Raw genomic sequence first — 55,702 nt, 5'->3', positions numbered from 1 at the left:
TGGATGGCTTTGACTTGGTGCGCAACGTGCGGGCTGACGAGCGCTTGCGGGCCTTGCCGGTGATCATGATCACGTCGCGAATCGCAGCCAAACATCGGGAGTACGCCGATGCCTTGGGCGTTCAAGGCTACCTGGGCAAACCCTATGACGAGCAGGCCTTGAAAGAGTTGATCCTCAAGCACACCAAAGCTGCGGCCGCAGCGCTCACCTGAGGCACAAGCAAAGGGTCGCCTCGTGCGGCCCGACCCCACCATGAGCAAGGTTGTTGAACAGCTCGCCGAACTGACTGGGTACAAGGACCGGGATGTCATTGACGTCACCCTGGTCGTTGCGCTCAAGGATTTGCTGGGCCCGGAAGGGGTGAGCATTTACCGTGCCGTGGGGCCTGCGGGGGACCAGCGCTGGATGACCCGCGCCCAGTTGGCGGTGGGCCAAGTGGTGCCCCGGGCGGACGCGCTCACGGGCCGGCTGGAAAGCTTGCCTGGTTTGGACACCTTTCCCGTGCGTCTGGCCTGTTTGCAGCGGCGGGAGTTGTTGGAAACCCAAGCCGGTGACTTGTTTGTTTGCTGCTTCCCGCTGGTGTCCGAGCACGACGGCGATGGGGTGCTTGAGGTCACCAGTAGCCAGCACCTGACTAAGCTTGAGAAGCGCACGGTTAGCGCTATCTTGCGGGTCTTCCACAACTTCCAGGGTTTGCTGGACTACTCTGAGCGAGATTCCCTCACGGGGTTGCTCAACCGCAAGACCTTTGACAGCAGTTTCCTCAAACTGCTGGGCGAGTCGCCGGGTCTGCCGGTGGGCGTGTCGGTCGAAGACCGCCGCCACGAAGCCCGTGCCAGCTACTGGCTGGGCGTGATTGACATCGACCATTTCAAGCGGGTCAACGACGGTTTTGGCCACCTGATTGGCGATGAAGTGCTGTTGCTGCTCTCGCGTCTCATGCGCACGTGTTTCCGCTACCACGACCGGCTGTATCGCTTTGGGGGCGAGGAATTCGTGGTGCTGATCCGCTGTGACGAGGGGGAGGAGGCGCAAGCCGTGTTTGAACGGCTGCGCCAGCAGTGCGAAGCCTTTGCCTTTCCCCAAGTCGGGCGCGTCACCTTGTCGATCGGCTTCACCCACGTCCGCAACCCCGATACGCCCACGGCCTCGTTTGACCGAGCGGACAAAGCGGTCTATCACGCCAAGCACAGCGGCCGAAATCAGGTGTGGTGCTACGAGCGCTTGGTGGAAGCCGGCGTGCTGACCGAAGAAGTCAAAAAAGACAGCGACATCGAGCTGTTCTGACCGAAACCCCTTCATTCTGAAGGGACATCATTAGAAATATTCAAGCAAGCGCTTGATTGATTCGGTAGCATCCGGCCATGCCCGAGATTGCTTCCCCGCGTCGCCCCCGAGGCCGGCCTCGCCAAGACCATGAGCCCCAAGCGCGCGAGCGTCTTCTGGATGCGGCAGCACGTCTTTTTGCCGATCAGGGTTTTGCGGAAACGTCGACGCGAGAAATTTGCACCGCCGCGGGCCTGAATGCCGGGGCCATCCACTACCACTTTGGGGACAAGGACGCGCTGTACCGCGCCGTTCTGGCGCGACCTCTGGAGGCGCTGCATGCGGGCCTGCTCGGTGCGGCCGGTCAGGGTGGCGAGTTGCGCGGCGTGCTCCAGGCGTTCTTGGGTTCCTTTTTGCAGGAGCAAGGCACCGAGACCGAGTTGCGCCTGCACTTGCGAGAGTTGCTCAACCCCAGCCCGGTCTATGCCCGCACGGTGGTCGAATTGATTGGCCCTGCACAGCGGGCGTTGTCCCAACTGCTCGCTCAGCACATGGGCCGCCAGCCGTCTGATGAGACCGTATTGCAACTGGGCTATGGACTGGTGGCGATGGCGCAAGACTATTGCCTGTCCCGGGCCTTCATCGCCGTGCTGACCCCGGGCTACCTGGAGGCCCCCGACGTCAAGGAGCGCATCCTGCAGCGCTTGCTGGATTGGGCAGAGGTCCTGGTCGAGCACGAACGACGACGCGCGCTGGCGCACGCCGCCCCTTTCAACCCCTCAGAAACCGCATGACCCTGATCCGACTCCTCCCCTTGCTTGGCGCCGGCCTGCTCGGCGCCTGCGGTGTGCTCCAGCCGCCCGCGCCGCCACCCGCGCCCGCACCGACGCAATGGCAGGCCGCTTGGCCATCGTCCAGCGAGACCGCGGCCGCGCCCTCGATGGCCACTTGGTGGCAGCGATTTGACGATCCCCACCTGGTGGCGTTGCAGGCCCAAGCCCGGGCGCGCAGCCCGGAGCTGGCCCAGGTGGCGGCCCGGCTGGCGCAGGCCCGGGCCCAGGCAGACGCCGCGGGTGCGCTCCGTGGCCCCCAGGTGGCCGCGGTCGCCAGCGGGCAGCGTGGGCAGGCGCTGCCCGGTTTCCAGCTCAGCAGCACGGCCCAAGGTCAACTGCAGGCGGCTTGGGAGTTGGACTTGTTTGGCCGCCAGCGGGCACAAACGGCGGCGGCCTTGGCCCAGCGGGAGGCCGCGGCCGCGGCCCTGGCCGGGGCCCAGGTCAGCCTCAGTGCGGAAGTGGCCCAGGCCTATCTGGCCTACCGCCATGCACAGCAACTGGCACGGCTGGCGGATGCCGACGAAGCGGCCGCGCTGCGTCAGCAGGCGGCGGCGCAAGCGGCGGCCGGCGCGGGACTGCTGTCCCCCGCGCAAGCGAACGAGGTGGCGCTGGGCGTCGCGGGGGTGCGCATCGACGCTGCTGCGCTGCGCCAGCGTGCCGATCTGTTGCTGCAGACCTTGGCCGTGCTGGTGGCTGACGAAGCGGGGCCGCTGCAGCAGCGTCTGGGTGAGGCCCCGCCGCGGCTGGCCCCGGCGTTTGCGGCGCCGCGCGGCCTGCCCACGCAACTGCTCGCCCAGCGGCCCGATCTTGTGGCGGCCCGCGAGCAGTGGGTGGCGTCTGTGATGGCCTGGCGGGGCGCGGAGGCGGCGCGCTGGCCGCAGCTGCAGTGGGGGGCCTTGATCGGCGAAGGCCGGCTGGAGCTGGGCGGGGGCACGAGCTCGGGGCGCGTATGGTCCGTGTTCCCCACGCTGAGCTGGCCGCTGTTCGATGGCGGCTTGCGCCAGGCCCAGGCGAGCAGCGCGCAGGCGCAGGAGGCCGAGGCCCGTGCGGCCCTGGAGGCCCGCTGGCGCGTCGCCGTGGCCGAGGTCGAGCAGAGCCTGCTGGAGGTGACGCGGACGGAGTCGCAGTTCGCCACCATGCAGGCCGCGATGGGCCAGGCTCAGCGGCTGGATGCCAGCGCGGCCCAGCAGGCCGCTGCCGGTCTGATCAGTGGCACCGAGCGCGCGGCCGTGCAACGCCAATTCATTGCCGCTCAGCGGCAGGCGCATGAACTCGCCCTGGCCCGGTCCGCGGCCTGGATTTCGCTATATCGCCGCCTGGGTGGCGGCTGGTCCCCCGAACAAGAGTCCTGATTCATGAAAACGATTTCTCGCACGGCCTTCACGGCGGTCTTCACTGCGGCGCTCTCGTTCCCCCTGCTGGTGGCAGCCCAGGCCCCAGCCCAGGCCGCTTCCGATGCCGGGCCCAAACCGGCGCTCAAAGTGCAACTCGTGCCGGCCCAAACCCAGCAGGGCACCGTGACCGTGGCCGCGAATGGCAATTTGGCGGCCTGGCAAGAGGTCTCCGTGGGCGCTGAAGTGGGTGGGTTGCGCCTCGTCCGGGTCGAAGCCCAGGTGGGTGACCGGGTGAAGAAGGGCCAACTGCTGGCGCAGTTCGCGACCGAAACCCTGGAAGCCGAATTGGCCGCCGCCCGCGCCGCCCTGCAAGAGGCGACGGTCGCCGCGCAAGAGGCGCAGCGCCAGGCGGCCCGACTGCAAGCCGTGGCCGGTACAGACGCGGTCTCGGCCCAGCAGGTGGAGCAGGGGCAGACGGCCGCTGCCGCCGCGCAGGCACGCCAAGCCGTGCTGCAGGCGCAAGTGCGGGGCGGTGAGCTGCGTCTGTCCTACGCCCGGTTGATCGCGCCGGACGACGGTGTCATCGTCTCGCGGGAGGCGGTGCCGGGGTCGCTCACGGCGCCGGGGCAGGAACTTTTCCGTCTGATTCGCCAAGGCCGCTTGGAGTGGCGCGCCGAAGTGCCGGCCACGGAGTTGGCGGCGCTGAAGCCCGGCCAGAGTGTGCGGGTGACACCCGCCGGGGGGCCGTCGCTGGAGGGCCGCGTGCGCATCGTGGCCCCCAAGGTGGACCCGCAAACGCGCAATGCCTTGGTCTACGTGGACCTGCCCCAGCCGGGCACGGCGCGGGCCGGCATGTTCGCGCGCGGCGAGTTCCAGATTGACCAGCGCAGCATGCTGACCCTGCCGCAAACCGCCGTGCTCTTGCGCAACGGCTTTGCCTATGTGTTCAAGGTGGACAAGGAGCAGCGGGCGCGCCAGACCAAGGTCGAGTTGGGGCGGCGCCAGGGCGACGCGGTCGAGATTCGCAGTGGCCTGCAGGCCGGCGACGCGGTGGTGGCCCAGGGTGTGGGCTTCTTGGCCGAGGGCGACCGCGTCCAGGTTGTGCCCGTGGGCAAGACGGCCAAATAAAGGGCGAGGGCGCGCACCATGTTGAATGTTTCGTCCTGGTCGATCCGCAAGCCGGTTCCGTCCATCCTGCTCTTCATCATGCTCACCGTGGCCGGTGCGCTGGCCTTTCGGGCGATGAAGATCCAAAACTTCCCCGACATCGACTTGCCCACGGTCATCGTCACGGCGAGCCTGCCTGGCGCGGCACCCGCGCAGATGGAAACCGAGGTGGCGCGCAAGATTGAGAACAGCATTGCCTCGATTCAGTCGCTCAAGCACACCTACACCAAGGTGTATGACGGTGTGGCGGTGGTGGCGGCTGAATTCCGTCTGGAAAAGGCCACGCAAGATGCGATGGACGATGTGCGCGATGCCGTAGCGCGCGTGCGCTCTGACCTGCCCGCCGAGCTGCGCGACCCGGTCATCAGCAAGATGGACCTGGCGGCCAGTCCGGTGCTGGTCTACACCCTGGCCTCTGACCGGCGAGATGAAGAGGCCATCTCCTGGCTGATTGACAACGAGGTCAGCAAAAAGCTGCTCTCGGTGCGCGGGGTCGGGGGTGTGGCTCGGGTGGGCGGCGTGAAGCGGGAGTTTCAGGTGGAACTCGACCCAGACCGCTTGCTCGCGCTGCGGGTCAGCGCCGCCGAGGTCTCGCGCCGGCTGCGCGAGGTGCAGCAGGAGGCGCCGGCGGGTCGGGCCACCGTGGGCGGCATCGAGCAGTCCATGCGCGTGCTGGGCACGGTGCAAGACGCGCAGCAGCTGGCCGCTTTGGAGATTCCGCTCTATGACGGGCGCCGTATTCGCCTGGATCAGGTGGCAACCGTGAAAGACGGTGTGGCCGAGCGCCGCAGTGCCGCGCAGCTGGACGGCAAACCCGTCGTGGCCTTTGAGGTGACCCGCGCCCGGGGGGCGGGGGAGGTCGATGTGATGCACGGCGTGCGCGCCGCTCTGGCCGACATTCAGGCGGCCAACCCCGATTTGCAGTTGGTGGAGGCCTTCAATTTTGTCGACCCGGTGGTGGAGAACTACGAGGGGTCGATGGCGCTGCTGCTGGAAGGTGCACTGCTGGCGGTGCTGGTCGTGTGGCTGTTCTTGCGTGACGGCCGCGCCACCTTTGTTTCCGCCGTGGCGCTCCCGCTCTCGGCCATTCCCACGTTTCTCTTCATGTACTGGATGGGGTTCACGATCAACATCGTGACCTTGCTCTCGCTCTCGCTGGTCATCGGCATCTTGGTGGACGATGCCATCGTCGAGATCGAAAACATCATGCGCCACCTGACCATGGGCAAGACGCCCTTCCAGGCGGCCATGGAAGCGGCGGATGAAATTGGCATGGCGGTGATTGCCACCACCTTCACCCTGATCGCCGTGTTCTTGCCCACCGCCTTCATGAGCGGGGTGCCAGGCAAGTTCTTTGTTCAGTTCGGCTGGACGGCGGCGCTGGCGGTTTTCTTCTCGCTGGTCGTGGCGCGCATGCTCACCCCCATGATGGCTGCCTACCTCCTGAAGAAGCCCACCAAGCCCCACCCGGAGCCGTTCTGGATGCCGATGTACATGCGCTGGGCCAAGTGGTGCTTGCAGCACCGCGGCAAGACCCTGGCCGGCATCGTGGCCTTTGGTGTGGCCAGCTGCGCGCCCCTGTTCCTCGGGGCCATTCCGGGCGCCTTCATTCCGCCCGATGACTTGTCGCAAACCCAGGTGTACCTGCAGCTGGAGCCCGGCAGCCGCTTGGCGCAAACCCAGGCCGTGGCCGAGGCCGCGCGCAGCCGCGTGGCGGCCCACCCGCATGTGAAGCAGATCTACACCGCCATCGGCGGCGGCGCCGCGGGCTCCGACCCCTTCCAGGGCAGTGGTGCTCCGGAGGTGCGCAAGGCCACGCTGACCCTCAACCTCACCAAGCGTCAGGATCGCCCGGGCGTGAGCAAGCAGCAGATCGAGCGTGAGCTGCGCGAGCGCCTCGCCGACCTGACCGGTGTGCGCGTCAACGTGGGCTTTGGCGGCTCGGCCGAGAAATACATCCTGGTGCTTTCCGGTGACGATGGCGACACGCTGCTGGCGCATGCCACCCAGGTCGAGCAGCAGCTGCGCACCTTGAAGGGCATTGGCCAGGTCACCAGCAGCTCCAGCCTGCAGCGGCCGGAGCTCGTGCTGCGCCCCGACTCCGCGCGTGCCGCCGACCTGGGGGTGAGCACGGCCGCGATGGCCGATACCTTGCGCATCGCCACCAGCGGGGACTATGACCAGGCCCTGCCCAAGATCAACTTGGCCGACCGCCAAGTGCCGGTCGTGGTCAAGCTGCCCGATGCGGCCCGCAGCGATCTGGACCTGATCAAACAGCTCACCGTGCCTGGCACGCATGGCCCCGTGGCCCTCCAACAAGCAGCCGAGGTGGAGCTCGCGGCGGGCCCAGCGCAGATCGATCGCTTTGATCGCGCGCGCAACGTCAACTTTGAGATCGAACTCAATGGCCGCGCCTTGGGCGAGGTGGCCGCTGAGGCCGACCAGCTGCCGGCGCTGAAAAACCTGCCGCCGGGCATTCAAAAGACGGTGACGGGCGACGCCGAAGCCTTTGCGGAGCTGAGCGCGAGCTTCCTGCTGGCCATGGGCACGGGCGTGGCCTGCATCTACATCGTGCTGGTGCTGCTGTTCCACGCCTGGGTGCAGCCGGCGACGATCCTGGTCGCTCTGGTGCTGTCCATCCCAGGGGCCATCCTGGCGCTCTTTGTGACGCAGACCGACCTGTCGATGCCGGCCATGATCGGCATGATCATGCTGATGGGCATCGCCACCAAGAACTCCATCTTGCTGATTGAGTACGCCATCGTCGCCCGTGACGAGCGTGGCCTGTCGCGCCTGGAGGCGTTGCTGGACGCTTGCCACAAGCGTGCTCGGCCCATCGTGATGACGACCCTGGCCATGGGCGCCGGCATGCTGCCCATCGCCCTGGGTTTTGGCACCGACCCGAGCTTCCGCGCGCCCATGGCGATTGTGGTGATCGGGGGCTTGATCACCTCCACCTTCCTCTCGCTGTTGGTGGTGCCCGTGGTCTACACCTGGGTGGACGATGGCGTGGCGTGGTTCCAGCGCCGGGTGCGTCGTCAGCCTGGGGCAGCCGCCCAGCCGGAGGCTTGAGGTGCGGCGCCGCAGTCTTTTGATGGCGGGCGCCGGCGGGTTGCTGGCCTGCACCGGCACCTGGGCGCGTGAGGAGCCCAGCCCGCGCGAGGCGGAGGTCGTCCAGCCCTGGCGGGCAGAGGAGTGGGACTGGGTGGACGAAGCCCGTGGCCGCGACGTGCCGGTGCGGCTGTACCTGCCGTCGGCGGAGGTCAACCACCCGCTGCCCTTGGTGCTGTTCTCGCATGGCATCGGGGGCTCGCGCCGCGGCTACTCCTACCTCGGTCAACACCTGGCGGCCCAAGGATTTGCCAGCCTGCACGTGCAGCACGTGGGCAGCGACCGTCGGCTCTGGACCGGCAATGTCTTTCAGATCTTCAGCCGCCTGCAAGATGCCGCGCGGACCGAAGAGGCGCGCGCCCGGGCGCATGACGTGCGCTTCGCGCTCGACCGCCTGCTGCTGGAGCGCCCGCAGGTGGTGGATGCCCAGCGCATCGCGGTGGCGGGTCACTCCTATGGCGCCAACACCAGCCTCTTGCTGGCGGGCGCGGCCATTCCGGGGGAGCCGCAGCCCCTGGCCGACCCGCGCGTGCGCGCCGCGGTGTTCATCTCAGCGCCGCCGTTGCATGGCGTTCCCGCACCCGAGCGCGCTCTGGCCGCCATCCGAGTGCCCAGCCTGCACATCACGGCGACGGATGACGTCATTCGCGTCCCGGGCTATCACAGCACGGCGGCGGAGCGCATGGCGCTCTTCCAGGCCACGGGCAGCGCGCTCAAGCGCCTGGTTGTGTTTGCGGGTGGTTCGCATTCGGTGTTCACGGACCGTGGCGGCACGGGCGGCGTGATGGCCAACCCCCAGATCAAGCAGGCCACCAAGGAGGTGGTGAGCGAGTTCCTGCGCGGCGTGTTGGATGTCGGCTCGGTGGACCATCTCAATGCCTGGGCCGAGCGCCACCAGGACCTGCTTGCCCACTGGGCCGCAGCCTGACGAACGAAAGACAGGACGAAAGACCGCATGCCCCCCGTGATTCGAAGCGCCACCCCCGCCGACGTGCCCACGCTACTGGCACTGATCCGCGAGCTGGCGGTTTTTGAGAAGCTGGAGCACCTGGTGCAAAGCGATGCGGCGCTGCTCACCGAGCATCTGTTCGGCGCTCAGCCCGTCATCGAGGCCGTGGTGGCGGAGGTGGAAGGGAAGGTGGTTGCCTTCGCGCTGTTCTTCCGCAACTACTCAACCTTTTTGACCAAGCCGGGCCTCTACCTGGAGGATCTCTACGTGCAACCCGCGCACCGCGGCGCTGGGCTGGGCGAAGCCCTGCTGCGCCACCTGGCGCAACTGGCGGTGGCGCGCGGCTACGGCCGTTTCGAGTGGAGCGTGCTGGACTGGAACGAGCACGCGATTCGCTTTTACGAGCGCATGGGGGCTCAACTCATGCACGATTGGCGCATTTGCCGCGTGAGCGGTGATGCCTTGGCGCAGCTCGGCGCGCGCTGAACCCCTCAACCCATGCTGGAGCCCTGATGCCCCAACCCGCTGGCTCCAACGATTTCACCGGGGCCGTGCGCCTCGCCACCCAGGGTTCGCTGGCCTTGATTCGCCTCGTGGAGGCCATGCATGCCCGCATCCAAAGCGTGCCCGGCTTGCCCGCCCCGACGGCGGAGCGCACCGGCGGCGTGACTGGCTTGGTCTACCGCACGGTGAGAGGGGTGACGCACCTGGTGGGCGGCAGCACGGAGGCCTTGTTGGGGCTCTTGCCTGAGGCCGTAGCCCGCGGCCCGCGCAGCCCGCGCCATGACGCCGTGGTGGCGGCGCTCAACGGCGTGCTCGGTGACCACCTGGAGGCTACCCACAACCCCCTCGCGCAGCCCATGCAGCTGTGCAGCGCCGGGCAGCCACTCACGCTCAGCCGTGCGGCCCTGGCAGCGCGCTTCCCCGAGCCCAGTGCCGGCGTGCTGGTGCTGGTGCATGGCCTGTGCATGAACGACCGCCAATGGCACCGCAAGGGCCACGACCATGGCGAGCACTTGGCCGCGGCGTTGGGGCTCACCCCGCTGTACCTGCGCTACAACACCGGCCTGCCCCTGATGGAGAACGGCCAGAGGTTCGCCCGCCTGATGGCGACGTTGCTGAAGCACTGGCCCCACCGCCAGGCGCGCGTGGTGCTGGTGACCCACAGCATGGGTGGCCTCGTGGCGCGCAGCGCGTTCCATGCCGCTGCGGGGGCCGCCTGGACACGCCGGGTCAGTGACCTGGTCTTTTTGGGCACGCCGCACCTGGGGTCTCCGCTGGAAAAGGCCGGCCACGGCGTGGACCAGCTCTTGGACGCTGCGCCCTATGCCGCCCCCCTGGCCCGGCTGGGCCGTCTGCGCAGCGCCGGCATTACCGACCTGCGCCATGGCCTGCCGCCCGAGGTCGGCCTGCCCCCCACCCCGCCCAAGGGCCCTGAGTGCTGGACCATCGCCGGTGCTTTGGGAGCGGCCCCGGCCACCCTGCAGCCCCGGCTGTTGGGCGATGGGCTGGTGCGCTTGCCCAGCGCCTTGGGGCAACACCGGGACCCTGCCCGCCGCTTGCCCTTCGCGGCGGATCACCAGTGGGTCGCCCCAGGCGTGGGCCACCTGGACTTGCTCAGCAGCCGCGCGGTGGCCCGGCAGTTGGTCGACTGGCTGGCTTGAACTAGACCCCTGAAATGGACCGACTGCACCTGATCCAAGTGTTTGTGGCGGTGGTGGACGCGCAGGGCTTTGCCGGCGCGGCGCGCAAGCTCGACATTTCACCGCCTGCCGTGACGCGGGCCGTCAGCGAGTTGGAGTCGCATCTTGGCGTGCGTTTGCTCACCCGCACCACACGGGTGGTGCGGGTGACCGATGCGGGGGCTCGCTATGTGGAGGACTGCCGTCGCATCCTGGCTGATTTGGCCGAGGCCGATGAAGCGGTGGCCGGCCTGCATGGCTCGCCCCGGGGGCGCTTGACGCTGACGGCGCCCGTGTTGTTCGGGGCCCTGCACGTGGCGCCCATCGTGACCGAGTACCTGCAGCGCTATCCCGAGGTGGTGGCCTCGTGTTGGTTTTTGGATCGCGTGGTCAACCTGGTCGACGAAGGGGTGGACATCGCCGTGCGCATTGGCGAACTGCCGGATTCATCCCTGCAAGCCATTCGGGTCGGCCAGGTGCGGCGCGTGATTTGCGCGGCGCCGGAGTATTTGGCGCGGCACGGCATGCCGCAGGACCCCGACGACTTGGCGGCGCACACTCTCATCGCGGCCAGTTCGGTGTCGTCCGCCACGGAGTGGAAGCTCGGCGGCGAGCGCACCGCCGCCATCTCGCCCCGGTTGATTACCACCAGCAACGACTCGGCGGTGGCCGCCGCGGTCGCCGGGTTTGGCATCACGCGCTTGATGTCCTACCAGGTGGACGAAGCCGTTCGGGCGGGGCGGTTGCGCCTGCTGCTGCAAGCGTTTGAACCGGCACCCTTGCCGGTGCATCTGGTGCACCGCGAGGGCCGCCATGCGTCGCAAAAAGCCCGGGCTTTTCTCGACCTGGCGATTGAGCGCTTGCGTGCCAACGCCGCGCTCAACGCGGGCTAACGCCGCCTTCGGCCGGCTCCAAGGCGTCTGCCCACGCCAGCACCAAGTCTTCGATCTGGGCGCGATCCAGGCCCGGCTCCAGCTCCTCGGGTGCAGCTTGCTCGTCCGTGGCTTGGGCCTGCAAACCCTCCTCCGTGAGCACCCAGCGAAAGCGCGCGGCGCAGCCCGGGCAGCCCGAGTGCTCGTCCGCCTGCCGCTGGCGGGTTCGGACCAGCGTGGGCCCGCAGGCTGGGCAGTGCTGCAAGGGCGTGCCCTCGTCGCTGTGACCCACGATGCCGTCCCACGCGCCCTCGCGGCCGAGCCGTACGAAAGCACGCCCCAGTTCGGCATCGAATTGCTGACCCAGCTCGGATTCGATGATGGCCAAGGCTTTGGCGATGGGCATGCCTGCCCGGTAGGGGCGCGTGCTGGTCATGGCATCAAAGGCGTCGCACAGGCCCACGAGGCGGGCATCTAGCGGGATGTCTTCGCCGTGCAAGCCACCGGGGTAACCGCGGCCATTGGGCATCTCGTGGTGGTGGTGGATCGCGCCCATCACCAGTGGGCCCAGCGGGTGGTCCGCCACCATGCGCGCGCCCACACGGGGGTGGGTTTTGATGTGGGCGAACTCCTCGTCCGTCAGGCGGCCGGGCTTTCGCAGCACGGCGTCTGAGATGCCCACCTTGCCCAAATCGTGCAAAAACCCGGCCATGGCCATGCGGCTGGCCTCGCGCGGTGACGCCCCCGTGGCCAGGGCGAGCCCGTGCGTCATGCGGGCCACGCGCCACAAGTGCCCCCCGGTGTAGGGGTCACGGGCCTCGACCATCCAAGCCGCCACCAGCAGGCTGGCCAGCAGTTCCCGCCGGTGCCGCGCCACCTGCGCCTGCAACTGCGTGATGGCTTCCGTGGGGGATTGAGGGGTCGATGCGCTCATGGTGGCGGCTTCCCGGTTGGCGGCGTGGTGCGGCGTCATCACACCTTGCTGACGATCAGCGAGCACACCTGGTCGTGCATGTCCTGCAGGTCTTGCGGCGCCTGGGAGAAGTTCATCTTCTGATCCATGCGCACCTTGGCGGTCTGCAAGGCTTCGCGGCTGGGCCGGTCCCATTGGGTGCCCAGCAAGCCCTTCATGATCACGGTGGCATGCTGTTCGGCTTGTTCGTCGCTCAGCGGCTTGCCCAGCAACTGAGCGCCGCGCTTCAAGGTTTCGCCGTGGATGGTGACAAAGCAGCCGAGCATGGCGTCGCGGGCCTCGACGGCGGTGATGGGGCTGGCCGAAGTGGCCTTGGTGAGCATTTCTTTGACGTGCATGGGGGGTCTCCAGAGGTTGGGTTGGGGTTGGGGGTGAGTGGGCTTGGGGTGAGTTGAAGGCTTAAGCGTTGAGGCCGGCTTGCGCCGCCCGCAACTGGGTGATCTCGGCGCGCAGCGTGTCCATCTCTGCCAACAGGGGCGCGACCGCGTGCTGCACCTCGGCCTCGGTAAACCGGGGCGTGATGTGCTGGGGGCAATTCCAGTCAAAGGCCTCGACGGTGATCAGCACCGCCCGCTCCACGGCCGTGCCTTCAGGCGGCGCGGGCAGCTGCGCCCACACCTCCGGCGCATCGCCGGGTGCCAGCAAACGCACGCGGCCCAGCAGCTTCAGGCGGCGGCGGTTGGGGTAGTCCATCAAAAAAAGCGACACCCGGTCATTGCCCTGGAAGTTGCCGGTGCTGATGTACTGGCGGTTGCCGCGGTAGTCCACATAGCCCAGCGTCTTGGCATCCAGCACCCGCAGGAAGCCGGCGGGGCCGCCGCGGAACTGCACATAGGGCCAGCCGGTTTCGCCGACGCTGGCTTGGTAGAAGCCGTCCCGCGCCTCAATGAAGGCCGCCTCGGCCTCGCCCAGGGCATCCCGCCGGTCGTTGGTGCGGTCTAGCGCTGCGTAGGCATGTCGGCTCCCAGCCTGGGTCTGCAGGGATCGCACAGTCGGTGTGAAAGCCAGATCGGCGTAGGCGCGGCTCATGGGTGTCCTTGGGTGTCTCGCGCCGCTGCGGGTGCTTGCAGCGCATGGACCGAACTGTGCCGATCCAGGACTATTTGAGAAACGGGGCCAGGCGGAGTGCTGTATTCCGTTTGGCGGAAGAATGCATGGCATCCCCGCTGAAGGGGCGGCGTCGGTGTAGGGGGGCGTTGGCACGCGATTGAATGGACGGACGCGTTTTCGATTCCCCACCGGTGTGCGGACCGCTTGACGTCTAAAGGAGCGCCAATGGCCAGTTACAGCGTTGAATTTGAGCGTCTTTGGGCGCAGCGTGCGAAGGACTTGGGGCGTGATCTCACCCCGGACGAAACCAAGAGGCTCGATGGCGAGCTTTTCCAGGCCTGGATTGACGCGGGTCGATTGGATGAATTGATTCGCACCATCCTGGCGAACTTTGGTCGCGATGGGGGGTTAATCGAGATCGTTGAACTGGGCCACCACTTGCGGGAGACCCGGGACCGCGCTCGCATCGATACGCTATTCCGCGGGTTGATCTCTCGGCGTGTCAAGGCCTTTCACGACTGGTGGCCGCGCGCGGAGGAGGGGCACATTGGCTGCATGCAGGCCGCGGCACGTGCATCGGCCGAGGCCATGGATGTCTATCTTGAGTACTTTCACAGCCTGGACACCCTGGGTCTGGAAGCCGAGCGGGATGCTGTGCGGGCAGAAGCTTTGCGGTTTCAGCAGCGGCTGGCGCCAAAGCACGTCCTGCCCAAGATGCCGAAAAAAAGCACGGACTGACGTGGGCTGGCGGTGTCAGGGCGCGACTCGCTTCACCACCCCATACCGCGCCAAGGTGCGCGCCCGGGCCTCGGCGTGGTCCACCACGGGCCGGGGGTAGTCGCGGCCCAGTACCAGGCCGCCGAGCTCCACCGGTCGCGCGGACCAAGGGGCGTGTAGGGCGGGGCTGGGGAGGGACGCCAGTTCGGGCACGTAGCGGCGGATGAAGGCGCCGTCGGGGTCGAACTTTTCGCTTTGGGTGACGGGGTTGAAGATGCGGAACCAGGGCTGGGCGTCGCAGCCGCAACTGGCGGCCCACTGCCAGCCGCCGCTGTTGCTGGCGAGTTCAAAGTCCAGCAGCTTTTCGGCGAAATAGGCCTCGCCGCGCTGCCAGTTCAGGCCCAGGGATTTGCACAGAAAGCTGGCCGTGACCATGCGCAGGCGGTTGTGCATGTAGCCGGTTTGGTTGAGCTGGCGCATGGCAGCGTCCACCAGCGGGTAGCCGGTCTGCCCCGCGCACCAGGCGGCGAAGTGCGCGTCGGCTTCGGCGCCTTCTTCCCAGTGGATGGCGGCGTACTCCGGCTTGAGCGGTCCCTCGACCACGCCCGGGTGGTGGTGCAGCACCTGGTGATAGAAGTCGCGCCAGATCAGCTCCGACAGCCAGACGGCGGCGCCGGGCGCCTCGCGCCGGGCCCAGGCTTCGCGGGCCAGTTCGCGGATGGAGAGCAGGCCAAAGCGCAGCGCCGGGCTCAGGTAGCTGGGGCCTTTTCGGGCCGGGAAGTCGCGCTGGTCCGCATAGCCGGCCAGGCGCTCTCGGCGGAACTCGTCCCACTGCGCCTGTGCTTGGGTGGCCCCGCCACGAAACCGTGCGTGCAAATCCGTGGGTTCAAAGCCCAAGTCTGCGAGGCTGGGCAGGCCGGTGGCGAGCGGGCTCGCCGCCAGGTGCTCCAGGCGTGGCGCGCGCGGTGCCAAATGCGCCGCGGTGACGGCGCGCAGCCACGCGTTCTTGTAGGGGGTGAAGACCGTGTAAGGCTTGCCCTGACCCGTCAGCAGGCCGCGGCGCTCGAAAACGGTTACGTCTTGCACCGACTCCACTCGGATGTCCCGCGGCAGTTCGGCTTGCACCGCCAGATCCCGGGCCAGGGCATAGGGGTCGTCGTCGTGGGCGTAGACCAGGCGCGTGGCGCCGGCTTCGCGCACCAGGGCGGGGATTGCCTCCCGCGGTGGGGCGTGCCGAACGATCAAGCCAAGGTCCGGGTGGCGCAGGCGCAGCTGGCGCTCCAGGTCTTGCAGGGCTTCGAGGATGAAGTCCACCCGCCGGTCCTGCCGCGGCAAAGGCGCCAGCAACGCGGGGTCGAAGACGAAGGCCAGCAGCACGGGCGCGCCATCGCGGCAGGCCAGCTCCAGGGCGGCATGGTCGTGCAGGCGCAGGTCGCGGCGCAGCCAGACCAGGGTGGGGTGGGTGGACATTCGCGGAGTGTCGGCTGGAGGTGGGAGGTGGGCGTCGAGCCGCCGGCGACATGCCCCTATTCGCGCTGGGCCTTTGTTGGCTCTGCGTCACAAGCCTCTGCTATGTTCCCAGGGTGTTCATGGGCCCTCGGCCCTGGAAGTTCACTAACCATGCCGCTGGGCGACCCTTCCGCAACCTGGCTCTTAGCCCTGCGCCGCGCACTGTGGCGGTGGGGCCGCGCCTTGGGGCTGCCGCTCCGGGCGCCCCCCGACCCGTCTGGGCCGCCGCCCACGCAGTTGTTTCGGGACCAGCATCAAGAGCTGCTGGCGCTGGCCACGCAGTTGGAGTCCTGTTTGGCGGCCTTCCGGCGCAGCGGCAGTGCGTCCCAGGTGCGCGAGTGCTTGAGTCGGCTGCTGGGCCGGTTGGAAACCCACCTGATTGCCGAGGACTGCTTCATGTACCCCGCCCTGCTGAACCACATGCACGAGGACCTGGCGAACTTGGCCAAGGACTTTGCCGGTGAAATGGGGGGCATGGCGGGCGTCTTTGTTCAACTGGGCCAGCGCTGGGCCAGTGCCTCGTCCATTGAGGCCCATCCGGAGGCGTTTGAATCCGAGGTCACGGGTTTCTTGACGGCCTTGCGGGACCGGATTGAGCGCGAGGACCGGGAGTTGTACGCCATGGCCGATCAGCGCGGGGATTTGAACTTTTATTGAGGGGCGGGGGCCCAGTCGAATCTGGGGCATTCCCTAAAATGGCGGTATGCCCAAGGCCTCCATGGATCTCACCAATCAATTCCTCATCGCCATGCCCGGCATGGGCGACGACACGTTCTCTGGCGCCGTGGTCTATTTGTGCGAGCACAACGATCAAGGTGCCTTGGGCTTGGTGATCAACAAGCCCATTGATTTGACGCTGGATGGCCTGCTGGAAAAGGTCGATCTGAACTTGACGCGCGACGATTTGCGCGGTCAGCCGGTGTACTTCGGCGGGCCCGTCCAAACCGAGCGGGGTTTCGTCCTGCACGAGAAACTGGACGAGGAGGGCGGGCACTACAACGCCTCGCTGGCCATCCCGGGCGGCCTGGAGATGACCACCAGCCGCGACGTGCTGGAAGCGCTCAGCCACGGTGCGGGGCCCCGCAAGCTGCTGGTCACCTTGGGGTACAGCGGCTGGGGCGCGGGCCAACTCGAAGACGAAATCAGCCGCAACGGCTGGCTGACGGTGGATGCTCAGCCCGCGTTGATCTTTGACACGCCGGTCGAGCAACGCTATGACAAAGCGCTCGCCCTCTTGGGCGTGGACCCGCGCATGCTCAGTCAAGAGGCAGGGCACGCATGAGCGGTCCGGCGCGGGGCGGGCTTCACCCCTCGGAGGCGCAATGCCCCTTGGCCTTCGATTTTGGGCTCAAGCGCGTTGGCGTCGCCACCGGGTCCCGCTTGACCGGCCAGGCCCGGGCCTTGACGACTCTGCGGGAGTCGGGCAAGGCGGTGTTCCCCGCGATCGAACGCTTGCTGGCGGAGTGGCAGCCCGACGCCTTGGTGGTGGGTGTGCCGCGACACCCGGACGGTCAGCCCCATGCCATGACGGCGGCAGCCCAGAAGTTCGCGGCCTCGCTTCGAGGCCGTTTTCACAAGCCGGTGTATGAGGTGGATGAGCGCTACACGAGTGTGGAAGCCGCCGCGCAAGGTGCACGCGACCTCGATGCGGCCGCGGCAGCGCTGATCTTGGAGCAATTTTTTCGAGAAAGTTCGTCATGAGCAATTTGGCTTTGGACGCCGAAACCCTGTACGCCGAGCTGTTGGCGCAGGTGCGGGCGTTCTTGGCCCGCCCGGATTGGGTGGGCGCTCACCTCGTGGGGATTTGGAGCGGTGGGGCCTGGTTGGCTGAACGGCTCCATCAAGACTTGGGGCGTTCCGGCGCCGCGGGGGTGATTTCCAGTCGTCTGCATCGGGATGACTTTGGCTCTCGGGGCCTGGCGCCAACGACCGACGCCACGCGCCTGCCGCAGTCGATTGACGGGGCGCCAGTGCTCCTGGTGGACGATGTGCTGTGGACAGGACGCACCACGCGCGCGGTCTTGAACGAGTTGTTTGACTTTGGACGGCCCGCCCGGGTGGCACTCGCCGTGCTGGTGGATCGAAACGGGCGGGAATTGCCCATCCAAGCCGACATCGCGGCGGCGCGGATATCGCTGCCGGCCCGGCAGCGACTGCATCTGCGCAAAGAGGGCCTGAATCTGACCCTTGACGTTGAAGAGGTGAAGCTTTGATTTCACGCCGACACCCCCAACTCAACAAGCACGGCGAGTTGATTCACTTGCTGTCAATCGAGGGCCTGCCCCAGGCGGTGCTGACGCACATTCTGGATACCGCCTCGACCTTCGTCTCGGTGTCCGACCGCGACGTCAAAAAGGTGCCCCTGCTGCGCGGCAAGTCGGTGTTCAACTTGTTCTTTGAGAACAGCACCCGCACGCGCACCACGTTTGAGATCGCGGCCAAGCGCTTGAGCGCCGATGTGCTGAACCTCGATATCGCCCGCAGTTCGACGGCCAAGGGCGAAACCCTGCTGGACACCGTGGCCAACTTGAGTGCCATGCACGCCGACATGTTTGTCGTGCGACACAGTGAAAGCGGGGCGCCTTACCTGATCGCCCAGCACTGTGCACCGCATGTGCATGTGGTGAACGCGGGGGATGGCCGCCACTCGCACCCCACGCAGGGCCTCTTGGACATGTACACGATCCGCCACTACAAGCGTGATTTCACGCAACTGTCGGTGGCGATCGTGGGCGACATCGTGCACTCGCGCGTGGCGCGCTCGGACATTCATGCGCTCAGCACCCTGGGCGTTCCGGACATCCGAGCCGTCGGACCCAAGACCCTGGTGCCGGGGGACCTGCGCGAAATGGGCGTGCGCGTCTGCCACGACCTGGAAGAAGGCATCCGGGGTTGCGATGTGGTCATCATGCTGCGCTTGCAAAACGAGCGCATGAGTGGCGCCCTGCTGCCCAGCTCGGGCGAGTATTTCCAACACTACGGCCTGACCCCGGAGCGCTTGCAGTGGGCCAAGCCCGATGCCATCGTCATGCATCCGGGCCCCATCAACCGCGGGGTGGAAATTGCCTCTGAAGTGGCCGATGGGCCGCATTCGGTCATCCTGCCGCAAGTCAGTTTTGGGATTGCGGTTCGCATGGCAGTGATGGCCATCCTGGCAGGGAACGAAGCATGAGCAATTTGGTGTTTCAGGGTGCGCGAATCCTTGATCCCGCTTCGGGATTGGATCGCGTGGGGGATGTGGCAATTCAAGAAGGGCGCATCGTGGCGCTGGGTGAATTGCCCGCGGGATTCGAAGCGGAGGCGTGCCTTGACGCGCAGGGCACGTGGCTCCTGCCCGGTTTGGTGGACTTGCACGCGCGCCTGCGGGCCAGTGGGTCGGCGCTCGAGGGCGGGGTGGATTCGGAGCTCGCGGCGGCGGCGGCGGGTGGCGTGACCACGTTGGTCTGTCCACCCGACACGGACCCCGTGCTGGACGAGCCCGGTCTGGTTGAAATGCTGATGCAGCGCACGGCCCGGGCGGGCAAAGCCCGGGTGCTGCCCTTGGGGGCGCTGACCCGCGGATTGGCCGGGGAAGCCTTGGCCGAGATGGGGGCCTTGACCCAGGCCGGCTGTGTGGGCTTGTCTCAGAGTGAGAAGCCCGTGCGCAACACAGCCGTACTTTGGCGCGCCCTGCAATACGCCGCCAGCTTCGGGCATCGGGTGTGGTTGCGCCCGGTGGACAGCTTTTTGGGGGGAGGGGTTGCCGCCAGCGGCCCGCTGGCGACCCGATTGGGCCTGTCGGGCTTGCCGGCGATGGCGGAGAGCATTGCCCTGCACACGCTGTTTGAATTGATGCGCGCCACCGGCGCCGCCGTGCATGTTCAGCGCCTCTCCACGCACCAGGGGGTGGCTCTGCTGCGAGCAGCCAAGGCCGAGGGCTTGCCCGTCACGGCCGATGTGTCGGTGCACTCGCTGCACCTGTTGGATACCGACATTGGCTTTTTTGACACCACGGCACGGGTGGAACCGCCGCTGCGGCAGCAGCGGGACCGCGATGCGCTGCGTGCGGCGCTGGCCGACGGCACCCTGGATGCCCTGGTCTCGGACCACGTGCCGGTGGATGCCGATGGCAAGACGCTGCCCTTTGCGGAGAGCCAGCCGGGCGCCACGGCGCTGGAGTTGCTTCTTGGGTTGGCCCTGCACTGGGGTGAACAGCAAGCCCTGAGCCCCTTGCAGGCGCTCGCGCCCATTACCGCGCGGGCGGGGGCCGTATTGGATGCCACCACCGGCCGTTTGACCGTGGGCGGCCCGGCCGATTTGTGTTGGCTCGATCCGCAGGCTCGTTGGACGGTGCGGGACGAGACTCTGGTGAGCCGATCCAAACACACGCCCTTTGCCTTCGACCGTTGCGGCCTCGAACTCAAGGGTCGGGTGCGCGGCACGTGGCTGGCAGGTCGCCGGGTTTACGCGGCTTGATGCGCGGGCTGCGGGGGCTCTGGCGTCTGCTGCGGGTGGCGGCGCATGTGCTGCGCGGTCTGCTGACGGTTGCCGTTGTCTTTCCCCGCCGCGATGCGGTGGGGCGGCAGTGGCACATCCAGCGCTGGAGCGAGGGCTTGCTGCGAGCGCTGGGGGTCCGGCTCTCGGTGATTCAAGAGGGGACGGTCGCTCCGGCCAGCTTGGTGGTGTTGAACCACGTCAGCTGGCTGGACATCGCCTGTGTGCATGCGGCCCTGCCGCAGGCGCGGTTTGTGTCCAAGGCGGACGTTCGCCACTGGCCCCTCATTGGCTGGATGGTGGCTGCCGCCGGTACGCTCTTCATTGAGCGGGAGAAAAAGCGGGACGCGTTGCGGGTCGTCCACCACTGTGCTGAGGCGCTGCAGCGTGGGGAAACCGTCGCCGTCTTTCCTGAGGGGACCACAGGGCCCGGCGCTGAACTGTTGCCCTTCCATGCCAACCTGTTGCAGTCCGCCTTGGCGGTCCAGGCGCCGCTCCAGCCGCTGGCGCTGCGGTTTTTTACGGCGGATGAACGATTCGCCCAGGCGGCGCAATTCGTGGGCGAGACCACGCTGCTGCAGTCGTTGTGGCGCTTGGCGACGGCCCGGGGTTTGCAGGCCGAATTGCGCCTGTTGCCAGCGCTTCCGACCGAAGGGATGGAACGCCGCGCCCTGGCCGAGGCCACGCGCGGCGTGATTCAGGCCGCCCTGCTGCGGCCCTGACGTGTTACTTCTTGCCCTGGTTGGCCACGGCCGCGGCTGCTGCTGCAATGGCCTCGGCATCACCCAGGTAGTAGCTTTTGATCGGTTTCAGATCTGCGTCCAGTTCATAAACCAGCGGCACGCCATTGGGGATGTTCAGACCCACGATGTCGCCGTCTGAAATGCCATCCAGATGCTTGATCAGGGCGCGCAGGCTGTTGCCGTGGGCGGCAATCAGCACCCGCTGGCCGCTGCGGATGGCTGGCGCGATGCTGTCGTTCCAGTAGGGGATGACGCGCGCCACGGTGTCTTTCAGGCACTCGGTCAGAGGCACATCCACGCCGTCGTAGCGACGGTCGCCGCGCTCACTGCGGGGGTCACCCGCCTCCAAGGCCGGCGGCGGCACGTCGTAGCTGCGGCGCCAGACCAACACCTGATCGTCCCCGTATTTCTGCGCCGTTTCGGTCTTGTTCAGGCCTTGCAGGCCCCCGTAGTGCCGCTCGTTCAGGCGCCAGTCGTGACGAATAGGCAGCCAAGTGCGCTCCAAACCATCCAGGCAATGCCACAAGGTCCAAATGGCCCGGCTGAGCACCGAGGTGTACGCCACATCAAAGTCATAGCCCTCGGCTTTGAGCAGTCGGCCAGCCGCTTGCGCTTGGGCCACGCCCGTGGCCGTCAGGGGGACGTCCGTCCAGCCGGTGAAACGGTTTTCCAGATTCCAGGTCGATTCGCCGTGGCGCAGCAGGACGAGCTTGTGCATGTCGGTTCAGGGTGGGGAGGGAAAGCCCCAATTCTAGGGAAGGGGCACCCGCCGGGCTGCGTGAGCGGTCCGTGATGCGGCGAGTCGACTTTCTCCGCAAAGCGACACACCGGGGGGAAATCCCAGGGTGCAAGGGGTGACCCCACGGGCGCCGCGCCGTACAGTCAGCCGTAGGGAAGACCGACAGACTCAATACTTTCTTGGAGCGTCCGTCATGAAGGTCAAGACACGCATTTGGACCCTGCCCATTGGGGCGGCCGTGATTTTTGCGCTGGGGATCATCCTGCTGGTGACGCTTTCGGCGCGCACTTCCAGTCTGATTCAGGAAGTCGGCGATGCCGACTACCCATACATGGACCAGACCACGCAGTTCAATGCCCATTTGGAGGCGTTGGTGGGCTTGGTGCAAAGTGCGGTGGCTGAGGGCGAAAAGAAGCGTCTGGAGGAGGCGGGTCAGCGGGCGAGCGAGTTGCGCAAGCTCCTGAGTTCTCTCAAGGCTCTGCCCCGGCACGCTGACGCGACGAACAAGCTCACCAAAGACTTTGAGGCGTATTACGGTGCAGCCGTGGGGGCAGCTGAAATCCTCATGGACATCAAGCAGGGTGACAGCAATGCAGCAGTCAAACGCATGCAGGACACGCTCAAGGACTTGCAAACTAGTCTGGCCTCAGCCCGCAAGTTGGCGCGAGAGGGTTTTGACAGTGGGTTGTCCGATGCGCGCGGCGGTGTGAGTCGTGGTGTGTGGGTCACCGTGGCTTTGGGGGCGGTTATCGTTCTCGGCCTGTTCGCGTCCAGTGCATGGGTTATCGGCAATGTGTGGCGTCAACTGGGAGGCGAGCCGGAGTACGCTCGTGAAGTGATGCAGCGCATGGCGCAGGGGGACTTGTCCCAAGACATCCAGGTGGCGCCAGGCGCAGATGCGAGCTTGCTGGCCGCGGTGCAGGAAATGGCACAAGGGCTTGCGAGCATCGTGCGAAACGTACGCTCGGGCACTGACTCTATGGGGACCGCTTCGCAAGAGATTGCCATTGGTAACCAGGACTTGTCGGTGCGAACGGAAAAGCAAGCGGGCTCCTTGGAGTCCACGTCCTCCACCATGCGCACACTGACCGAGGCCGTGCGCCACAGCGCGGATGCCGCGCGGCAAGCCAATCAGTTGGCGGGTTCGGCCGCCGAAGTGGCCCAGCGCGGCGGGCAAGTGGTCGATCAGGTGGTGCACACCATGAACGACATCAACACCTCGTCCAAAAAGATTGCCGACATCATCGGCGTGATCGATGGCATCGCCTTCCAAACCAACATCCTGGCCTTGAATGCGGCTGTGGAAGCGGCGCGGGCGGGTGAGCAGGGCCGTGGGTTTGCGGTGGTGGCCGGTGAGGTCCGCAGTCTGGCCGGGCGCAGTGCCGAGGCGGCCAAGGAAATCAAAGCTTTGATTGGCGCCAGCGTGGACCGGGTTGAGTCGGGCAGTCGACTGGTCCAGGATGCCGGCAAGACGATGACCGAAATCGTGGCCAGCGTGCAGCGTGTCACCGACATCATTGCCGAAATCACGGCCGCCTCCACGGAGCAAAGCGAAGGCATCGGGCAGGTCAACGAGTCCATCATGCAGATTGACCAAATGACGCAACAAAACGCGGCCTTGGTGGAGGAGGCTGCGGCAGCGGCGAGCAGTCTGGAGCAACAAGCGCAAGGCCTGCAACAAGCCGTGTCCATCTTCCGCTTGCACTGAGCGCAAGCCCCGGGGCAGCTCACCGGTCCCGCGCCCCAAGGCCCGCTGGTCGGTCGGGTTTTGGGCTGACGCCTAAAATCTCGCCTCTTGTATGGGGGCACGACCGTGATCGATTTTTTGAGCCAGAACTGGCATCTGGTGGCGTTGGCTGTGGGGGCGGGTTTGGCCTTGATGTGGCCCAGCCTGTCCGGTAAGACGGCCGGGGTTTCGGCCTCGGAGGCCGTGCGTCTGATGAACCGCGAAAAAGCGGTGCTGGTGGACGTGTGTGAGCCGGCCGAATATGCGGCTGGCCATGCAGCGGGCGCGCGCAGCCTGCCGCTGGGTCAAATTGAGGCGGGTGCCAAGGCACTGCCCAGCAACAAGTCCCTGCCCATCGTGCTGCTATGCGCCAGCGGCATGCGCGCGGGCCGCGCGGCCCGACAGCTGCAAAAGCTCGGCCACGAGAAGGTGGTGGTGCTGGCGGGCGGGATGAATGCTTGGCGCGAAGCCAATTTGCCCGTTGAAAAGGGGGGCGCATGATGCAGACCGTGCGCATGTACACCACCCAGGTGTGCCCGTACTGCATCCGTGCCAAACAACTGCTTGCCCAGCGGGGCGTTCAGCAGATCGAAGAGATTCGAATCGACTTGGACCCCCAGGCGCGCGACCACATGATGAGCCTGACCGGCCGGCGGACCGTGCCGCAGATCTTCATCGGCGCGACCCACGTCGGGGGGTGTGACGACCTCACCGCACTGGATCGGGCGGGCGGCTTGATTCCCTTGCTGCAGGGATAATGGCGGGCTTTGGCCCGTCCGGGGCCTTTATTTCCATTTGAAAGCCATTCATGTCTGACGAGAACCTGCAACCCGTGTTCAACATCCAGCGCATGTACCTCAAGGACTTGTCGCTGGAGCAGCCCAATGCCCCGGCCATCCTGTTGGAGCAGGGCCAGCCGCAGGTGGACATCAACCTGACCTTGGCTGCCGAACCCATCAACGAGGGTTTCTTTGAGGTCAGTGTGACGGCCACGGTGACCACGAAAGTGGGCGACAAGACGCTGTTTTTGATCGAGGCCAAGCAAGCGGGCATCTTTGAGATTCGCAACCTGCCCGACGACCAGCTGCAAGGCGTGTTGGGGGTGGTGTGTCCGCAGATGCTTTACCCGTACTTGCGCGCCATCGTCTCGGACATGTGCACCCGCGCGGGCTTCCCGCCGGTGCTGCTCAGCGAAGTGAACTTCCAGGCCATGTTTGAGGCGCAACAACAAGCACAAGCCGAGCAAGCGGCTGGCGTGACCGCCAACTGATGGGCCCATCGGCACAATCGCTGGCGCGCCTTTGAGGCGCGCTTTTTGTTTGAGGCCAGCGTATGAAACTCACCGTGTTGGGGGCCGGCGCCTGGGGCACGGCCCTGGCGATCCAAGCCGCAGGGCGCCATGAAGTGCGCCTGTGGGCCCGTGATGCCGCGCAAGCCCACGCCTTGCAAACCGAGCGCGTCAACGCGCGCTACCTGCCAGGTCAGGTGTTCCCTTCGGGCTTGCAGGTGGCGACCGACCGGGAGACCGCGGTGTCTGGCGCCGACTTGGTCATCATCGGCACGCCCATGTCGGGCCTTCGGGAGTGTCTGAAGGCCTGTCCGGGCGATACGCCCCTGCTGTGGCTGTGCAAAGGGTTTGAGGCAGGCACGGGGCTGTTGGGACACGAGATCGCCCGCGAAGTGGGTCGACGGGCTGTGGGTGTGCTGTCGGGCCCGAGTTTTGCGCAAGAGGTCGCTCGGGGGCAGCCCACGGCCCTGGTTGCCGCCGCTGAAGAGCCCGTGGTCTCCGATTTGGCAGTGGCCGCCTTTCATGGGGACCGCTTGCGGGTCTACACCTCGGCTGACCCGGTCGGGGTCGAGGTGGGGGGCGCGGTGAAGAACGTCATGGCCATCGCAGGCGGGGTGGCAGACGGCTTGCGCGAGCGCGCCGAGGCCCGGCAAGCGTGGGCCGAGGCACCAGGACTCAATGCCCGGGCCGCGCTATTGACGCGCGGTCTGGCCGAGATGACCCGGCTTGGGCTGGCCCTGGGCGCGCGCGCCGAAACCTTTTTGGGTCTGTCGGGGCTTGGGGACTTGGTGCTGACCGCAACCGGCGAACTCAGCCGTAATCGCCGAGTGGGGGTGCTGCTGGCGCAAGGTCTGAGCTTGCAGCAGGCTTTGGCCCAACTGGGGCATGTTGCCGAAGGGGTATACAGCGCCCGCACGGTTTTGGAGCGTGGTCAGCGTTTGGGCCAGGATTTGCCCATCACAGCCATTGTGGTCGATCTGCTGGAAGGCCGTCTCGGACCCGAGCAAGCTTTGGGGCGTTTGATGGCGCGCGATCCGCGGGCTGAGATTTGAGCTGGACGGGGATTTGCTTGCGGTCAGCCGGGCTTAACGGGCGCGCCTGCGCACCCGCCATAGGCACGTCGGCTGGGTTTGATTGGACGCCACGCATGCACGTGCTAATGCTGGGTGTGGCGGTGCTCTTCCTGGCGTGGTGCATGCACCTGCCATTGACGTTGCTGCCAGACGCGGCGCTGGACGATGCACTTTTTTGGCAGCTGGGCGCCAAGCTGGTTGGTGGCAGTTGGTTGGGCCGATATGACGAGCTCACGCTGGCCAAAGGTCCCACGTTCAGCCTGTTCCTGGCCATGAATCACGGACTGGGCTTGCCGTTGAGCTTGAGCCTGGGCTTGGTTCACCTTGGCACCGTCTGGCTGCTGGGTCGGGAGCTTCGGCATTGGGGCTTGTCGGCCCGCTGGACCTTGCTTGCCATGGGGTTGCTGCTCATCCAGCCTGCCGCGCTACCGATTCGCGTGGTGCGTGATGCGCTGTACCACGACCTGACGTTGCTGGTACTTGTCGGGCTCATGCACCTGCTGAGGCCGGGGGCGCGGCGCGCCACCGCCTGGGCCTATGGCGCGGTGTTTGCCGCCTTCTGGGCCACTCGCGAAGAGGGGGTCTGGATGCTCCCCGGTGTGGCGGCGGTGCTGTCATTGGCGGTGTGGCGACGGCGGGTCGATTGGCTGTCGGCGTTACGGCCCTGGCTGCAGGCGGGCGGGGCCTGCGCCCTGGTGCTGGCCTTGGTCTGCAGTGCCAACTGGTTGCGATATGGCATTTGGGCGGTGGTGGATTTCAAGCGGGCGCCATTTGTCGAGACTTTGGGTCTGCTGGGGGGGATTGAGGCCGGCCCGGTCGTGGACTACGTGCCCGTGACCCGGCTGCAGCGGGAGGCGGCCTATGCGGTCAGCCCCGCCTTCGCAGAGTTGCGCGGAGTGCTCGAAGACGGGGGTGCGGACTGGAAGGCCTGGGGCTGTGGTCTGTACCCCGATACCTGCGGGGACTACGCCGGAGGGTGGTTCATGTGGGCTCTGCGCTCTGCAGCCGCGGCCCGGGGGCACTTCCAATCGGGTGTTCAGGCGGACGCTTTCTTTGCTCGAGTGGCGACGGAGTTACGGGATGCCTGTGAGTCCGGTCAGTTGAAGTGCCGCCAGCTGGCCGTGCCGTTCCTGCCTCAGATGAGCTACCGGGCTTGGGCGGCTTTTCCGGGTGCGATCCAACGCGCCTGGGGAATGGCCCTGTACCAGGAGCGAGTGCCGCTAACGGATGGCCCAAGCCGGGGTTCGCCGGAGGCAGTGGCGGCGTTCGCGCGTTTCACGGGCCTGGCCCGCTACATGCCGTTGTCTCAGGACGACGTGTGGCGCATCCAGGGCTGGTTGGTCTCGCCGCGCGGAGACTGGCCCGAATTGCTGTGTGGAGAAGGGAGCAGAACCCAGGTGATTCCTATCGAGCGGCTGCCTAGCCCGGACCTAGTCACGGCACTTCAGAACCCGAAGGCGAGCGACAACCGGTTTCGTGTGCAGGTGGCAGACGGGGCACAGTGTCAGATCCGCCTGATCGGGCAGCCGGACGTGGCCATGCCCTTGACCGCCCTGCGCAAGGGCTTTCAGGCGCCGTTGCCGGATGGCGGGCGGGTGGCGATTGACCGGGTTTCACACGGTGTTGGTGACGGGGCGGCGCTGCGCCTGAAATACGCCCTGGGTGAGCTGTATCGCCATGCAGCGCTGCCATTCATGGCCTTCGCGGGGCTGTGGATCTTGCTGGCGACGGGGCTGCGCCGGGCCTGGCGCCAGCCGGCGCCCCCGCTGTTGGCTTGGGGCTTGCTGTGCTGGGCCTTGGCGGGCGTGCGCACGGTGCTGCTGGCCCTGGTCGATGTGTCCGCTTTCCCTGGTGTGAACATTCTGTACTTGCTGCCCTGTACCCACTTGTGGGTACTCGGCGGTGTCTTGTTGATGGCTGCGGCCCAATTAATTTATGACTCGACTCACCATCCTGATGCCCTGCCTCAATGAGGCCGAAACCCTGGGGGCCTGCATTCAAAAAGCGCAACGCTGGATCGCTCACCGGGGCATCGAGGCCGAAGTGCTGGTTGCGGACAACGGCAGCACCGATGGATCCCAGGCGATCGCGGAATCGCTGGGCGCTCGCGTCTTGCCCGTGCCGCGACGCGGCTATGGCGCGGCCTTGAATGCTGGGGCCATGGGCGCGCGCGGGGAGTTCATCATCATGGGCGACTCCGACGACTCCTACGATTTCAGCCAGTTGGATGCCTTTGTCGATCGGCTGGAGGCCGGGGACGACTTGGTCATGGGCAATCGCTTCAAGGGGGGGATTGCGCCGGGGGCCATGCCCTGGAAAAACCGATACATCGGAAACCCCGTGTTGTCGTGGATCGGCCGCTTGTTGTTCAAGTGCCCGGTGCGCGATTTCCACTGCGGGCTGCGTGGGTTTCGGCGGGACGCGTTCCTGCGCATGGGCTTGCGCACCACGGGCATGGAATTCGCCTCGGAAATGGTGATCAAGGCCACGCTGCTCAAGATGCGCATCAGCGAAGTGCCCACCACGCTCTCGCCCGACGGCCGCTCGCGCCCGCCGCACTTGCGGCCCTGGCGGGACGGGTGGCGCCACCTGCGCTTCATGCTGCTGTTCAGCCCGCGCTGGCTATTCTGGCTGCCGGGTCTGGCTCTGCTGGTGGGGTCTTCGGCCCTATATGTGCCGTTGCTGATGGGCCCGTTGCAGTTGGGGCATGTGGCCCTCGATGTTCACACCCTCATGTATGCGCAGGCGGGCCTCCTGCTGGGGACCAGCGCCATGAGTTTTGGCCTATTGGTTCGCATGGTCGGCGCGCGTGAAGGGCTGCTGGAGGACCGGCAACTGCTGCGCTGGCTGCGCGAATCCCCCGCCCTGGAGGTGGGGGGGCTGCTGGGCCTTGGCTTGATTGGGGCGGGTCTCTACTGGGGGCTGAGTTCTGTCTGGGCCTGGGGCAGCAGTGGCTACGGGCAACTGCCGCCCGCCAGCTTGATGCGCGAGGTCAGTGCAGCCGTGACGCTGGGTAGCCTGGGCGGTTTGGGCCTGCTGACCTCCTTGGTTGTGGGATTCCTGTCCCTGCCCACCGCCGAGTCGAGCCTGTGAGCGTTCAGCCGCCGGCCAGGTTGGGGGCCCTGGCTCGCTTTTGCGGGGTGGGTGCTCTGGGTTTTGCGGTGGACAGCAGCCTCTTGCTCGGTTTGATGCCAGTTCTCGGCTCCACGTGGGGCCGGGTGGTGTCGCTGCTGGGCTCCATGACCCTTACGTGGGTCTTGAACCGTTCTTTTACTTTTGACCATCGACCCCGGGTGCAGTCACGCCTTGGGGAGTGGGGGGCGTATTGCCTTCTGATGGGGGTGGGGGCGCTGGTGAACTTCGCCGTGTACTGGGCCTACATGCGCTGGACTCCCCAACCGTCTTTTGCGGCTTTGGTGGGGGTGGCGCTGGGCAGTGGGGCCGGGTTGTGCGTGAATTTCGTGTCCGCGCGGTTCTTGCTTCAGCGGGTCGCGGGCGAGGCGCCGGTCGAGCCCGCATAACCGTTCTGTCGCCAGGCCTCAAACACGGCCACCGCCACGGCATTGCTCAGGTTCAAGCTGCGCTGCTGCGGCCGCAGGGGCAAGCGCAGCCAGTTCTCCATCGGAATGCGGCATCGAACGTTGGGGTGCAGGCCGGCGGATTCGCTGCCAAACACCAGCCAGTCCCCGGCGGTCCAGGCGGGGGCCGTGAAGCTGCGCTGGCCTCGGGTTGTGAAGGCAAAGAGTCGTGCGGGGTCGGGGGCTTCGTTGGCCAGGAATTGATCCCAATTCGCATGAGTCCGCAGTTCTGCGTACTCGTGGTAGTCCAAGCCCGCGCGCTGCAGGAGCTTGTCCTCCAACGAAAAGCCCAAGGGCTCGATCAGGTGCAGCCGGCAACCCGTATTCGCCGCCAAGCGAATCACATTGCCGGTGTTGGGGGGAATTTCGGGGTGGACCAGGACGATGTTGAACACGGGCAGGCAGGCGATCAATGGGTGGGGTCGGGCGTTCGCGCAGCGACATAGGCGCTGACCTGGGCCGCGCCCTGTCGGCGCAGCAATTGGGCCAGTGCCGACAGCGTGGCGCCGGTGGTCAGCACATCGTCGACCAGGGCGATGTGAAGACCGCGCGGTTGGGCCCGGGGTGAGAGCGCAAAGGCGCCCCGCAGATTGTCGTGGCGTTCGGCCCGGGTCAGGCGGGTCTGGGGTGGCGTGGGCACCGGCCGGAGCAACCAACCGGTTTGGACCGCCCAGCCGGTGCGGCGGGCCAATGCTTGGGCCAAAACTTCGGGCGGATTGAAGCCCCGCTCCACCAGGCGATCGGGGTGCTGGGGCACGGGCAACAGCACATCGGGGGGGACGCCCAGTGGCCACAACGGGACCAGCACCTCGGCGACGACCAAGTGCCCGCGAAATTTCATGTGCTTAAGCAAATCGGCCCACGGCTCTTGGTAGTCCACGGCGGCATGGCAGTGATCCAACCCCAGGGGCTCGCGCAAACAGGCACCGCACAGCGACAGCCCGTCGCCCGGCGGGGGGGCGGGCAGCGGCAGTGCGCAGCCACTACACCGCAGACGCTGAGGCAGGAAGAGCGCCCGGCAATCGGTACACACGCGATCGGAGCCCCAAGCCAGGCAGACCCAGCAGCCCCCGGCCAGGGGCCAGTTCCGCGGATGCAAGCGAGAGAGGAGGCGCATGCTTTCGGCACCGATACTGTGAGGACCATGACTCTATTGCCTCCCGATCCGAACGCGGTGCAGCGCCAGCGCCGTCGCCTTGAAGGGCGGGGCGAGGTGCCGTGGCTGATGCAGGCGCTCAGTGCGCGCATGGCCGAGCGCCTGCCCTTGATCAAACTGGAAGCCCGGTCCATTGTGTTGTGGCACAGCCGGGTTGGAGGCGGGTCGGAAGCGGTGAGGGCTCGGTATCCTGAGGCTCAACTGGTTTGGGTCGAAGAGGGGGCCGCGGCGTTGGCGGCGCGGCAGCAGGTGGCGCGACCCTGGTGGCAGCCCTGGCGGACGGTGAATGATTGCGTTTGCGAGCCCTCCGAGCTGAAGGCTGGCTTGTCGGACATGGTTTGGGCCAATCTGGGCGTGCTGGGGGTCAACGACCCTCAAGCGGTTTTTGCTCGCTGGTCTTATGCGCTGGCGCCGCAAGGCTATGTCCTCTTCTCCAGCCTGGGGCCGGACAGTTTTTTGGAGTTGCGCTCGCTGTATGCCGCACATGGCTGGGGCGCGGCGACACCGGCGTGGATGGATTTGCATGACTTGGGGGATGCGCTGCTCCAGGCGGGGTTTGCCGACCCCGTCATGGATCAAGAGCGACTCACGCTCACCTGGGGGTGTGCGGAGGATTTGTGGCGCGATCTGCAGGCCCTGGGGGGAAATGTGGCGCCGGATCGCTTTGTGGGCTGTCGGACCCCCGGCTGGCGAGCGCGCTGGCTGGCGGCGGCGGAATCGCACTTGCGCGGGCCGGACGGACGCTTGCGGTTGACCCTGGAATTCGTCTGCGGCCACGCCATCCGCGCGGAGCCGCGCAGCACTGGGGAAAGCACGGTGCCGTTGAGCGATTTGCAGGCCCAATTGCGCCGTCGCCGAGCGCCATACTGAGCACCAACGCGCCTTCTGTGGAGAGACCAAGATGAACTCGACTGTGCACCCCATACCCGCGGCGGCGGAGCGCTTTTTTGCCAATCACAGCGCGCTGCCCACCATGCCCGAAGTGGCGAGCCGTCTGCTCAAGAGCTTTGACGATCCCAACATCAACATGGCGAAGTTGGCCGAACTGATTGGCAAGGACGCCACCTTGTCGGCCAAAGTGCTGCGCTTGGCCAACAGCGCCCGCTACTCCCCGTCGCACAACATTGGCACGCTGCACGATGCGGCTAATGCCCTGGGCATGGACTTGCTGCGCAACCTGTCGATGGCCGCTGCCATTTCGGGGGCCTTCCCGGCCGTCATGGGGCTCGATCGCAAGGTGTTTTGGCGCCATGCCGTGTCGACGGCGGCCTATGCCCGCCTGTTGGCGAAGCTGCTGCGCCTGGACGCCGACGAGGTGTACCTGGCGGGCCTGATGCTGCGGACTGGTGAGCTGCTGATGGCCATGACCGAGGGGCAGCAAGTGGCGGATGTGGAAACCCATGCCCAGGAGCCCGGCAGCCGTTACTCGCTGGAGCAAACCCGGTTTGGCTGTACGCATGCCGATGTGACCGCCTCGCTGGCGGCCCATTGGCGTTTCCCGAAGGAGATGGTGCAGGCCTTCACCGATGCCAATGATCCGATGTCGGTGCGACCGTTCTCCCTGATGGCGGCGGTTTTGCATCTGGCCGAGGTGCTGGCGGATGCCGACGCGGTCAAGACCGACCGGGTTGGGGCCCTTAAGGCGGCCGTGCCCGAGTTGATCGAGCACCTGCACCTGGACCTGGACGACCTGAGCAAGCGCCTCGCGGATGCTGGAGATGTGGGTCAAGACGTGGACCTGTTGTTGAGCTGACGCCCACCATGACCGTCAGCTGGTTGGCTCGTTGCAACGGGTGGCCCCAGAGGGCCTGGCCCCGGGTCTTGGTGCTGACTGGGCTGCTGATGGCGGCGGCCCCGGTTCGTGCGGAACCCGCGAGCCTGCGCATGGGTTATGGCGGAACCTGGACGATGCCCTGGGGCCAGATCGTGGGTGGTGAGGTGGTGGCCGGGATCAATCGGGATATCGGGTTGGCCGTCGCGGAACGCCTGGGACGAAAGCTGGAGTTCGTGTTTTTGACCGAACGGCGTGCGCATGAAGCCAACCTGGAACGTCCCTATGACCTCGGATGCGGCATGGACCCCAGTTGGTTCCCGGATGCTCACCGGTTTCAGTGGAGCCCGCCGCTCTTTGAGGTGTCCGACCGGCTGGTGGGCCACCGCTCGCAGCGGCCCATCACGCAGCTGGCGGACGTGCCCAAAGGGGCGGTGGTGGGTACGGTGAGGGCGTATCGCTACCCGACGCTGCAAGTACGCTTCGCCAACGGCAGTCTGCGTCGGGAGGACGCCCGCGACCAAGCCGGCGCGTTGCAAAAACTGAGCCGACGTCGAACGGATTGGGCGGTGGTCAGCCAGCAAGCCTTGGACTGGTACCGGCAACAGCACCCAGAGCATGAGTTGGCCGCATGGAGCGTGATAGTGCAGCGGGCGGGCTACCACTGTGCCGTGCCAGAGGGGGCAAACGTCGAACCGTCCCGTGTGCTGGAGGCGCTGGCGAGCCTCGAACGTGAAGGGGCCATCCACGCCATCTTGGCCCGCTATGCGCCGGCCCCTGCTCCGCAGGGCAACGCCCCTTGACCTGGCTTACTTGCTGAGGTGCCGCATCGCACCTTCGAGGCCGGCCAGCGTCAAGGGGAACATGTGCTGATGCATCAGGCCTTGAATGAGATGGATGCTTTGCCGGTATTCCCAAACGCCTTGGGGCTCCGGATTGATCCACGCGTGACGCGGAAAGGCTTGGGTTAAGCGGTCCAGCCAGGTGGATCCCGGCTCCTCGTTCATGTACTCCACGCTTCCGCCCGGTTGCAAGATTTCGTACGGGCTCATGGTGGCGTCGCCGACCAAAATCAGTTTGTAGTCACGATTGAACTTGTGGATCAAATCCCAGGTCGGGGTCTTTTCTGCGAACCGCCGGCGGTTGTTTTTCCACACGTAGTCGTAGATGCAGTTGTGGAAGTAGAAGAACTCCAGGTGTTTGAACTCGGACTTCACGGCTGAGAACAACTCTTCGACTCGGTGCACATGTTCGTCCATGGTCCCGCCGACATCCATGAGCAACAGCACCTTGACCTTGTTGTGCCGCTCCGGCCGCATCTTGATGTCCAAGAGCCCCGCATTGGCCGCGGTGGCGCGAATGGTGTCGTCCAGTGCCAGTTCGTCGGCAGCGCCCTCGCGGGCGAAGCGGCGCAAGCGCCGCAGGGCCACTTTGATGGTGCGCGTGCCCAACTCGACCGAATCGTCGTAATCGCGGTAACCCCGCTGTTCCCACACCTTGACCGCGGACTTTTGCCCGCCCCCGCCGCCGATGCGAACCCCGGCGGGGTTCACCCCACCATTGCCAAAAGGGCTGGTGCCCCCCGTTCCAATCCAGCGGTTACCGCCTTGGTGTCGTTCTTTTTGTTCTTCGAGGCGTTTTTTGAGCGTATCCAGCAGCTCGTCCCAACCGAGCGTCTCCAGCGCTGCACGCTGCTCGGGGCTCAATTCCAACTGGAGCTGTGCTTTCAGCCAATCTTCGGGCAGCGATCGCGCCAGCTCCACCTTGAGTTCGGCGCCCTTGAAAAACGCTGCGAAGGCGCGATCAAACCGGTCGTAGAGCGATTCGTCTTTGACCAAGACCGTCCGGGCCAGGCTGTAGAACTGGTCGATCGACGGGTCGATGACACCCACCCGCAGGGCGTCCAGCAGTGTCAGAAACTCCTTGGGCGACACCGGAACACCCGCAGCGCGCAAGGTTTGGAAAAACGGCAGCAGCATGCACCCGATTGTGGCGCCCACGGGCAAACCCGTGGGCGAGGCTGTGCGTCGCACGGCTAGGCTGATTCCGATGAAAGGGCTGAATGTCGCTGAACTGTTGCTGTTGGTCATCCTGGTCCAGCAAGCCTTGGCCGCTGGGGTGTGGTGGACGACTGCGCGGGTGAAAGTAGTTCCCTCAGTGCCAGCTTTTCATTGGGCTGCTGCAGCGTTTTGGGCAGCTGGCACAGTTGCGCTGACCCTTTTTGGTCAAGGGTCGGGACTTTGGTTATCCCATCAATTGGCCAACATGCTAATCCCGGGCATCTTTATCCTGTTGCGGTTGGGAATCCAGATCTTTTTGCGCTCGCCCCGTTATGACGAAGAGGCGCTGCTGGTCATCTTGTTGGCACTGGTCTGTGGATTGGGGGGATATATGGGGGGCGCGCCACTGTTCTGGAGCGTGACCTACTCATCGACGTTGGGGGCTTACCTGCTGTTTCGAACGGCGCACACCATTCGAGTCCCCGCGCGCAACGAGCTGGGGGTCCACGAGAGCCGATTGCTGACTTGGCCCCTGCGCATCATTGGCGCGGTTTTTGTGGGGCGATTGATCTTTACCCTCACAGGGGGTGTTGGGGACGCTGCGCCCCTTTTCGTGGACACCCCGTTGAATGTCAGTCTGCTTGTGGTGCTGATGACGGCCGGATTGCTGACGCATCTATCCCTGGGCTTGGCGGTGGCCATGCGTTTGGTGCAAAGGCTTCACAGGCTGTCGCGACAGGATGCACTGACGGCTCTGCCCAACCGACGGGCGGGGGATGAACACTTGGCCCGCCTACAAAAGCGCCTGAATCAGGGCGTTGGGGGTTATGCCGCGCTGCTCGTGGATGTGGACCATTTCAAGCGGATCAATGACGAGCTCGGGCATCCGATCGGCGACCGGGCGCTTGTGCATTTGGGGTCGTGCCTGCAGCATGAGCTCCGTTCGGTGGACCTGCTCGCCCGCTATGGTGGCGAAGAATTCTTGGTTCTCTTGCCCGATATCGATGCCAGTGATGCTGAACAGTTGGCGGAGCGCGTACGTCAGCGGGTCGAGTCGTCGCCCCTCCGACTGGGCGGCCGGCAGTATCCCCTCACGGTCAGCATTGGGTGGGATGTGGCGCGCGCCGGTGAATCGACACCTGCGCTCTTGGCGCGCGCCGATGCTGCGCTGTACAAGGCCAAAGCCGACGGTCGAAACCGGGTTTGCCGGTCGGTTTGACAGACCCGGCCCCGCGATTAGCCGTGATGGAGACGATGGTGCAACCGATTGCGGACTGCTGGCCACTCCGAGGCCAGCAGGCTGTATCGCACCGTGTCGCGAACCGTGCCATCACGGCGCAGTTGATCGTGCCGGATGACGCCCTCGCGCCGGGCCCCCAAACGCTCGATGGCGGCTTGGCTGCGGGTGTTTAGAAGGTCGGTGCGCCAGCCCACCACCGCCGCGCCCAGTGCGTCAAAGGCATGGGTTAAGAGCGCCAGCTTGCATGCGGTGTTGACTGCCGTGCGCCAACTACTCTGGGCGTACCAGGTCCAGCCAATTTCCAAGCGATCCACGGCGGGAACGATGTCGTGATAGCTGGTGCTGCCCAGCACCCGCCCGGTCTTGGCATCCAACACCGCAAAAGCCAGTCGGTTGGGGGTGGCAAGCGCTTGCTCAATGTAGGCGCGGGTCTGGCTGGGTTCGGGGACCGAGGTAAAGGCCAGCTCCCACAGCTTGCCGTCAGCGGCCGCGGCTAGCAAGCCGGGTTCATGCTCCAGCCCCAGGGGAACGAGGTGTACGGGACCCAGCGCTAGGTCGGTGGGTTGAACCTGGATCACCGGTGATGGCGCTGCATGACCAGCAGCTTTTCAAACAGGGTCAAGTCCTGCTCGTTTTTGAGGAGGGCCCCAACCAGCGGGGGCACGCGCGTCGGGCCGGTCTCACCGGCGCCCAATTGCTCGGGCCCCAGGTTTTCTGCCAGCAGCAAACGCAGCCAGTCCAGCAGTTCGCTGGTGGAGGGCTTTTTCTTGAGCCCGGGCAGGTTGCGCACTTGATAAAAGCTCTTGAGTGCAGCCGCCAGAAGATCGCTCTTCAGGTTGGGAAAGTGCGCATCAACGATGCGCTGCATGGTGTCGGCATCGGGGAACTGGATGTAGTGAAAGAAACAGCGGCGCAAAAAAGCGTCCGGGAGTTCCTTTTCGTTGTTGCTGGTGATGAACACCACCGGCCGGTGTCGCGCACGAACGGTTTCTCGCGTTTCATAGCAGTGGAACTCCATGCGGTCGAGTTCGCGCAGCAAGTCATTGGGGAACTCGATGTCGGCCTTGTCGATCTCGTCGATCAAGAGCGCGACGGGCTGGTCGGCCTCGAACGCCTGCCACAAAACCCCCTTCAGGATGTAGTTGCGAATGTCTCGAGCCTTGGCGGCGCTGTCGGCATCACTCAGCTGGCTGTCGCGGAGGCGGCTGACCGCGTCGTACTCGTAAAGACCTTGTTGCGCCTTGGTGGTCGACTTGACATGCCACTGCAGCAGCGGCAGTCCCAGCGCACTGGAGACTTCTTCGGCCAGCAAGGTCTTGCCGGTCCCCGGCTCCCCCTTGAGCAGCAAGGGGCGCTGCAGGGCAATGGCTGCGTTGACAGCCAGCTTCAGATCGTCCGTGGCGACGTAATGGGCGGTGCCGTTGAATTTCATGGAAGCAAGTGTAGGAGGCTCAGGAAAACCCTAGTCCGTTGATCTGCATCAAGGCAGACCGCGCACCCCTCTAGAATGCGCGCCCATTCCTGATTGCCCAGAACAAGTCCTCATCATGCGCACTTTGCTGACCTCGCTGGCCCTGGCCGCTGCCGCCCTTGCCCCCGTGCATGCCCAAGACGCTGCTGCTGGCGCCAAGAAAGTGGCGATGTGCATCGGCTGCCATGGCATTCCTGGTTATCAAGCCAGCTTCCCTGAAGTGCACCGTGTGCCCATGATTTCGGGGCAGAACGCGGGCTACATCGTGGCGGCCCTGCAAGGCTATGCCAAGGGTGACCGCAAGCACCCGACGATGCGGGGCATATCCGGTTCGCTGTCTGAGCAAGACATGAAGGATGTGGCGGCGTTCTATGAACAGCAAGGCAAGGGTGAGCCGGCGCCGGCTGACGTTGCGGCCGCCCCGGAGGCACTGAAGGACAAGCTGGCCGCCTGTGCCGCCTGTCATGGCGCCAATTTCAGCAAGACGCTGGATGGCAACCATCCCAAGCTGGCCGGTCAGCATGCCGATTACCTGTTGGTCGCGCTGAAGAGCTACCAGATCAAGGGCCAGAGCACGGTGGGCCGTGGCAACGCCATCATGCAGGGTCAGGTGGCGGCTTTGAGCCCAGCGGAGCTCAAGCAAATCGCCAAGTACCTCGCGGGCCTGCCGGGTGAATTGAAGACGGTACCGCAGTCGGCCACGCGCTAAGACGCTGCCCTGGCCCGCCTGAGCCGCCCTGCACGGGCGGCTTTTGTTTTTTGGGGATGGCCCGGGGTGTTGGCCTGGGGAAACGGTTGATACTTGACGCATGCTCAAGAAGATCCCGACCTCTCAGGCTGAGCTGGGTATGTACCTCCAGTCGATGGAGGGCTCTTGGCTTTCGCACCCGTTTTGGAAGACCAAGTTTCTGCTGCGGGACCCGGCAGATTTGGACGCGCTGGTCCGGTCGGGGGTGCCTTTCATTTGGATCGATGTCGTGAAGGGCAAAGACGTGCCGGCGTCAGCAGCGGAAATCCTCCCGCGGGTTGAGGCGCCGCCCGCGCCTCCCCCGGCACCCAGTCCTCCCGCTGCGGCGCCGGCACCGACGCCGGTGGCGGCAGCTCCGGTGAAGCCCCAGAGTTTCGAAGAGGAGCTGGAGCGGGCGGCGGAGCTGATGCAAAACTCCAAGCGCCAGGTGGCCTCGATGTTCGAGGAGGCCCGACTGGGCCGCACGATCAAAGAGGAAGATTGCCTGCCGGTGGTGGAGGACATTGCCGGATCGGTCTGGCGCAACCCGTCGGCGCTCATCAGCCTGGCTCGCCTCAAGCAGCGCGACGACTACACCTACATGCACTCCGTGGCGGTGTGCGCCATGATGGTGTCACTGGGCAAACAGTTGGGTTTGAGTGAAGCCGAACAGCGCCAGGCGGGCTTGGCGGGCTTGCTCCACGACGTGGGCAAGATGCTGGTGCCGCTCGAAATCCTCAACAAACCGGGCTCGTTGACCGATCCGGAATTCGCCGTGATGCGCTCGCACCCGGCGCGGGGTTACGAAGCCCTGCGAGCCAGCGGGGTGTTCGCCGAACCGGTGTTGGATGTGTGCCTGCACCATCACGAAAAAATTGATGGCACAGGCTATCCGCACCGACTCAAGGCGGACCAGATCAGCCTCTTTTCCCGCATGGGCTCGGTGTGCGATGTTTACGACGCGGTGACGTCCAATCGCCCCTACAAGAACGCCTGGGATCCGGCCGGATCGATCGCCCGCATGGCCCAGTGGCAGGGCCATTTCGACCCCAAAATCTTCCAGGCGTTTGTCGTTTCGATTGGCATTTATCCGGTGGGAACCTTGGTCCGGTTGGAATCCGGCCGCATGGCCGTGGTGATCGACCAGAACCCCGGCCGGCTGACCACGCCCAAGGTGCGCGTGTTCTTTTCGACCAAGTCCAACATGCCCATTGACGTGCATGACGTGGATTTGGCTCAGACCGGCGACAAAGTGGTGGGGCGGGAAGACCCGGCGACCTGGGGGTTCACGCATATCAATGAGTTGTGGAGCCAACCGCGCTGAGCGGGCAGGAGGGTTGATGCGTACGCTGTGGACGATGGTGGCGGGGGCGTTGCTGGCCTTGGGCGCGCAGGCTCAGACCTTGCGCTGGGCCAGCCAGGGCGATTTGCAGACGGCCGACCCCCATGCTCAGAACGAGAGCATGACCAACATGGTCAATGGGCAGGTCTACGAGAAGCTGGTTAATCGTGATCGCCAGTTGGGGATCGTGCCGGGCTTGGCGACCGAGTGGAGCAACCCCGATCCGCTGACCTGGCGCTTCAAACTGCGATCCGGAGTGAAGTTTCACGATGGGACGCCCTTGACCGCGGACGACGTGGTGTTCTCGGTGCAGCGGGCCAAGGAGCCCACCTCTCAATTGGTGCAATACGCCACCGCGGTGGGGACGCCCCGGCGCGTGGATGACGCCACGGTGGAATTCAAGCTCGACAAACCCAACCCCATCTTTCTGCAACACATAGACTTGCTCTTCATCATGAGCAAGGGCTGGGCGGAGAAGAACCGCGTCACGCGGCCGCAGGATTTCAAGAATCGCGAGGAGTCCTTCGCCAGTACCCATGCCAATGGCACGGGACCCTATGTGCTGGTGTCGCGTCAGCCCGGGGTGAAAAATGTCTTCAAGCGCAACACCCAGTGGTGGGGGCGGTTTGAGGGCAATGTGCAGGACATTGTGTTCACCCCGATCGCCAACGATGCGACGCGATTGGCCGCCTTGATCTCTGGCGAGCTGGACTTGGTGCTGGACCCCGCGCCGCGCGACATTGCCCGGCTGCGGCAGCAACCGGGCTTGCAGGTCATTGATGGCCCAGAAAACCGTTTGGTGTTCATCGGCATGGATCAAGGGCGAGACCAGTTGCTGTATGGCAAATCGCCCGACGGCCGAAACCCCTTCAAAGACTTGCGGGTGCGTCAGGCGCTGTATCACGCCATTGACATCGAGGGCATCAAGCTCAAGCTGATGAACGGCCTTGCCGTACCCACGGGGGGGCTCACCCCCTCGGCGCTGGCCAGTTTCAGTGACCCGCAGTTGCAGAGCCGGTTGCCGTATGACTTGAATTTGGCTCGCCGACTCCTGACGGAGGCCGGCTATGCCGATGGCTTTGAAGTGACGCTGGATTGCCCCAACAACCGCTACATCAACGACGAAGAAATCTGCCTGACGTTGGCGTCCATGTGGGCGCAACTCAAGATCAAAGTCCGGGTCAACGCCATGCCGCGGGTGCTGTTTTTCCCGAAATTGGAAAAGCTAGACACCAGCCTGTACCTGTATGGCTGGGGCGGTGCGATCACCGATGCCGAGTCCATCTTTGCGCCGGTCTATCGCAACCGGGGTGAAAAGGGCGTTGGGGCCTACAACTATGGCAACTGGCGCAATGACAAGTTTGACCAACTGGCGGCACGCAGCAGTGTGGAGATCGACCCCAAGAAGCGCGAAACGCTGGTTCGGGAGGCGCTGGCCGAGTTCCGGGCTCAAATCCACACGATCCCGCTGCACCGTCAGGTCATTCCCTGGGCGGCCCGTGCGGGCCTGAAGGCGGTTCACCGGCCTGACAACTGGTTGGAAGTGGCGTGGGTGACCGTACCCGCCCGTTGATTTGAACGCCAGCGCTTTGAGCGCTGGTTTTCGCGCGAAGGGGTTAGAGGGGGTCGGTCAGTTCGAGTAGCTGATCGGCCCATTCGTCCATTTCAGCGTCTCCGACCTGCAACCATTCCAAGGCCTGGGCGCCGTGGGCGGCCCAGTCGGCGTCGGGTTTCAGGCTCTCACTGCGCCGCATCAACTGCTCAGCCAACAGACCGGCGGCGACCAGCGTGGCGACGCCCGGCTCCAGTTCGGTGTCGTTCAAGACCGTGAAGTCATGGTGGAGGCGGACAGCTGCCATCAGGGGCTGGGGCAGGTTCCAGGCGCGGGCCACCAGGGCCCCCACGACGGCGTGGTTGGTGCGGTGATTGGCATCTTCGGTCTGAACGTAGGGCCGGTCGATGCGCGCGGCGGCCTCGACCAAAGTTGCGCCGTACCCTCGCACCGCTTGCAGGAGTACGGGCATGCCGACATGGCAAAACAGACCAAAGATGCCGGCCAAGTCGGCATCCAGGCCAGGAATCTGAGCAGCCAGCAAGCGCATCGCCGTGGCTCGCTTGGCACTGCGCTCCCAGAATCGCTGCAGGTGCGGACTCTTGACCGGAATGGCGTTGCGAATCAAGAAACCGGTCATCAACTCCGCGGTGGCATCCAACCCCAGGCGCGTGAGGGCTTGCCCCACGCTCACGCAGGGCGTGCCGTCCCCCATGTGAACGGGGCTGTTGGCGACCCGAATCAGGGTGGCGGACATGGCCACATCGGCGCTGGCGATGGCCTGAATCTCGGTGAGGTCGGGCTGCGCCGTGGCCATTGCCGCACGCAGTCGGGTCAGCAGTTCGGGGCAGGGCGGGATCTTGATCTCCCGCAGCGGGCCCTTGTCTCGGGCGGTTTGGATTTCCTGCTGAATGGTGGCGATCTGCATGGTCGGTGTCGTTTCTTGCTGACTCGCAGCATACCCAGCAGGGTTTGCCAGTCGTCAAGCGAGCGGTCGAAAGCTCTACAGTGGCGTGCAATCTGCCATGCGTCGCCTGCCCATTTTCTTGCTGTGCATCCTGCTGACCCTGTCGGGGTTGGCCTGGGAGCGTGCGCGGTTTCTGGCGGCGGCGGCCAAGCTGTCACAGAGTACGCAGCGGCTGGCCCAGGCCCTTGTCGAATCCATCGAACGCTCCGGTTCGCTTGATCCCGCTCAGAAGGTGCGCTCTGTCAACGACTTTGTCAATGGGCGCTTGGAGTGGACGGACGATCAGACGGTGTGGGGGATGGTCGACTATTGGGCCAGCCCGCTGGAAACCCTGGACAAGGGGCGAGGCGACTGTGAGGACTTGGCCATGGCCAAGTACTTCATGTTGCTGGCGGAGGGCGTGCCGGAAAGCAGTTTGCGGATGGTGTATGTGCGGGCCCAGTTGGACGGGCGACCGCAGGCCCACATGGTGTTGGCGTGGTACCCCACGCCCCAGTCTGAGCCCTGGATTTTGGACAACCTCGATCCCGTGCTCAAGAAGGCCAGTGATCGGCCCGACTTGGCGCCGGTTTTTAGTTTTAACGCCGAGGGGCTGTGGCAGGGCGTGGGGGCGACGACGGCGGGCAATCCGCTGGCCCGCCTGTCAGTGTGGCGGGATGCGCTCGCGCGAGCGAGAGAACAAGGTTTTTAGGAGACGGCGATGTCCTTAATTCGCCAGATCAGTCTGCTGATCGCGGTGTCATTGTTGGTGGGTTTGACCGGGGCTTTGGGGGTGTCGGCGGGGTCCTTGCGAACCGTCTTGCAGGACCAGGCTCGCATCAAAAATGCGGACAACGCCCAGGCCTTGGCCTTGGCGGTGTCCCAGCAGGGCGGTGACGTGGCCTTGATCGAGTTGCTGATGAGTGCGCAGTTCGATACGGGCCACTACCAAGCGCTGCGCTGGATCCAGTCAGACGGCAAGGTCGGGTTCACCCGCGAAGCGCAGGCCAAGCCGAGTCAGGCCCCTCAGTGGCTGCAGCAGGCCCTGCCTTTGTCGGTGGAACCTGGTGTGGCCCAGCTTTCGAATGGCTGGCAAGCCATCGGTCAGGTGGAAATCAAAACCCATCTCAGCTACGCCTATGACACGCTGTGGGCTGCACTGGTTCAGGCAGCCCTGTGGTCCTCAGCCCTCACGGTGGTGGCGCTGCTGCTTGCCCAGTGGGTTTTGGGGCGGATTCGTCGGCCGCTCGATGCCTTGGTGGCCCAGGCCGACGCCATGGCTGAAGGGCAGTTTTTGACCGTGCCGCCGGCCAAAGTTCCGGAACTGCGATCGCTGACCGAGGCGCTCAACGCCACGGTCGGTCGCATTCAGCGCATGTTTGAAGCGCAGACCGAGCAACTGGGTTTGCTGAGGCAGCAGGCCCACTGCGATGCGCTCACCGGCCTGTCGCTGCGTAAGCATTTCCTGGCGGAGTTGGCCTCGGCCATGGCCCGAGATGACCTGCCCCCGCGAGGGGCCTTCATGCTGCTGCGTCTGGAGGATCTGGCGGGTGTGAACCGCCTGCTGGGCCGGGAAGCCACAGACCAGGTTCTGGCCTTGGTGGGGCAGGCCTTGAGCCAGTACTGCCAGCGGGTGCCGGGGAGCTTGGCGGGCCGATTGAACGGTGCGGATTTGGCGCTGTGGCTGCCTGCACCCGATGTGCTGCAGGACAGCGCCGAGGCACTGGCCGAAGCCTTGCGTCTCGCCCTCCAACAAGCGGCCGGGCAAGGGGGGCAGGGCGCCATTCGCTTGGCCTTGGGTGGCGTGGAGTTGGCGCGGGAGCAGCCCCTGTCCTATTGGTTCTCGCAGGCCGACGAGGTGTTGGCCCAAGCGGAAGGGCGGGCGGTTGGCCAGACCCTGGGCATGGCCCTGCGGGTCGCGGACAGTGCCGCCGACGACCGCGCGCTACCGAGCGGCGAGCGGGCATGGCGGGCTCAAATTGAGGCGGCCCTGGCCCAGGGGCATACGCGGTTGTTGCAATACCCGGTGTTGGACCGCGAAGGGCATTTGTTGCACTGGGAGTGCCCGTTGCACTTGGGACTGGCCGTGGGTGGGGGCGACGCGCCGCCCGACTTTGTGAATGCGCAAACCTGGCTGCCTTTGGCTCTGCGCACGCAGTTGACGGCGGATATCGACCTGGCCGCTGTGGGCCTGGCCCTGCAGTTGACCCAAGGGGATGGTCAGATGCGCGCGCTCAATATCGCACCGGCTTCGCTGCTGGCGCATGACTTCCTCCCGCGCCTGCGGGCCCTGCTTCGCAGCCAACCCGGCGCCGCACGGCAAATCGCCTTGGAGTTTGATGTCCATGCCGCGCACGCCAAGACGGCGGACTTGCTGCGCGAGTTGTCTCGCGCGGTTCATCCCTTGGGGGTGTCGGTGGGCTTGGAGCACGCGGGGGCCCAGGTTCAGCAAATGGAGCGTCTCTACGAACTGGGCTTGGACTACATCAAGCTGGATCGCTCGGTGCTGCTGGGCGTTCATGAGGATGCCAGCCGCGCCGGCTTTGTGCGCAGTCTGGTGCTGTTCCTGCAAGGTCAGGCGCTGCAGGTGATGGGCGAGGGCGTGGATGACGCGCGGGATGCCAAGACCCTCATCGACTGCGGCTTGAATGGATTGACCGGACCGTGGGCGACGGGAGCGCGGGCATGAGGGGCGCCGACGCGCTCTTGCAGCCCCTGACTGCGGGGGCGATGCAGCTGGCAAATCGCATCTGGATGGCGCCGCTTACGCGCTTGCGGTCGATTGAGCCGGGTGACGTGCCGGGCCCCCTGGCCTCCACCTATTACCGTCAGCGCGCCAGCGCGGGCTTGATCGTGAGCGAAGCCGCCCACATCAGCCCGCAGGCGAAAGGGTATGCCGGCGCGCCCGGCATTTTTTCCCCTGAGCAAGTCAAGGCGTGGCAGGGCGTGACCGAGGCGGTTCACGCGGCCGGGGGGCGCATCGTGTTGCAGTTGTGGCACGTCGGGCGCGTGTCGCACTGTGAGGTTCAGCCGGGCGGGCTGGCCCCTGTGGCCCCCTCGGCGCTCCCCAGTCAAGGGCGTACGTCGCTCCGCGATGCCGAGGGCCGACCGGTGCGTGCTGCTTGCAGCGTGCCGCGGGCTTTGGAGCGGGTGGAGTTGCCGGGCATTGTGGATGCCTATGCCATGGCGACTCGCCGGGCGCGGCAAGCGGGCTTTGATGGGGTGGAGATCCACGCGGCGCATGGCTATTTGCTGCAGCAGTTCCTGTGTAGCGGCAGCAATCAACGCACCGATGACTACGGTGGGGTGATCGAAAACCGAGCCCGCTTGTGCCTGGAGGCCGTTGATGCTTGCTGCGCCGAGTGGTCGTCAGGCCATGTGGGCATTCGGATCTTTCCCTTTCCCCCGATGCCGGACCTCACCGATGACGATCCGCAGGGCAATGCGTTTTATCTGGTAGAGCAGCTGGCCCAACGCCACTTGGCTTACTTGCACGTGTCTGAGCCCGATTGGGTGGGCGGGGCGGAGCTGCCCGAGGCCTTTCGGGAGGGTTTGCGTGCGCGCTACCCCGGCGTCATCGTGGGCTCCGGGGCCTACACCGTTGAGGATGCGGTCGTGCGTCTGGAGCGCGGATGGATCGACGCCGTCGCCTTCGGACGCGCCTTCATTGCCAACCCCGACTTGCCAGCCCGCATCCGGCACGACAGGCTATGGGCCACCCCGGACAGCGGCACGTTCTACGGCGGGGGGGCAGCGGGCTACACGGACTACCCCGTGATGGGCGATTGAGGTATTACCGCGCAACGCAAACCCCGAGGGGCCCGCGGGTCAACCCGGAGGCGCGAGGGTGTTGCAGTGCCATGGGGGCCCCTAAGATCAGGCCCCCATGATGCGCGTTCCCTTGCACCTTTCGACGCTCCTGCGCCAAGCGGCGCGCGAGCACGGCCGCACACCGGTCACCACCTTGGACGGTGGAGGACGCGTGTACCGCAGTTCTTGGATGCAAATGGAGCGCCGCGCCCGCCAGTGGGGGCAGGCGCTCGAACGGCTGGATGTACCGCGTGGGGCGCCGGTGGCCTTGTTGGGCTGGAATGCTCAGGGCCTGCTGGAGGCCGTGCTGGGAACGGCGTGTGCGGGGCGTCAAGCGCTAACGCTCAACCCCCGCCAATTTCCTGAGCAGCTGATTTGGGCCGTAAATCAAGCGCAGGCGCAAGCCTTGGTGTTCGATTCAGCGCTGGCGCCGCTCGTGGAAGCGATGCAGCTCCAGATGGGCACCGTGAAGCACTACATTCAGCTTGGGGGGCCGGATGAGTTGCCGGAGCCAGGGCTCTTGATGATCGAGCCGACGGATGCCGATTCCCTGCTCGGCATTGACGACCCCGATTGGCAGTGGCCTCAACCCGATGAGACCGATACGGCCTTGATTGCGTTCACAGCGGCGAGCAGCGGTTGGCCGCGCGGGGTGCCCACCAGCCATCGTGCCGCCGTGTTGCAGGCGTTGGCAGCCGCCTTGCCTGACGCCTACGGCATGTCGTGCAACGACGCGGTAATGCCCTTGCTGCCCGTGGCCCACAGCGGCGGGTGGGCCCTGTGCTTGTGTGCGGCCACGGTGGGGGCGCGATTGGTCCTGGTTCCGCCCGGGCTGGGGGCCGCGGCATTGGCCGAAGGCATGGCGAGCCAGGGCGTCACCTTGGCGGCCGGCCCGCCGACGGTGTGGCAAGAGGTCTTGGATCACATGCAGGCCACCGGGCTGGCCATGCCCCAGCTGCGGCGCGCGGTGGTGGGAAGCGCGGCCTTTCCTCCGGAGTTGTTGACCCGTATGCAGCAGTGGCCCGGCCTAGACATCATGCACACCTGGGGCATGAGCGAGATCGCGCCACCGGCCTTGGTCGCGCGAGGGGCGGGGTTGGTGGCCGGGGAGGATGGCCGCTTGCCGCAAGGGCGACCGGGGTTCGGGGTGGAGCTAGCGCTGATCGACGATGGAGGGCGTTCGCTGCCACGCGACGGGCGCTCCGAAGGCCTGCTAGTCGCCCGCGGTCCGTGGACCTTGGATGCCTACCTCGGAGAAAAGGATTCGCCTCTGGTGTCAGTCGATGGCGATCCTGGCTGGTTCCCCACGGGCGATATCGCCCGCATCAATCCCGAGGGCTGGGTCACCATCACGGACCGGCGCAAGGACCTGATTCGGTGCGGCGGCGAATGGATCAGCGCGGCGCAGTTGGAGCGCATTGCGCTGTCGCACCCCGATGTGGCGGAGGCGGCTGCCATCGCCCGGCCCGATCCTTTGCAGGGCGAACGGCCCCTGGTGGTGGTGGTGCTCCACCCCGGCAACAGCTTGGAAACGGATGCTCTTCTGGCGCTGTACGAAGGGCGTGTGGCCGATTGGCAGCGTCCGATGGGGGCGTTGGTCTTTCCGGAGTTGCCACGGTTGGGCAATGGTGATGTGGACAAGCGCGAACTGCGTGCGCTGGTGGACACCCTTTTGGATTGAACTGCATGAGCTTGTTGCAAACCTCGCGCCAGGGCAGCGTGCTGCTGCTGCATGTGTCCAACCCGCCGGTCAATGGGCTGTCGTTCGCGCTTCGCACGGCGTTAATGCATGCGCTGGACGGGGCGGAGGCCGCCCCGGACGTCTTGGCCGTGGTGATCCATGGCGGGGCCAAGGCCTTTTCGGGCGGTGCGGACATTCGCGAATTCGGGCAACCCCAAGCCCTGGCGCAGCCGAATTTGCCCAGCCTGTGTGCCCGCCTGGACGAGATGAGCAAACCCGTGGTCGCGGCGATTGAAGGACTGGCGCTGGGCGGCGGTCTGGAGCTGGCCTTGGCCTGCCATTACCGGGTGGTTCAGGCCAAAGCCCAGATTGGGCTGCCGGAGGTTAATTTGGGGTTGTTGCCGGGGGCTGGCGGTACGCAGCGTTTCCCCCGGGCAGTGGGGCTGGCTACGGCGCTGAAGCTGATTCCGCAGGGGCGTTTGGTGCGGGCGCAGGAGTTGGCGGCCCTGCCGGCGCAGCGACTGTTCGATGACGTGGTGGCGGAAGCGGGCGATGGCGCGGTGCTTGCAGCCGCCGTGGCCTTGGCTCAGCGCATCCAGGCCCTCCGACCCCTGCCGCGTTTGCGCGACCAAACGGTGGCACCGGACGCCGAAGCGGAGGCGCAGGCGCTGGCCGCATCGGAGGGCTTGCCTTACCCCGCCCCCTTGGCCTGTGTGCAAGCGGTACGGGGTGCGGCGTCGTTGCCGTTTGAGGACGGTATTCGGGCGGAGCGCGCGGGGTTTGAGGGCCTTCTGCATTCCCCGGAAAGCGCCGCGCTGCGCCATGTGTTTTTCGCCGAGCGGGCGGCGGGCAAGGTGCCGGGCGTGGAGGCGGACACGCCCCGCGCGCGCATTCAATCGGTCGGCGTGGTGGGGGCCGGCACCATGGGCCAGGGCATTGCCTTGGCGTGCGCGCAGGCGGGTTTGCCGGTGCAACTTGTGGAACCCGATGCTGCTGCCCGAGCGCGGGCGCTGTCCCAGTTGGATCGCCACTGGGTGGCCCAGGTCGAAAAGGGGCGCCTGTCGGCGGACAAGGCCCAAACGGCACGCCAATTGATGACCGTGACCGAGCGACTTGGGGACTTGGCCCAGGCGGATTTGCTGATCGAGGCGGTCTACGAAGACATGGCGCTGAAACAAGCCGTGTTCCGTGAGATGGATGCCATCGCCAAGCCCGAGGCCCTGCTGGCCAGCAACACCTCTACCCTGGATATGGATGCGTTGGCCCAAGTCACGCAGCGTCCGGACCAAGTGCTGGGCCTGCATTTCTTCAGCCCAGCGGCGGTCATGAAGCTCTTGGAGGTGGTGCGGGGCGCGGCCACCTCCCCCACGGCCCTGGCCAGTGCGTTGGCCTTTGGCAAGCAAATCGGCAAGACCTGCGTGGTGGCCGGCAACGCCGACGGGTTCATCGGCAACCGCATGGTGGATCGCTATCTCGAGCAAGCCCTCTTCTTGCTGGATGAGGGCTGCACGCCCCAGCAGGTGGACCAAGCCATTGAAGCGTGGGGGCTGGCGATGGGCCCGTTCCGCATGATCGACATGGCTGGCAACGACGTGAGTTGGCGCGTGCGACAGCAGCGCGCCAAAGACGGCAAGCTGCGCCGGGCGCAGCCGCTGGCGGACCGGCTGTGTGAGTTGGGGCGGTTTGGTCAAAAAGCAGGGGGTGGCTGGTACGACTACGACGGGCGCGAGGCCCGTCCTAGTAAGGCGGTGGCGGCGCTGATTGCGGCGCACCGCGAGCAGATGGGGCGGCCTGCCCGAACCGTGGGGGCCGAGGAAATCGTCGACCGCTTGCTGTTGGCGCTGGGAATTGAGGGCGAGCGCCTCTTGGCCGAGGGCGTGGCGCTGCGGGCCTCGGACATTGATCTTGTTTATGTGCTGGGCTATGGCTTTCCTCGCTGGAAGGGCGGCCCCATGTTTGAGCTGGCGCGCCGGGGTGAGGGCGCTGTGGCGGCGCTGCGAGGGGCTTTTGCTGCGGTCGCCCATGACGATGCGGCGTTTTGGGCCCCTGTTCATTGATGAGCCCGCTCACGCTTCACTGGACCTGCCAGCCCTTCGCGCAGCTGACTGTGCACGCCTTGTACGCGGCGCTGCGCTTGCGCGCTGAGGTCTTCATCTTGGAGCAGCACTGCCTCTACGCCGATGTGGACGGGCACGACCCCCAGGCCCAGCACTTGCTCGGCTGGCAGGGCGAGACGCTGGTGGCTTACGCCCGACTGTTCGCACCGGGGGACAAGGTGAGCGGTGCGGCCTGCATTGGCCGCGTGGTGACGGCCGCGCCCGCTCGGGGGCAAGGGCTGGGGCATGAATTGATGCGGCATGCCGTGGCGGCGTGTTCCCGTTTGTGGCCCGGTCAGCCCATGGTGCTGTTTGCCCAGGCGCACTTGAAGGGCTATTACGCCGCCCATGGGTTTGCTGAGGTGGGGCCGGAGTTCGTTGAAGACGGCATCCCCCATGTGGAGATGCACCGCGCCTGAGAGAATCGCGCTGTTTGCGTTTTCTATGGGCGCCTGTTTTGGGCGCCCTTGTTGTTTGTGGATCGAATCGTTGCTCAAATTGCCGCAGAACTGAAGGTTCGTGCGGCGCAGGTGCAGGCCGCCGTGGACCTGCTCGATGGTGGGGCTACCGTGCCCTTTATCGCTCGCTACCGTAAAGAAGCGACGGACGGTCTGGACGACATTCAGTTGCGTGAACTGGAGGCGCGCCTCAGTTACCTGCGCGAGCTGGAAGACCGCCGGGCGGCCGTCCTCAAGAGCGTGGAGGAGCAGGGCAAGCTCACGAGCGAGCTGCGTGCTCAGCTAGAGGCCGCCGACACCAAGCAGCTGCTGGAAGACCTCTACGCGCCCTACAAACCCAAGCGTCGCACCAAGGGCCAGATCGCCCGCGAGGCCGGCCTGGCCCCCTTGGCCGACAAGCTGTTTGCCGACCCGAGCCTGGACCCAATGGCCGAAGCGGCCGGCTTCATCAACGCCGAGGCCGGTTTTGCCGACGCACCGGCCGTTCTGGATGGTGTTCGCGATCTGCTGAGCGAAACCTGGGCCGAGGACGCCGCCCTAGTGGGCAAGCTGCGCGACTGGCTCTGGACCGAGGGCCTGTTCCAAAGCCAGCGTGTCGAATCGGCTAACGAGAACGACGCTGAGGTTGCCAAGTTCCGCGACTATTTTGCGTACGACGAGCCCATCGCCCGCGTACCCAGTCACCGTGCGCTGGCGGTGTTCCGCGGCCGCACGGCGGGTTACCTGGATGCCAAGCTGGTGCTGAACGAGGAGGTGCTGCCCGGCAAGCCCACGATGGCGGAGATGAGGATTGCCGCTCACCTGGGCTGGAGCCCTCAGAACCGGCCGGGCGATGCGCTGATCCGCAAGACCGTGGCCTGGACCTGGAAGGTCAAGCTCAGCATGAGCCTGGAGCGCGACCTCTTCACCCGCCTGCGTGAGGCCGCGGAAGCCACCGCCATCAAGGTGTTTGCCGAGAACCTGCGCGACCTGCTGCTGGCCGCCCCGGCCGGCCGCAAGGTGGTGATGGGTCTGGACCCAGGCATCCGCACCGGCGTAAAGGTGGCGGTGGTGGGTGAGACCGGCAAGGTGCTAGACACGAGCACGGTCTACCCGCATGAACCGCGCCGCGACTGGGAGGGCAGCCTGCACACCCTGGCCAAGCTGTGCTCGCTGCACGGCGTGAACCTGATCGCCATCGGCAACGGCACCGCCAGCCGAGAGACCGACAAGCTGGCCGCTGACCTGATCAAGCGCCTGCAGAGCCTGGCGCCGGGTGTGGCAATCCAGAAGGTGGTGGTCAGCGAGGCCGGTGCCTCGGTCTACTCGGCCTCGGAAGTCGCGAGCAAGGAGCTTCCCGAATTGGATGTGAGCCTGCGCGGCGCGGTGTCCATCGCCCGTCGCTTGCAGGATCCGCTGGCGGAGCTCGTGAAGATCGACCCCAAGAGCATCGGCGTGGGCCAGTACCAGCACGATGTGAACCAGAGCGAACTGGCCCGCAGCCTGGGCGCGGTGGTGGAAGACTGCGTGAATGGCGTGGGCGTGGACCTGAACTTGGCCTCCGCGCCGCTGCTGGCGCGGGTGTCGGGCTTGACGCAGAGCCTAGCCGGCGCCATCGTGCGCCACCGTGATGCCCAAGGTCCGTTTAAGAACCGCAAGCAACTGCTGGATGTGACCGGCCTGGGCCCCAAGACCTTCGAGTTGGCGGCGGGCTTTCTGCGCATCCGTGAGGGCGACAACCCGCTCGACCAGAGCGGGGTGCACCCCGAGACCTACCCGGTGGTGCAGCGCCTGCTCGATCAGCTGAAGCTCCCCATCCACGACGTGATGGGCCGTAGCGACGTGCTGCGCAAGGTGCGCCCGGAGGCTCTGGCCGACGAGAAATTTGGCGCCATCACCGTCAAGGACGTGCTGGCCGAACTGGAAAAGCCCGGCCGCGACCCGCGCCCCGACTTCAAGGTGGCGCGATTCAACGACGGCGTCGAGGACCTCAAGGACCTCCAGCCCGGCATGGTGCTGGAGGGCACGGTTAGCAACGTCGCGCAGTTCGGCGCTTTCGTGGACCTGGGCGTGCACCAAGACGGGCTGATCCACGTCAGCCAACTCAGCCACAAGTTCGTCAACGATGCGCGGGAGGTCGTCAAGACCGGTGACATCGTGCGTGTCAAAGTGCTGGAGGTGGACCTGGAGCGCCAGCGAATTTCCCTGACCATGAAGCTGGAGATGGCGGCCCCCCGAGCTGGTGCACGCGACGACAACGCTTATCGGCCAGCGGGCCGCCACGAAAGAGCCGCACGGCCGGCCGCGCCTGCACCGGCCAGTGGGGCCATGGCCGCAGCGTTTGCCAAGTTGCAAGGCAAGCGCTGACCCCAGGCTGGGTCACGCCTCAAGGGTCTTTGGGGCATGACGAATGCCAGCCGGACGCGCTTGCGGCATGCTGCGCCGCGCAATTAACCGTTTCCCATGAAATTGAAACCCACCGCCCTGGCCGCCAGCGTTATGGCCGCCCACTTGAGTCTGATCCCGGCGCATGCGCAGCAAGAAGTGCAGTCGGATGACAACCGAGCCAATCCCCAGCAGTTGGATCGGGTGGAGGTGCGAGCCCGCCAGGCCAGCGACACCGACATGCGCCGGCGCCAACCCGTGGCCAAGCAAATCTATGGGCGCGAGGAGTTGGACAAGTACGGGGACACCCAGCTCGCCGATGTGCTCAAGCGCCTGCCCGGCATCAACATGCAGGGCAACCAGCTGCGCATGCGCGGCCTGGGCGGGGCGTTCACGCAGATCCTGGTCAACGGGGATCCGGCGCCTCCGGGCTTCGCGCTGGACCAAGTCAATCCCGCCAGCGTCGAACGGATTGAGGTGAGCAAAGCGCCCACGGCCGATCAGAGTGCGCAGGCCATTGCGGGAACGGTGAACATCATCCTGAAGGATGCGCCGCGCGTGGTTCAAAAGGACCTGCGCTTGGGGTTGGCTTACAACCATGACAAGCCCGTCGTGAACGGCAGCTTCACGTATGGCGACCGCAAAGGCGGCCTGGGTGTGGTCATGCCCGTGTCGTTTTTCAGTTGGCGCCTGCTGAACGAAAACGACGGCATACGTCAGGGCCGCGACGCCCAGGGCAAGCCGCAAACGCTCGCGACGGCGGGGACGGACATTCCTTATGGGCATGGGGTGAACCTGGCGCCGCGCATCAACTGGAAGCTGGGCGAAGACGAGACGCTGACGCTGCAAGGTTTTGCGGTGCGCAACAACTTCCGCAACGTGGGCGAGACCGACACCACCGTGTTGCAGGGCAGCGCCCCGAGCTCGGTGGACGACCAATTCACCAACCGAGGCTACTTCCAGCACGCGCGCCTCAACCTGCAATACAACAACCGGTTCCAGGAAGACCAGCGTCTGGAGCTGCGCGTGGGCGCGGGCGGTGCCAGTTCGGAGTTTGATACCCGCTTCCTCGGGCGCAACGCCGCCGGACTGCCCACGGTCGACCGCCGCACCACGGGCGAGGGCCAGAACCGCGGCCTCAATCTGAGCGGCAAGTACAGCCAGTTCGTGGGCGAGGCGCACACCGTGACGGCAGGGGGCGAGTTGGAGCGCCGCAGCCGGGAGGAGTCGCGCCGCACGCTGGAGAACGGCGTTGACCTGCTGCCGGGCATCGAAGGCCAGCCCTTTGACGCCACGGTCACCCGCAGCGCGCTTTTTGTGCAGGACGAGTGGGAAATCTCACCCCAATGGTCCGCTTACCTGGGCTTGCGCAATGAGCGCATCCGCACCGACAGCGAGGGCAGTGGCTCCACCTTCCGCAGCACCAGCTCGGTGCTGACCCCGTTGCTGCACCTGAACTACAAGTTCGATCCCAAGGCGCGCGATTTGCTTCGCATGAGCCTGACACGCAGCTACAAGGCGCCGGACGTGCAGCAGCTGATTGCCCGCCCCACCATCAACACCAATTACCCCACGACCGGACCTAACACCGAGACCGCGCCGGACCGCGTGGGCAACCCGGCGCTCGAGCCGGAACTGGCAACGGGCCTGGACTTGGCCTGGGAGAAATACCTGAGCGGGGGGTCGATGCTGTCGGTGGGCGTGTTCCACCGTCGCATCACAGGCCTGATCCGCAACAGCCTGAGCCTGCAAAACGTCGGCTGGGCGAGCCAGCCTCGGTGGGTGGCCATGCCGGTGAACCTCAGCCGCGTCCACACTTCCGGTCTCGAGTTGGAAATCAAGGGTCGGGCGGGCGAGCTGTTCCCCAGCCTGTTCGAGCCGGCAACCGCGCTCAGTCTGCGGGCTTCGCTGTCGATTTACCGCTCCAAGGTGGAGGACCTGCCGGGGCCCGACAACCGCCTGGAGCAGCAGCAGCCTTGGTCGTTCACCTTTGGTGCCGACTACCGCTTGAAGGACGTGCCGGTGTCCATGGGCTTGAACCTGAACTTCACGCCCTCCTATGACGTGCAGCAAACGCTGCTCAGTCGCCTCAGCACGGGCCGCGCCCGTGGCATGGACGCCTACGTGCTGTGGACGATGAGCCGAAGCGATTCGCTGCGCTTTGGCGTGCAGAACCTGGCCCCCGTGGCCAATACCAGCGCCACGGTGTACACCAGCGGCGACTTTGCCCTGAGCGAGCGCCGCCAGCGGGCTTGGTACGCCGTGAACTGGGAACACAAGTTCTGATGTCTGGGCCGGCCCTGCAGGTTTTCGCCGGGCCGGCCGCTCGCGCGCGGCTAGCCGAACGGGGCTTGCAGGCGGCGGATGTTGGCCTGATCCCGGCCGCGGCCGGTGGCCCTAAAGGCCTGGTCCTGAATGCGCTGGACCGGCACTTGTTCGGTCGCTTCCTGGCCGAGAGTCACCAGCCTGTGCACCTGGTGGGGGCCTCAATTGGCGCGTGGCGCATGGCTGCGGCGGCATCCGCACACGGGGCCGAGGAGGTGGCCGCGGCCTTCGAACGCCTGGCCGAGGCCTATGTGGCGCAGCGTTACGACCCAGAGCCCGGCCAGCGGCGGCTACCGGCTGCGGCGGTGACGGCCCGCTTCCAGCACACGCTGCAGCAGCAGTTTGGAGGGGCGGAGGCGCGGCTGGTGGCGCACCCCCGCTGGCGCTTGCACCTGGTCACCTCGCGCGGCCTGGGGGTGTTGGCGCGGGAGTCCCGCTGGCGCACGCCCTTGGGCTATCTGGCGGCCTTCGCAGCCAACGCAGCGCATCGGCCCTGGATGGGGCGCTGGCTGGAGCGCGTCGTGTTCTCCGACCCGCGCAGCCCCTTGCCCTTGCCGTTGAGCGATTACCGCAGCCGTGTGCTGCCGCTAACCGAACGCAACCTGCTGCCGGCCCTGCTGGCCAGTTGCTCGATCCCGTTTTACCTGCGGGCGCAGTCCGAGATCCCGGGCGCACCGCCGGGGGCGTATTGGGATGGCGGCATCACCGACTACCACCTGCACTGGGACTATCGCAGCCTGGCAGGGCAGAGCAGCCCGCTGGTGCTGTACCCGCACTTCCAGCGCGCCGTGGTGCCAGGCTGGCTGGACAAAACGCTCCGCCACCGCCACCGGGCCAGCGCCTTTCTGAGTCAGACGGTGGTGGTGGCGCCGCACCCCGCGTGGGTGGCCCGCCTGCCCGGCGGCAAGCTGCCCGACCGAGCGGATTTCGCCACGCTCAGCGTGAGCGAGCGCCAAGGCCGCTGGCGGCAGGTCGTGGCGGAAAGTGAGCGACTGGCGGCGGAATTCGAGCGCCTCACCCAAAAGAACTCGATTCAGGCCGAAGCGCTTTAGAATCGCCCCTCTTACCAGTCTCACAAGAGCGAGAAAGGCAGCACGGTTATGACACCGCGGACTACATCCCCTTCTGAACGGCGTGCCTCCGCCGCGTGGGGCCGCGCCTGCTGACTTTTCTTGCTGGATTCGACGCGGCCTGTGGGCCGCGTTTTCATTTCTGCTGAGGTACTTTCATGATTTCCATTCAACTCCCCGATGGTTCGAAGCGCCCGTTTGACGGCCCCGTGACGGTGGGTCAGGTCGCGGCGAGCATCGGCGCAGGCTTGGCCAAGGCGGCGCTGGGCGGCAAGGTCGATGGCAAGCTCGTTGACCTGTCGCACCTGATCGAGCGGGATGCGCAGCTCGCCATCGTGACCGAGAAGGATGCTGACGGCCTGGAGCTGATTCGCCACAGCACGGCGCACCTGCTGGCCTATGCGGTGAAGGAGCTGTTTCCCGAAGCCCAGGTCACGATCGGCCCGGTGATTGAGAACGGCTTCTATTACGACTTTGCCTACAAGCGCCCCTTCACGCCAGACGACTTGGCTGCCATCGAGGCCAAGATGCTGGAGCTGGCCAAGAAGGACGAGCCCGTGGTGCGCCGTGTGCTGCCCCGGGACGAGGCCATCGCCCATTTCACGGCGAT

The 55,702-nt window shown here is 65.9% G+C and carries 54 protein-coding genes (2 of these 54 cut by a window edge); 43 read left to right on the top strand and 11 right to left on the bottom strand.

The annotated features are described in order from the left end of the window. From I7X43_RS10140 to I7X43_RS10095, 10 genes are all read left to right on the top strand, one after another. Positions 1-212: the end of a FimL-related protein gene (locus I7X43_RS10140; RefSeq protein WP_198100823.1), read on the top strand. Its footprint begins 6,106 nt before the window's first position; 212 of the gene's 6,318 nt are visible here — the last part of the coding sequence; its start codon lies beyond the left edge, outside the window; it ends in the stop codon at positions 210-212. Between the two features lie 40 nt (positions 213-252). Then, positions 253-1,287 carry a GGDEF domain-containing protein gene (locus I7X43_RS10135; protein WP_198100822.1) on the top strand — a complete coding sequence of 345 codons (1,035 nt, stop codon included), beginning with the start codon at positions 253-255 and terminating at the stop codon, positions 1,285-1,287. A 77-nt stretch (positions 1,288-1,364) separates the two neighbouring features. Next, positions 1,365-2,060 carry a TetR/AcrR family transcriptional regulator gene (locus I7X43_RS10130; protein WP_198100821.1) on the top strand — a complete coding sequence of 232 codons (696 nt, stop codon included), beginning with the start codon at positions 1,365-1,367 and terminating at the stop codon, positions 2,058-2,060. Next, complete coding sequence (locus I7X43_RS10125; protein ID WP_198100820.1) at positions 2,057-3,451, top strand: TolC family protein; 1,395 nt, start codon at positions 2,057-2,059, stop codon at positions 3,449-3,451. Before I7X43_RS10130 ends, I7X43_RS10125 begins: the two co-directional genes overlap by 4 nt. Positions 3,452-3,454: 3 nt before the next feature. Further along, positions 3,455-4,561 (top strand): efflux RND transporter periplasmic adaptor subunit, encoded by a 1,107-nt coding sequence (locus I7X43_RS10120; RefSeq protein WP_198100819.1) that lies wholly within the window; start codon positions 3,455-3,457, stop codon positions 4,559-4,561. An 18-nt stretch (positions 4,562-4,579) separates the two neighbouring features. Next, positions 4,580-7,672, top strand: coding sequence for an efflux RND transporter permease subunit (locus tag I7X43_RS10115; RefSeq protein ID WP_198100818.1), 3,093 nt, complete (start codon positions 4,580-4,582; stop codon positions 7,670-7,672). Between the two features lies 1 nt (position 7,673). Beyond that, a complete protein-coding gene (locus I7X43_RS10110) occupies positions 7,674-8,639 on the top strand; it encodes an alpha/beta hydrolase family protein (RefSeq protein ID WP_198100817.1) in 966 nt (321 codons plus the stop codon). Between the two features lie 27 nt (positions 8,640-8,666). Then, complete coding sequence (locus I7X43_RS10105) at positions 8,667-9,146, top strand: GNAT family N-acetyltransferase (RefSeq protein ID WP_198100816.1); 480 nt, start codon at positions 8,667-8,669, stop codon at positions 9,144-9,146. Positions 9,147-9,172: 26 nt separating this feature from the next. Beyond that, the gene (locus tag I7X43_RS10100; protein ID WP_198100815.1) at positions 9,173-10,324 is read left to right on the top strand and encodes an esterase/lipase family protein; all 1,152 of its coding nucleotides are present in this window, start codon (positions 9,173-9,175) and stop codon (positions 10,322-10,324) included. Between the two features lie 14 nt (positions 10,325-10,338). Beyond that, positions 10,339-11,235, top strand: coding sequence for a LysR family transcriptional regulator (locus I7X43_RS10095; protein ID WP_198100814.1), 897 nt, complete (start codon positions 10,339-10,341; stop codon positions 11,233-11,235). Here I7X43_RS10095 and I7X43_RS10090 read toward each other — a convergent pair. The 3 genes from I7X43_RS10090 to I7X43_RS10080 all read right to left on the bottom strand — a co-directional run bounded on the left by I7X43_RS10090 (position 11,222) and on the right by I7X43_RS10080 (position 13,216). Continuing rightward, positions 11,222-12,187, bottom strand: coding sequence for an HD-GYP domain-containing protein (locus I7X43_RS10090; protein WP_246480324.1), 966 nt, complete (start codon positions 12,185-12,187; stop codon positions 11,222-11,224). The two genes, I7X43_RS10095 and I7X43_RS10090, sit on opposite strands and share 14 nt — an antisense overlap. Next, positions 12,187-12,525, bottom strand: coding sequence for a hypothetical protein (locus tag I7X43_RS10085; protein ID WP_198100813.1), 339 nt, complete (start codon positions 12,523-12,525; stop codon positions 12,187-12,189). The genes I7X43_RS10090 and I7X43_RS10085 overlap by 1 nt, the downstream gene beginning before the upstream one ends. A gap of 61 nt (positions 12,526-12,586) precedes the next feature. Further along, positions 12,587-13,216 carry a pyridoxamine 5'-phosphate oxidase family protein gene (locus tag I7X43_RS10080; RefSeq protein ID WP_198100812.1) on the bottom strand — a complete coding sequence of 210 codons (630 nt, stop codon included), beginning with the start codon at positions 13,214-13,216 and terminating at the stop codon, positions 12,587-12,589. Between the two features lie 246 nt (positions 13,217-13,462). Here I7X43_RS10080 and I7X43_RS10075 point away from each other — a divergent pair, with 246 nt between their 5' ends. Beyond that, a complete protein-coding gene (locus tag I7X43_RS10075) occupies positions 13,463-13,975 on the top strand; it encodes a hypothetical protein (RefSeq protein WP_198100811.1) in 513 nt (170 codons plus the stop codon). Between the two features lie 15 nt (positions 13,976-13,990). Here the strand turns inward: I7X43_RS10075 and I7X43_RS10070 are convergent, their stop codons facing one another. Further along, positions 13,991-15,424, bottom strand: a complete 1,434-nt coding sequence (locus tag I7X43_RS10070) for a cryptochrome/photolyase family protein (protein ID WP_198100810.1) — start codon at positions 15,422-15,424, stop codon at positions 13,991-13,993. A 150-nt stretch (positions 15,425-15,574) separates the two neighbouring features. Between I7X43_RS10070 and I7X43_RS10065 the strand changes: the two genes are divergently transcribed. From I7X43_RS10065 to I7X43_RS10035, 7 genes are read left to right on the top strand one after another with little or no spacing between them, the layout of a single operon-like run. Beyond that, positions 15,575-16,120 carry a hemerythrin domain-containing protein gene (locus tag I7X43_RS10065; protein WP_198100809.1) on the top strand — a complete coding sequence of 182 codons (546 nt, stop codon included), beginning with the start codon at positions 15,575-15,577 and terminating at the stop codon, positions 16,118-16,120. Between the two features lie 46 nt (positions 16,121-16,166). Next, positions 16,167-16,745, top strand: coding sequence for a YqgE/AlgH family protein (locus tag I7X43_RS10060; RefSeq protein ID WP_198100808.1), 579 nt, complete (start codon positions 16,167-16,169; stop codon positions 16,743-16,745). Next, positions 16,742-17,164, top strand: a complete 423-nt coding sequence (gene ruvX, locus I7X43_RS10055; RefSeq protein ID WP_198100807.1) for a Holliday junction resolvase RuvX — start codon at positions 16,742-16,744, stop codon at positions 17,162-17,164. Before I7X43_RS10060 ends, ruvX begins: the two co-directional genes overlap by 4 nt. Beyond that, complete coding sequence (gene pyrR, locus I7X43_RS10050) at positions 17,161-17,676, top strand: bifunctional pyr operon transcriptional regulator/uracil phosphoribosyltransferase PyrR (protein ID WP_198100806.1); 516 nt, start codon at positions 17,161-17,163, stop codon at positions 17,674-17,676. Before ruvX ends, pyrR begins: the two co-directional genes overlap by 4 nt. Further along, a complete protein-coding gene (locus tag I7X43_RS10045; RefSeq protein WP_198100805.1) occupies positions 17,673-18,635 on the top strand; it encodes an aspartate carbamoyltransferase catalytic subunit in 963 nt (320 codons plus the stop codon). Before pyrR ends, I7X43_RS10045 begins: the two co-directional genes overlap by 4 nt. Further along, a complete protein-coding gene (locus tag I7X43_RS10040) occupies positions 18,632-19,918 on the top strand; it encodes a dihydroorotase (protein WP_198100804.1) in 1,287 nt (428 codons plus the stop codon). Before I7X43_RS10045 ends, I7X43_RS10040 begins: the two co-directional genes overlap by 4 nt. Then, positions 19,885-20,658, top strand: coding sequence for a lysophospholipid acyltransferase family protein (locus tag I7X43_RS10035; protein WP_310737553.1), 774 nt, complete (start codon positions 19,885-19,887; stop codon positions 20,656-20,658). The genes I7X43_RS10040 and I7X43_RS10035 overlap by 34 nt, the downstream gene beginning before the upstream one ends. Before the next feature lie 4 nt (positions 20,659-20,662). Here the strand turns inward: I7X43_RS10035 and gpmA are convergent, their stop codons facing one another. Then, entirely contained in the window at positions 20,663-21,397 is a 735-nt protein-coding gene (gene gpmA / locus I7X43_RS10030; protein WP_198100803.1) for a 2,3-diphosphoglycerate-dependent phosphoglycerate mutase, read from the bottom strand. Between the two features lie 214 nt (positions 21,398-21,611). Between gpmA and I7X43_RS16575 the strand changes: the two genes are divergently transcribed. From I7X43_RS16575 to I7X43_RS09990, 8 genes are all read left to right on the top strand, one after another. Next, positions 21,612-23,126: a methyl-accepting chemotaxis protein gene (locus I7X43_RS16575; protein ID WP_198100802.1), complete on the top strand. Its 1,515-nt coding sequence runs from the start codon at positions 21,612-21,614 to the stop codon at positions 23,124-23,126. 108 nt (positions 23,127-23,234) lie between these two features. Beyond that, positions 23,235-23,645, top strand: a complete 411-nt coding sequence (locus tag I7X43_RS10020) for a rhodanese-like domain-containing protein (protein WP_198100934.1) — start codon at positions 23,235-23,237, stop codon at positions 23,643-23,645. Further along, on the top strand, positions 23,645-23,902 hold the full coding sequence (gene grxC, locus I7X43_RS10015; protein ID WP_198100933.1) for a glutaredoxin 3: 258 nt from the start codon (positions 23,645-23,647) through the stop codon (positions 23,900-23,902). Before I7X43_RS10020 ends, grxC begins: the two co-directional genes overlap by 1 nt. Before the next feature lie 50 nt (positions 23,903-23,952). Then, the gene (gene secB / locus I7X43_RS10010; RefSeq protein ID WP_198100801.1) at positions 23,953-24,414 is read left to right on the top strand and encodes a protein-export chaperone SecB; all 462 of its coding nucleotides are present in this window, start codon (positions 23,953-23,955) and stop codon (positions 24,412-24,414) included. 62 nt (positions 24,415-24,476) lie between these two features. Continuing rightward, positions 24,477-25,484 (top strand): NAD(P)H-dependent glycerol-3-phosphate dehydrogenase, encoded by a 1,008-nt coding sequence (locus tag I7X43_RS10005; protein WP_198100800.1) that lies wholly within the window; start codon positions 24,477-24,479, stop codon positions 25,482-25,484. 95 nt (positions 25,485-25,579) lie between these two features. Continuing rightward, positions 25,580-27,478 (top strand): hypothetical protein, encoded by a 1,899-nt coding sequence (locus I7X43_RS10000; RefSeq protein ID WP_198100799.1) that lies wholly within the window; start codon positions 25,580-25,582, stop codon positions 27,476-27,478. After that, positions 27,441-28,598: a glycosyltransferase family 2 protein gene (locus tag I7X43_RS09995; protein ID WP_198100798.1), complete on the top strand. Its 1,158-nt coding sequence runs from the start codon at positions 27,441-27,443 to the stop codon at positions 28,596-28,598. Before I7X43_RS10000 ends, I7X43_RS09995 begins: the two co-directional genes overlap by 38 nt. Continuing rightward, positions 28,595-29,026, top strand: a complete 432-nt coding sequence (locus I7X43_RS09990) for a GtrA family protein (protein ID WP_198100797.1) — start codon at positions 28,595-28,597, stop codon at positions 29,024-29,026. The genes I7X43_RS09995 and I7X43_RS09990 overlap by 4 nt, the downstream gene beginning before the upstream one ends. On the opposite strand, the gene I7X43_RS09985 is transcribed toward I7X43_RS09990, so the two are convergent. Both I7X43_RS09985 and I7X43_RS09980 read right to left on the bottom strand, forming a co-directional pair. Continuing rightward, a complete protein-coding gene (locus tag I7X43_RS09985; RefSeq protein ID WP_198100796.1) occupies positions 28,987-29,478 on the bottom strand; it encodes a tRNA (cytidine(34)-2'-O)-methyltransferase in 492 nt (163 codons plus the stop codon). The two genes, I7X43_RS09990 and I7X43_RS09985, sit on opposite strands and share 40 nt — an antisense overlap. Positions 29,479-29,492: 14 nt before the next feature. Beyond that, positions 29,493-30,200 (bottom strand): ComF family protein, encoded by a 708-nt coding sequence (locus I7X43_RS09980; protein ID WP_198100795.1) that lies wholly within the window; start codon positions 30,198-30,200, stop codon positions 29,493-29,495. 27 nt (positions 30,201-30,227) lie between these two features. On the opposite strand from I7X43_RS09980, the gene I7X43_RS09975 reads away from it, so the two are divergent. Genes I7X43_RS09975 through I7X43_RS09965 form a run of 3 tightly spaced genes read left to right on the top strand, consistent with a single transcriptional unit; the run spans position 30,228 to position 32,813 of the window. After that, positions 30,228-31,109 carry a class I SAM-dependent methyltransferase gene (locus tag I7X43_RS09975; RefSeq protein ID WP_198100794.1) on the top strand — a complete coding sequence of 294 codons (882 nt, stop codon included), beginning with the start codon at positions 30,228-30,230 and terminating at the stop codon, positions 31,107-31,109. Positions 31,110-31,140: 31 nt separating this feature from the next. Continuing rightward, complete coding sequence (locus tag I7X43_RS09970; protein WP_198100793.1) at positions 31,141-31,992, top strand: HDOD domain-containing protein; 852 nt, start codon at positions 31,141-31,143, stop codon at positions 31,990-31,992. Between the two features lie 8 nt (positions 31,993-32,000). After that, positions 32,001-32,813, top strand: a complete 813-nt coding sequence (locus tag I7X43_RS09965) for a substrate-binding periplasmic protein (RefSeq protein ID WP_198100792.1) — start codon at positions 32,001-32,003, stop codon at positions 32,811-32,813. A gap of 6 nt (positions 32,814-32,819) precedes the next feature. Here I7X43_RS09965 and I7X43_RS09960 read toward each other — a convergent pair whose 3' ends face one another. Next, positions 32,820-33,989, bottom strand: a complete 1,170-nt coding sequence (locus tag I7X43_RS09960; protein WP_198100791.1) for a vWA domain-containing protein — start codon at positions 33,987-33,989, stop codon at positions 32,820-32,822. 286 nt (positions 33,990-34,275) lie between these two features. Between I7X43_RS09960 and I7X43_RS09955 the strand changes: the two genes are divergently transcribed. After that, complete coding sequence (locus I7X43_RS09955; RefSeq protein WP_198100790.1) at positions 34,276-35,229, top strand: GGDEF domain-containing protein; 954 nt, start codon at positions 34,276-34,278, stop codon at positions 35,227-35,229. A 17-nt stretch (positions 35,230-35,246) separates the two neighbouring features. Here the strand turns inward: I7X43_RS09955 and I7X43_RS09950 are convergent, their stop codons facing one another. Together I7X43_RS09950 and I7X43_RS09945 are read right to left on the bottom strand one after the other, a co-directional pair. Beyond that, positions 35,247-35,828, bottom strand: a complete 582-nt coding sequence (locus tag I7X43_RS09950; protein WP_198100789.1) for a GNAT family N-acetyltransferase — start codon at positions 35,826-35,828, stop codon at positions 35,247-35,249. Further along, positions 35,825-36,682: an AAA family ATPase gene (locus tag I7X43_RS09945; protein WP_198100788.1), complete on the bottom strand. Its 858-nt coding sequence runs from the start codon at positions 36,680-36,682 to the stop codon at positions 35,825-35,827. Before I7X43_RS09945 ends, I7X43_RS09950 begins: the two co-directional genes overlap by 4 nt. A 112-nt stretch (positions 36,683-36,794) precedes the next feature. Here I7X43_RS09945 and I7X43_RS09940 point away from each other — a divergent pair, with 112 nt between their 5' ends. From I7X43_RS09940 to I7X43_RS09930, 3 genes are all read left to right on the top strand, one after another. After that, complete coding sequence (locus I7X43_RS09940; RefSeq protein WP_445666940.1) at positions 36,795-37,430, top strand: c-type cytochrome; 636 nt, start codon at positions 36,795-36,797, stop codon at positions 37,428-37,430. A gap of 100 nt (positions 37,431-37,530) precedes the next feature. After that, positions 37,531-38,772, top strand: a complete 1,242-nt coding sequence (locus I7X43_RS09935) for a cyclic di-GMP phosphodiesterase (RefSeq protein ID WP_198100786.1) — start codon at positions 37,531-37,533, stop codon at positions 38,770-38,772. Positions 38,773-38,788: 16 nt separating this feature from the next. Beyond that, positions 38,789-40,363, top strand: coding sequence for an ABC transporter substrate-binding protein (locus I7X43_RS09930; protein WP_198100785.1), 1,575 nt, complete (start codon positions 38,789-38,791; stop codon positions 40,361-40,363). Between the two features lie 43 nt (positions 40,364-40,406). Here I7X43_RS09930 and I7X43_RS09925 read toward each other — a convergent pair whose 3' ends face one another. Next, entirely contained in the window at positions 40,407-41,270 is an 864-nt protein-coding gene (locus tag I7X43_RS09925; RefSeq protein ID WP_198100784.1) for an HDOD domain-containing protein, read from the bottom strand. A gap of 97 nt (positions 41,271-41,367) precedes the next feature. Here I7X43_RS09925 and I7X43_RS09920 point away from each other — a divergent pair, with 97 nt between their 5' ends. From I7X43_RS09920 to thrS, 10 genes are all read left to right on the top strand, one after another. Continuing rightward, positions 41,368-42,000, top strand: coding sequence for a transglutaminase-like cysteine peptidase (locus I7X43_RS09920; protein WP_198100783.1), 633 nt, complete (start codon positions 41,368-41,370; stop codon positions 41,998-42,000). Positions 42,001-42,009: 9 nt separating this feature from the next. Beyond that, complete coding sequence (locus I7X43_RS09915) at positions 42,010-43,977, top strand: bifunctional diguanylate cyclase/phosphodiesterase (RefSeq protein WP_198100782.1); 1,968 nt, start codon at positions 42,010-42,012, stop codon at positions 43,975-43,977. Further along, entirely contained in the window at positions 43,974-45,077 is a 1,104-nt protein-coding gene (nemA, locus tag I7X43_RS09910; protein ID WP_198100781.1) for an N-ethylmaleimide reductase, read from the top strand. The genes I7X43_RS09915 and nemA overlap by 4 nt, the downstream gene beginning before the upstream one ends. A gap of 97 nt (positions 45,078-45,174) precedes the next feature. Next, positions 45,175-46,779: an AMP-binding protein gene (locus I7X43_RS09905; protein ID WP_198100780.1), complete on the top strand. Its 1,605-nt coding sequence runs from the start codon at positions 45,175-45,177 to the stop codon at positions 46,777-46,779. A 5-nt stretch (positions 46,780-46,784) separates the two neighbouring features. Beyond that, complete coding sequence (locus I7X43_RS09900; protein ID WP_198100779.1) at positions 46,785-48,836, top strand: 3-hydroxyacyl-CoA dehydrogenase NAD-binding domain-containing protein; 2,052 nt, start codon at positions 46,785-46,787, stop codon at positions 48,834-48,836. After that, entirely contained in the window at positions 48,836-49,294 is a 459-nt protein-coding gene (locus I7X43_RS09895) for a GNAT family N-acetyltransferase (protein ID WP_198100778.1), read from the top strand. Before I7X43_RS09900 ends, I7X43_RS09895 begins: the two co-directional genes overlap by 1 nt. A 57-nt stretch (positions 49,295-49,351) precedes the next feature. Next, complete coding sequence (locus tag I7X43_RS09890; protein ID WP_198100777.1) at positions 49,352-51,679, top strand: Tex family protein; 2,328 nt, start codon at positions 49,352-49,354, stop codon at positions 51,677-51,679. A 96-nt stretch (positions 51,680-51,775) separates the two neighbouring features. Then, positions 51,776-53,983: a TonB-dependent receptor plug domain-containing protein gene (locus I7X43_RS09885; RefSeq protein WP_198100776.1), complete on the top strand. Its 2,208-nt coding sequence runs from the start codon at positions 51,776-51,778 to the stop codon at positions 53,981-53,983. Further along, positions 53,983-55,074, top strand: coding sequence for a patatin-like phospholipase family protein (locus I7X43_RS09880; RefSeq protein ID WP_198100775.1), 1,092 nt, complete (start codon positions 53,983-53,985; stop codon positions 55,072-55,074). The genes I7X43_RS09885 and I7X43_RS09880 overlap by 1 nt, the downstream gene beginning before the upstream one ends. Before the next feature lie 176 nt (positions 55,075-55,250). Further along, positions 55,251-55,702: the 5' end (the start) of a threonine--tRNA ligase gene (thrS, locus tag I7X43_RS09875; RefSeq protein ID WP_198100774.1), read on the top strand. Its footprint extends 1,456 nt past the window's final position; the window shows 452 of its 1,908 coding nt (coding positions 1-452); its start codon is at positions 55,251-55,253; its stop codon lies beyond the right edge, outside the window.

This window comes from Inhella gelatinilytica (assembly GCF_016093295.1).
Classification (GTDB): Bacteria; Pseudomonadota; Gammaproteobacteria; order Burkholderiales; family Burkholderiaceae_C; genus Inhella; species Inhella gelatinilytica.
This window is presented reverse-complemented; position numbering and strand designations above follow the sequence as displayed.

Excerpts from the sequence above, each read along its gene's own strand:
- I7X43_RS10135 (WP_198100822.1), top strand. The coding sequence starts at position 253 with ATGAGCAAGGTTGTTGAACAGCTCGCCGAACTGACTGGGTACAAGGAC.
- I7X43_RS10130 (WP_198100821.1), top strand. The coding sequence starts at position 1,365 with ATGCCCGAGATTGCTTCCCCGCGTCGCCCCCGAGGCCGGCCTCGCCAA.
- I7X43_RS10125 (WP_198100820.1), top strand. The coding sequence starts at position 2,057 with ATGACCCTGATCCGACTCCTCCCCTTGCTTGGCGCCGGCCTGCTCGGC.
- I7X43_RS10120 (WP_198100819.1), top strand. The coding sequence starts at position 3,455 with ATGAAAACGATTTCTCGCACGGCCTTCACGGCGGTCTTCACTGCGGCG.
- I7X43_RS10115 (WP_198100818.1), top strand. The coding sequence starts at position 4,580 with ATGTTGAATGTTTCGTCCTGGTCGATCCGCAAGCCGGTTCCGTCCATC.
- I7X43_RS10105 (WP_198100816.1), top strand. The coding sequence starts at position 8,667 with ATGCCCCCCGTGATTCGAAGCGCCACCCCCGCCGACGTGCCCACGCTA.
- I7X43_RS10100 (WP_198100815.1), top strand. The coding sequence starts at position 9,173 with ATGCCCCAACCCGCTGGCTCCAACGATTTCACCGGGGCCGTGCGCCTC.
- I7X43_RS10095 (WP_198100814.1), top strand. The coding sequence starts at position 10,339 with ATGGACCGACTGCACCTGATCCAAGTGTTTGTGGCGGTGGTGGACGCG.
- I7X43_RS10090 (WP_246480324.1), bottom strand. The coding sequence starts at position 12,187 with ATGACGCCGCACCACGCCGCCAACCGGGAAGCCGCCACCATGAGCGCA.
- I7X43_RS10085 (WP_198100813.1), bottom strand. The coding sequence starts at position 12,525 with ATGCACGTCAAAGAAATGCTCACCAAGGCCACTTCGGCCAGCCCCATC.
- I7X43_RS10080 (WP_198100812.1), bottom strand. The coding sequence starts at position 13,216 with ATGAGCCGCGCCTACGCCGATCTGGCTTTCACACCGACTGTGCGATCC.
- I7X43_RS10075 (WP_198100811.1), top strand. The coding sequence starts at position 13,463 with ATGGCCAGTTACAGCGTTGAATTTGAGCGTCTTTGGGCGCAGCGTGCG.
- I7X43_RS10070 (WP_198100810.1), bottom strand. The coding sequence starts at position 15,424 with ATGTCCACCCACCCCACCCTGGTCTGGCTGCGCCGCGACCTGCGCCTG.
- I7X43_RS10065 (WP_198100809.1), top strand. The coding sequence starts at position 15,575 with ATGCCGCTGGGCGACCCTTCCGCAACCTGGCTCTTAGCCCTGCGCCGC.
- I7X43_RS10060 (WP_198100808.1), top strand. The coding sequence starts at position 16,167 with ATGCCCAAGGCCTCCATGGATCTCACCAATCAATTCCTCATCGCCATG.
- ruvX (WP_198100807.1), top strand. The coding sequence starts at position 16,742 with ATGAGCGGTCCGGCGCGGGGCGGGCTTCACCCCTCGGAGGCGCAATGC.
- pyrR (WP_198100806.1), top strand. The coding sequence starts at position 17,161 with ATGAGCAATTTGGCTTTGGACGCCGAAACCCTGTACGCCGAGCTGTTG.
- I7X43_RS10040 (WP_198100804.1), top strand. The coding sequence starts at position 18,632 with ATGAGCAATTTGGTGTTTCAGGGTGCGCGAATCCTTGATCCCGCTTCG.
- gpmA (WP_198100803.1), bottom strand. The coding sequence starts at position 21,397 with ATGCACAAGCTCGTCCTGCTGCGCCACGGCGAATCGACCTGGAATCTG.
- I7X43_RS16575 (WP_198100802.1), top strand. The coding sequence starts at position 21,612 with ATGAAGGTCAAGACACGCATTTGGACCCTGCCCATTGGGGCGGCCGTG.
- grxC (WP_198100933.1), top strand. The coding sequence starts at position 23,645 with ATGCAGACCGTGCGCATGTACACCACCCAGGTGTGCCCGTACTGCATC.
- secB (WP_198100801.1), top strand. The coding sequence starts at position 23,953 with ATGTCTGACGAGAACCTGCAACCCGTGTTCAACATCCAGCGCATGTAC.
- I7X43_RS10005 (WP_198100800.1), top strand. The coding sequence starts at position 24,477 with ATGAAACTCACCGTGTTGGGGGCCGGCGCCTGGGGCACGGCCCTGGCG.
- I7X43_RS10000 (WP_198100799.1), top strand. The coding sequence starts at position 25,580 with ATGCACGTGCTAATGCTGGGTGTGGCGGTGCTCTTCCTGGCGTGGTGC.
- I7X43_RS09995 (WP_198100798.1), top strand. The coding sequence starts at position 27,441 with ATGACTCGACTCACCATCCTGATGCCCTGCCTCAATGAGGCCGAAACC.
- I7X43_RS09980 (WP_198100795.1), bottom strand. The coding sequence starts at position 30,200 with ATGCGCCTCCTCTCTCGCTTGCATCCGCGGAACTGGCCCCTGGCCGGG.
- I7X43_RS09975 (WP_198100794.1), top strand. The coding sequence starts at position 30,228 with ATGACTCTATTGCCTCCCGATCCGAACGCGGTGCAGCGCCAGCGCCGT.
- I7X43_RS09970 (WP_198100793.1), top strand. The coding sequence starts at position 31,141 with ATGAACTCGACTGTGCACCCCATACCCGCGGCGGCGGAGCGCTTTTTT.
- I7X43_RS09965 (WP_198100792.1), top strand. The coding sequence starts at position 32,001 with ATGACCGTCAGCTGGTTGGCTCGTTGCAACGGGTGGCCCCAGAGGGCC.
- I7X43_RS09960 (WP_198100791.1), bottom strand. The coding sequence starts at position 33,989 with ATGCTGCTGCCGTTTTTCCAAACCTTGCGCGCTGCGGGTGTTCCGGTG.
- I7X43_RS09955 (WP_198100790.1), top strand. The coding sequence starts at position 34,276 with ATGCTAATCCCGGGCATCTTTATCCTGTTGCGGTTGGGAATCCAGATC.
- I7X43_RS09945 (WP_198100788.1), bottom strand. The coding sequence starts at position 36,682 with ATGAAATTCAACGGCACCGCCCATTACGTCGCCACGGACGATCTGAAG.
- I7X43_RS09935 (WP_198100786.1), top strand. The coding sequence starts at position 37,531 with ATGCTCAAGAAGATCCCGACCTCTCAGGCTGAGCTGGGTATGTACCTC.
- I7X43_RS09930 (WP_198100785.1), top strand. The coding sequence starts at position 38,789 with ATGCGTACGCTGTGGACGATGGTGGCGGGGGCGTTGCTGGCCTTGGGC.
- I7X43_RS09925 (WP_198100784.1), bottom strand. The coding sequence starts at position 41,270 with ATGCAGATCGCCACCATTCAGCAGGAAATCCAAACCGCCCGAGACAAG.
- I7X43_RS09920 (WP_198100783.1), top strand. The coding sequence starts at position 41,368 with ATGCGTCGCCTGCCCATTTTCTTGCTGTGCATCCTGCTGACCCTGTCG.
- I7X43_RS09915 (WP_198100782.1), top strand. The coding sequence starts at position 42,010 with ATGTCCTTAATTCGCCAGATCAGTCTGCTGATCGCGGTGTCATTGTTG.
- nemA (WP_198100781.1), top strand. The coding sequence starts at position 43,974 with ATGAGGGGCGCCGACGCGCTCTTGCAGCCCCTGACTGCGGGGGCGATG.
- I7X43_RS09905 (WP_198100780.1), top strand. The coding sequence starts at position 45,175 with ATGATGCGCGTTCCCTTGCACCTTTCGACGCTCCTGCGCCAAGCGGCG.
- I7X43_RS09900 (WP_198100779.1), top strand. The coding sequence starts at position 46,785 with ATGAGCTTGTTGCAAACCTCGCGCCAGGGCAGCGTGCTGCTGCTGCAT.
- I7X43_RS09895 (WP_198100778.1), top strand. The coding sequence starts at position 48,836 with ATGAGCCCGCTCACGCTTCACTGGACCTGCCAGCCCTTCGCGCAGCTG.
- I7X43_RS09885 (WP_198100776.1), top strand. The coding sequence starts at position 51,776 with ATGAAATTGAAACCCACCGCCCTGGCCGCCAGCGTTATGGCCGCCCAC.
- I7X43_RS09880 (WP_198100775.1), top strand. The coding sequence starts at position 53,983 with ATGTCTGGGCCGGCCCTGCAGGTTTTCGCCGGGCCGGCCGCTCGCGCG.